Source organism: Helicobacter sp. (assembly GCF_014799995.1).
In the GTDB taxonomy this organism is placed as follows: domain Bacteria; phylum Campylobacterota; class Campylobacteria; order Campylobacterales; family Helicobacteraceae; genus Helicobacter_D.
Genome location: NZ_JAAVGY010000003.1, coordinates 57,672 through 102,637, shown reverse-complemented (window position 1 = coordinate 102,637; position 44,966 = coordinate 57,672). Strand labels below are relative to the sequence as shown.

Here is a 44,966-nt window from a genome sequence, read left to right as displayed (position 1 = left end):
GATTAATAAACTTAAGAGTCTCCTCATACACAGATTGGATTCCGTATTCCACCCAAATCTCCTGCCCTCTTTTCTGCGCTAAACCACCCAAAAAATCAAGTAGCTTCAAATCCACACTATCCGTGCGCGTGCCAATAGACATTCCAACAACATTAGGCAAATCCAATGCGGCAATATAAAGCTTCTCTAAAGTTTCAAAAGGAGCATAAGTATTGGTAAAAGATTGGAAATAAATCATATACTTTTCAACGCCAAACTTATTGCGATGAAAATCACTTTGCCAATCGTATTGGCTCTGTAATTGCTTAAGCTGCGTCTCTAACAAAGGATTCTTTGTCATCTTGGGATTCATTTTGAGAGCGACTTTTGGCTCTTTGTCTAATGTGGGTGAAAAACTTTCGTTTTTACAAAAAATACAACCTCCACGCGCCACGCTACCATCAATATTTGGGCAAGTAAATCCCGCAAGCGCAATGGGCACTTTGCGCACCCGTTTTCCAAATCTCCGCTTGCAATAGCGTCCAAAGGTTAGCATTTGCTTCACGATTTATCCAATATACTTGCTATCAAAACAAGCTTGACAATATTGATAATTTTCTATGCCAATGCTTCGCTTTAACCCCTCAAGAGACAAGAAAGACAAAGAATCCGCACCGATAAACTTACAGACTTCTTCGTGGCTCATTTTCGCACTAATCAAATGCTCTACACTTGGCGTATCCACACCATAATAACAAGGGGAAATGGTTGGGGGAGAGGAAATTTTCATATGAATTTCTTTTGCTCCACAATCGCGCAAAATCTTTACAATCTGGCGACTCGTTGTCCCACGCACCACAGAATCATCAATCACAACGATACGCCGATTTTCAATTAATTCCCGAATCGGATTCAACTTCAACTTGACTTTTAATTCGCGTATTTGTTGCGTTGGCTCAATAAATGTTCGCCCGACATAATGATTACGAATAATGCCAAGCTCAAAAGGAATCTTACTTGCTTGAGAATATCCAAGTGCTGCGGCAACGCCACTATCAGGCACAGGAATCACAAGGTCTGCTTCCACAGGATTTTCTTTAGCCAATTCCTCTCCCATTTTTTTGCGAATATTATAAACAAGGTGTCCAAATACACGACTATCTGGACGCGCGAAATAAACATACTCAAAAACGCAAGGGTGAGGATTGGGCGGCATAATGTGGTGCGATTCCATACTTTCTTTAGAAAAAACTAGCATTTCCCCCGGTTCCACATCTCGCAAATATTTTGCGCCTACCAAATCAAAGGCACAGGTTTCACTCGCAACAATATAGCCTTTACTCCCATCAGGGTTGATGATTTCTCCAAGACTTAGGGGGCGAAATCCATATCTATCACGAATCACAAACATTTTTTTGCGGCTTAGTATAATGAAGCAAAATGCCCCTTTGAGACGCAAAACTGCTTCTTTGATTCTATCAATTAAATTTTCTTGTTTGGCTCTTGCAATCAAATGAATCAAATTTTCTGTATCCATATAGCTTTGAAAAATTGCTCCCTCTTTGATGAGCTCATTACGAATTTGACGCGCATTTGTGAGATTTCCATTATGGACAATTGCAATTTCGCCTAAATCATAACGCGCAAACAAAGGCTGCGCGTCCGAAATAGAATCATTCCCAGCAGTAGAATAACGATTATGCCCTACGGCACTAGAGCCTTTGAGTTTTTTAAGTGTTTCATCGCAAAAAACTTCCGTTACTAAACCATTTCTTTTAATCGTTGTAATCTTTTCTCCATTGCTCGTGGCAATTCCTGTGGCTTCTTGTCCGCGATGTTGCATAGAAAACAGAGAATAATACGCGATACTCGCGGCATTTTGGGCATTATAAACCCCTACGACCGCACATTCTTCATTCCAATCACTTTTTATAGAGGATTGGTCTGCTAAGGTCTGATTTTTGATTGGCATTTCCACTGCTTATAATCCCAAAGAATCTTCAATGCCATACAATCCATTTGGTTGTTTTTGCAACCAAAGGGCAGCTTTAATTGCTCCTTGCGCAAAAGTCGCACGAGAAGTTGCAGTATGCACTAACTCTAAATATTCTCCCTCACCATAGAATCCGACATTATGAATCCCGGTTACATCGCCTCCACGCAACGCCATTACAGCAATTTCCTCTTGATTGCGTTCGCCGATATTACCATTTCTGCCACTCGTGCGTACTTTGTCTAATTCCAAATCTCTAGCTTTTGCACAAGTTTGCGCCAAATACAGAGCTGTCCCACTAGGAGAATCTTTTTTATGACGATGATGTGTTTCTACAATCTCAATATCAAAATCACGCAAAGCTTTTGCTACTAATTTCACTGCTTTATTTAACACTGCGACGCCTAAAGACATATTGCTAGCATATAAAATAGGCATTTTTTTGGACGCTTCTTTGATAAGATTTTCGTGATGAGATTCTAATCCTGTTGTGCCAATCACAATAGGCGTGGGATTGTTAAGAGCGACTTCCAATAACGCGCAAGTGCCCTCTGCCGTTGTGAAATCAACGACTACATCGGAACTTTCTAATAAAACTTTCAAATCATTTGTAATCAAAACACCAGGGTCAATAGAAAAGTCTAAATCTTTGCGCACATAGACGCATTCTAGTTTAACTTGATGATTTTTCTTTGCTAAATCTACAACCAATTTTCCTACACGTCCGCCAGCACCAAAAACTCCAATACCTAGCACAACAAACTCCTTTACTTATGATGTTCAATATATTCAATCGCCCCAAGTGCTGCGGTTGCACCGTCTGCTGCTGCACATACTACTTGCTTTGGTGCGTCCATTCTCAAATCACCAGCAACAAATAATCCCGGAATGTTTGTTTCCATTTTGAGATTCACAATTGCTTGCCCATATTCATTGACTGCACAAAGAGTGCTTCCGTCTTCTTGCATAAGCACTGCATTATTGACATTAAAACCAATCAACACAAAGATTCCATCTACCTTAATTTCTTTTGAGGATTCGTTATCTAAGTTTTTTAATTTCAATCCTGTTACGCCGGATGCATCACCACAAATTTCTTCAATGCCATAAGGGGTTAAAAATTCAATTTTTGCTTCCTTTTTAGCACGTTCTAGTGTAACAGGAGAGGCGCGGAACGCATTTCTACGATGAATAAGCGTAACTTTAGAACAAATTTTAGCAAGATAGATGGATTCTTCTACTGCGGTATCTCCTCCACCTAGCACTGCGACTTCTTTGTTTTTATAAAAGAATCCATCACAAGTTGCACACGAGCTAACGCCCTTTCCCCAATAAACATCCTCGCCTTTGACGCCAGAACGTTTTGGGCTACCACCTGTTGCAATGATAACAGCTTTTGCTTCTACTTCTTTTTGATTGCTTAGCACCACTACGAAATGATTTTCTCTTTTTTCAATGCGTTTGACTTCCGCCATTTCGTGTTTTAAACCAAATCTAAAGCATTGTTCCTGCCAAGGCATCATAAAATCAAATCCGCTTTTAATCTCTGCAACGCCGGGATAATTCTCCATTTCACTACTAGAAGTAATTTGACCTCCGGGCATACCCTTTTCAAACATTACAACTTCTTTTAATCCCCCTCTTGTAGCGTATAATCCCGCGCTAAGTCCAGCAGGTCCGCCACCAATAATCGCTAATTCTATCATCTTTCTCTCCTTATGGTTTATTCCCTTTGAAATTCACTAATTTATAAACTCCATTTTCTTTTATATGTGTATAAAGTTTAGAATCTTTATTATCTTGCTTTAAAATAAAGCATTGCGGTAATCCTCTCACATCAAATTCATGAATTAATTTTAACATCAAAGTGCTTGAAATTTTCAGTTCTATAAGATTTGGAATATCTTTTTGTGCATTTTGCCCTTGTTGATACAAATCAATCGCCAAAAGAATAAGGTTTTCTTGCATATTTTGCATTAAAAACTCTGTGGGCTTTGACGCAAATGAGCTATAAAAACATATTTTATATTGTGGAGATTGAGGCACAAAAAGGCTCATTGCACCCTCTTGACTTTGATAAAAAGAATCCTCATTGAAATTAATTTTTGAAATAGAGGTGAAAGAATATTGATAATATAAAAATGCGCCCACCGCAAAAATAACGACAAACGCAATAGGGAGTCCCGGACAACATTTTTTCATGTCAAAACTCCCTCTTGAATAAAGACTTTAAAAACACTTATAACAAGCCATTAAGTTTGTCTTTAAATTCCTGCTCTGTTGCTGCTCCAATCATTTCATCTACTTTTTCTCCGTTTTTATAGAAAAAGATTGTCGGGATAGAACGGATTCCAAATTTTGTTGCAAGTTCTTGTTGTTCGTCTGTATTGACTTTACAAACTTTTGCCTTACCCTCATATTGCGTTGCAAGACTATCAATCACAGGGGCAATCATTCTACAAGGTCCGCACCAAGGAGCCCAAAAATCTACCATTACAACACCTTCTTTGATGATTTCATCAAAGTTTTGTTCTGTTAATTCAATATAACCAGCCATAATTTTCTCCTTAAAATATTAAATTTTATCGGCGCATTATACAACGATTAACTTAAAAAACAAAAACTTTTGCGATTCTTTTAGTTAAATATTTTTTTACTTACAATTTAACTTTTTATTGCTTTTTGCGCACTTTATTGCTATCACCGCATTAGCTCTACCAATCGTTGGACGCTCTCTTCATAGGTAATGGCTTCATTATAGCCCTGTTTCAAATATTCTTCCATTTCTGTTTTCTTGGCGATTGCTTCATCTAAGTCTTTATCACTTCCCGCTTGGTAAGCTCCGATTCTAATAAGCACTTCATTTTCTTTAAGCAAAGAATACAAACGGCGAAATTTTCTTGCTGCTTGTATATGCTCCTCGTTTGCCACATCTCCCATTAGTCTTGAAGCGGAATTGAGAATATTAATAGGAGGATAGATTCCAAAATCTGTCAAAGAGCGGTCTAGCACAATGTGTCCGTCTAAAATACTTCGGCTTTGGTCTGCAATAGGGTCGCTCATATCATCGCCCTCCACCAATACGGTGAAATACGCAGTGATAGAACCATGTCCCTCTTCTTTTCCTGCTCTTTCCATTAATTGTGGCAAAAGCGTCAAAACAGAGGGTGGATAACCCTTGCTCGTAGGCGGCTCACCAAGTGCGAGTCCAATCTCCCTTTGCGCCATTGCAAAGCGAGTTACAGAATCCATCATAAATAAGACATCTTCACCCTTAGCTTTGAAATATTCCGCAACACTCATTGCAGCAAATGCACCATATTTTCTCATTAAAGGGGAATCATCACTCGTAGCAACTACAAGAACGGTATTTGTTAAATCTCCTCCTAAATTTTTTTCTACAAATTCTGGAACTTCCCTACCCCTCTCTCCAATCAAAGCAATGACTTTAATTTTTGCAGTTGCACCACGTACAATCATTCCCATTAGGGTAGATTTCCCTACCCCACTTCCAGCAAAGATTCCTAACTTTTGTCCCTTGCCACAGGTAAGCAATCCATCAATGCTTTTGACGCCTACACTAAAAACTTCATCAATCATACCGCGCCGCATTGCTGCAATAGGCGGACGAATGATAGGGATTGAACCTTCAGCCTTTAAAGCACCCTTACTATCTATGGGTTCTCCTAGTGGATTAATCACTCTCCCTAGTAATTCAGGTCCAATAGGAATTTGCAATCCACGCGTATTCAAATAGACTTTATCCCCGACTTTCATTCCCTCAATGAACGAAAAGGGGGTGATTTTAAAATTATCCTTCTCTAGTGCTGTTACCATACCCATTGCGCTATTGTCTTCGCCTACGATGCGGACAATATCACCAATGCGTGGAATCAAGCCATCTGCGGATAAAAATCCTTGCTCTACCTTGATAATTAAACCAAATGCAGGGGATAGATTAAGACCATTTAGACGCTCTCTTAGACTTTGTAAGGACATTAAATCTCTTTTGTTTGATTTTAACGAAGTAGAATTTTAATATATTTTTACTAAAATTATAACTTCAAAGATTCAAATTTGATTGCATTTTCATTATTACAAAGGATTAAAATGCCTAAAATAAGTGTATTTGGCGGTGGAGCTTGGGGGAGAGCCTTGCATTTTGCCTTTAGTAAAACAAATGATTGTTATATTGTCTCACGCAAAAATTTAGAGATGAAATCACAAATTACTCCCAAAGAGGCACAAGATAGCGATTTTTTTATTGTTGCAATTGCTAGCTCTGCCCTACATACTTGGCTTGCAACTTCACCCTTGCCAACACACGCCAAGATTCTAGTTGCTTCTAAAGGAATCGCACAAGGACAATTCGTCAGTGAAATCTTTGAGAGTTTTTATCCGCAAAGCAAACTTTGCTTTTTAGCGGGACCAAGCTTTGCCAAAGAAGTGCAAGATTCATTGCCCTGTGCATTAAATGTTCATACCAATGCAACCAATAACGCTAAGGAATGGTTAGGTTTGTTCCCAAATTTCATCAAACCTTACGCGTGTAATGACATCATCGGCGGAGAAATTGGGGGGGCTTACAAAAATGTAATCGCTATTGCAAGTGGAATCTGTGAGGGAATGAAACTCGGCAATAATGCACGTGCTTCTCTAGTTGCACGCGGGCTTGTAGAAATGACGCGTTTTGGACAATATTTTGGAGCACAAGATTCTACATTTTTGGGATTATCCGGTGCTGGAGATTTATTTCTAACTGCCAATTCTATTCTTTCGCGTAATTTTCGTGTAGGAATCGGATTAGCACTTGGCAAAACCCTGCCAACAATTTTAGAAGAAATTGGAGAAATCGCGGAAGGAGTAAAAACCTCTAAAGAAATTTATTCTCTTAGTCAAAAACACCAAATCTACACCCCTATTGCAAAAGAAGTTGCGCTTATTATGGAGGGTAAAAGCCCAAAGCAAAGCCTAACTGATTTAATGAAAAGCTAAATATTTCTACTCTAAATTATTGGATTTTAAAATATTTCTATAAGTCAAGCCCACAAAAGGCTTGAAAAGAAGCAAGGTTAGAAAGTGCGTTTCAAGAGTTCTTCAGGGCGCAAAATAGTAATAATCCTATCATCTCTTTTTCCTACGCCATAGATTAGATTCTCATCTTGACTAATTGTTTCTGGTGTAGGGTCAATGTCTGATTCTTTAATGCGTACAGATTCTGTCAAGCGGTCAATAACGAATCCTGCTTTATCCTCTTGAACTTGGATTACAATATAACGAGTATCTTCTGTTGGTTTTTCATAAGGCAAACCAAACTTTAAGCGCAAATTGATTAATGGCACAACCCAACCACGCATATTAAATACTCCCAAAACATAGTTTGGCACTCCGGGCACTCTCGTATATTCTAGCGGTTTGATAATTTCTTGAATACTCAAGATTGGCACTGCAAATTCTTCTGACCCAATCACAAAAGCAACTAACTGAATGACATTTTCTGTCTCCACAGGCGGCTTTTTTTGTGCTTGTTGTTTTTGTAAAACATCTTGTAATTGATTGCTCATTATTCAGTTACCTCCACGGTTAAATTAATATTTCGTTTCACAACATTCATCAAATATTCTGGTGAATAAGGTTTAGTGATATATTCTGTCATTCCAGATTCTACCCCGCGCATTCTATCAGTTTTGCTAGTTCGGCTCGTAACTGCCATAAGTGGGAGATTCTTGAATTTCGCATACTTACGAATCTCTGCTGCCAATGTATAACCGTCCATCTTAGGCATTTCAATATCAATCAAAACAGCATCAAAATGCTTATCACCATTTTTAATAATCTCTAGTGCTTCTAATCCATTCGTCGCTTCAGTCAAGGTAATTCCAAGAGGTTTCAAGGCTTTTCTCATAATTGCACGGTCTGTCATAGAATCATCTACCATTAAGACTTGATAATCACTTGGCGAATTTTTCTCTTTTTTGGTTTCACTCTCTTGGGCTAATTTACTGATACTAACTTTGACCTGTTTTGCCATTTGCATCATTGCGGCAATATCCACAATCAATGTTACTCTACCATCACCACGAATTGTAGCACCTGCGATTCCTTCTGTTCCTTTCAAATAAGTACCAAGGGACTTGATAACTACTTCCTCTTGTCCAATCAAGAAATCAACAATGATACCAATTTTATTTTCCGCTAAACCAATCACAACAACATAGGCTTGTTCGGAATCATCAAAAACAGAATCCACACCGAAAATATCTGCCAAACGGACGAGCGGTAATACTTCATTTCTTAGACGCAATACACTTTTGTTTTCCACGGTGTAGATTTCATCTTGTGAGATTCTAACGGTTTCAATAACTGAAGCAAGTGGAATCGCATAAAATTCTTCTTGCACACCGACAAGTAAAGACTGAATAATTGCTAATGTAAGAGGAATTTTAAGTTTTAAAACCGTACCCTCACCTTTACTACTATCTACATCAATAATACCATTAAGTTTTTCAATATTAGTTTTAACAACATCCATTCCTACCCCACGCCCACTAACGTTAGTAACAACTTTAGCTGTTGAAAAACCTGCTTTAAAGATTAGCCCATAAGCTTCTTTGTCGCTCATAGAATCTGCTTCACGTTCGCTAATTAAGCCCTTTTCAACTCCCTTAGAGCGTAATAAATCAGGATCCATACCTTTACCATCATCTTTGATTTCTACAACAATATGGTTTCCTTCATTATAGGCTTTAAGTTCAACCGTTCCTTTTTCTGGCTTGCCGGCTGCTACCCTATCTTCTTTGGATTCTACACCATGGTCGCACGCGTTTCTAATCAAATGCACCAATGGGTCGCCAATTTCCTCTACGATAGACTTATCAAGCTCTGTCTCCTCTCCACTAATGAGCAAATCAATTTCTTTGCCGAGGTCTCTTGAAAGGTCGCGCACCATACGAGGGAATTTATTAAATACCCTACCAATTGGTAACATTCTCGTTTTCATAACTGCAAGCTGAATATCCGTAGTTACCATAGATACACTTGCTACTACTTGATTGAGTTCTTCTAGGAATTTTTCACCCTCATAACGTTCTTCTACATCATTATAGATTTTAATCAAGCGGTTTTTACCAAGAACAAGCTCTCCAATCAAGTTCATCAAACTATCCAAACGTTTAACATCTACCCGAATGGTTTGCTCCATAGCAGTTGCTGGTGCTTTGCTTTCCTCTCCACCTCCACGAGGCTTTGGAGCAGGTTTAGCCGCTGCGGCAGGTTTGGGGGCGGCTGGAGCTGCTGGCTTAGGAGCGGCTGCGGCAGGTTTTGGAGCAGCAGGGGCTGCTGGGGCAGCAGCTGCCTCATTCACTTCTCCCGGTGCTTGCACATCGTCTAATTCACCTTTAGCACGTTTTTCTTCACGTTTCTTTTTGTCTTCTTCTTGTCGTTTATTCAGTAATCTCTCAATTTCTTTTTCCACTTCTTCTGCAGACATATTTGCATAATCAGGCTCTGGTTCCTCTGCGGCAGGTGCAGGCTCTGGTGCAGCTGGAGCGGCGGCTTCTGCTGCAGGAGCTGCTGGGGCTTCACTTTGAGCCTGTGGAGCTTCTCCTTTTGAGATTGCATCTAAACGTTCTACAACACTAGCAATATCTCCGTCCAAACCTGTACTTGCATCTGTTCCTGTATCACGAATCGCATTGAGCAACTTTTTCATAAAGTCAATAGACTCCAAAACAACGTCCATAATATCTGGAGTGATTGCTAATTCACCATGTCTTGCTTTATTTAATACATCTTCCATATGATGTGTTAAATGTGTTAGCACTGAGAAATTTAAAAATGAACCAGAACCCTTGATTGTGTGAGCCACCCTAAAGATTCTATTTAATAGGTCTAAATCATCAGGGTTATTTTCTAATTCCACCAAGTCTTGGTCAAGCTGTTCAACCATTTCAAACGCTTCAATTAGAAAATCCTCTAGTATCTCTTGCATTTCGTCCATAATTATACCTTTCCTTTACAAAATAAAATTTACGCTAATTACTGCTGTATTTATTCACAATTCTTGTGATTTCATCATGGAATTTATTTCCATCAAATTTAACAAGATAAGACTCTGCGCCCGCTTCCTTGCCACGGCTTTCGCTAAACTTATCGCTAATAGAAGAGCTAAAGACAATCGGAATCTTAGCAAATCTTGGGTCTTCTTTGACTTTAGCTGCGAAATGGAATCCGTCCATTTGAGGCATTTCAATATCTGAAATAATAATCTTAAGCTGTCGCACAAGATTATCACCATAGTTTTCATAAAGCTTATCAAGCTTTTGAAGCCCTGCTTCTCCATTGTTGGCTTCCGCAACATCAAAGCCCATTTTTTCTAAAAACTCTTTTAAAATTTTTCTCGCGATTGTGCTATCATCAAGTACAAGTGCTAGCCCATTAAATTTGCTATAAGTGCGTTCTGCGCTCATTTCTGGATGATAGAATCCCAAATCTTGCACAATGCTTTCCAAATCCAAAACCAACAAGACTTGGTTACCCTCAATCCTTGTAACTCCTGTAATTTTGCTTTTATCCATATTGGTTTCTGCTGAAGAGCTAAAATGTGCCGGCTCAATATCTTTCCAATTAATACGGCGAATACGTTTTGCCTCATGCACAATAAAACCTATCATAATATTATTAAACTCTGCAACAATAACACGTGGTTTAATCTTTTTATTCTTAGGAACTTCAACATGCATCCATTTGGCAAGATTAATCACAGGGATAACAACCCCTCGCAAATCAAAAATCCCTTCTATATAATCAGGCACACCGGGCAACTCTGTAAGCTTTGGCAAACGGATAATTTCATTAACTTTTGCGACATTAATTCCATAAATCCCTTCATATAGCTTACCTTTTTCAAGCTTATGGATTCTAAAATCTACCAACTCCATTTCGTTGGTTCCGACTTTTAGAGTATCATCTCGTTCAAAGTTTGACACCTCAAAACTCCTTTTTGGTTAAGGATAAACAATAATTTGTATATTCTACAACAAAATACTTTTTTTTACAAGCAAAAAAAGGTAACCCTATATAATTCATACCATTAAATTTTATACTTTCTCCCCAATGAAAATGCCCTTCTATAATATAAGAATCCATTGGAATCGCTAAATGTTCTTGATAACTTTCAATGCGTAAAATTGCTAATTTATCGTTATTAGAAAGTCTTTGATTGGTTTGTTGGTTTTGATTCTTTAAGCTTTTTTTGTGTTGTAAATAATGCAAAATTTTAGCATATAAAAAAAAAGAAAAAAAATCTAAAAAATTAATAAGAAATTGTTGGCGAATCACTTGCGTATAAAATGAATAATGCCAATTCAAAAATACATCGCCGTGTGCTAAATAGGCTTTTTTATCTCCAAAGCCAAAACAAACGGGTTGCACTTTTAAAGGAAAACAGCAAATATTCTTAAAATAAGGAATCTTGGATAGTAAAAAATCGTGATTCCCCTCAAAATAATAAATTTTATGCTTTAAAGACAATTGTTCTAATAAAGCAAGTGTTTTTTGGTTGTCTTGCAATGCCTTTTTGACACCACCAACCAAAAAATCAAAAATGTCTCCCATTAAGAAAATTTGCCGACTAGGAGATTGCAAAAGCATTTCAAACACAGAATCTAAAGTGTTTTGATAAAGGCTATGATGATGAGAATCCGCAATAAAAATCGCCCCCTCTTGAATACTTAAATCTCGCTCTGTCATAAATAAGCTTCAAAATCAAGGTGCATAAGCAATTTGTGGTAATCCTAAGGATTCTTCTAATCCAAACATTAAATTCGCATTTGCAAGTGCCTGCGAACTCGCACCTCGCAAGAGATTATCAATACTTGAAGTAATAAATAAATCCAAACCATCTGTTTTGGCAAAAATATCGCAAAAATGCGTGCCTGCAACATTTTTAATTTGAGAGCAAACGTTACGAATGCGAATAAAAGGCTCATTGGCATATTTTGCTTGTAGAATCTCTAGCGCATTGATAGGTTCTTTTAAATGCGCATAAACAGAAACGAGCATTCCGCGTGTTAGAGGAATCAAATGGGGCACAAAGAGTGCCTTTAAATTTTCTTTACCTATCTTTTTTAATTGCTCGTTAATCTCGGGTGAATGGCGATGATTAATAGGAGAATACGCAAAGAGGTTTTCATTAATCGTTACAAAATGCGAGGTTTGCACTAATTTTTTTCCCGCACCACTCACGCCACTTTTGGCATCTATGTAGAGTGTTTGATTGGAATCCAAATAAGAAACAAAAGGCAAAATTGCGAGCAAAGAGGCAGTGGGATAGCACCCCGGATTGGCAACCAAATGCGTATTGGAAATTTGTGAGCGATTGTATTCTGGTAGCCCATAAACTGCATTTTTAAGATTCTCTTTATCTAAATGCGGACAGTAATTTTCTTCGTATTTCTCTAAACTCAAACGATAATCTGCCGATAAATCTACGATTTTAATCCCCTTGCCATAAAGCCCTTTTACATATTCCATTGCCTTTTGATGAGGCAAAGCAAGAAAAACCAACTCACTTTCTTGTGCAATTTGTTCGAGATTGGCTTCTAACACAGGTAATTTAACGACATCTTTCAGACAAGGATGCAAAGCAGATAATTCTTGATGATTCTCACTCGCATAGACAGCATTTAATTCAAACACCTGGTGATTGAGGAGCAATTTTACAAGCTCCAATCCTGTATAACCACTCACTCCAATAATAGAAGTCTTAATTTTCATCAATTTTCCTTTCTTAAAACTATATCAAAATACTTGAATCTTATCCCCCTCCCATAAAAGTAAGACACTCCACCACATCATTTTCTTGTAATAAATAAGAATCCCATTTATCTTGTTTAATCACTTCAAGATTAATTGCCACTGCGACACTTTTTGTTTCAATCTTATATTCTCGTAACAATTCTAGCACATTTTGGGATTCTGTATTAATAAAATTTCCATTCAACTTAATTTGCATTATTGCCTCCTTATAATACTCAAGTTCATAAAATGCAATTTTATGATTTTTTATTGAAAAATTTATAAAAAAATCCCTCTTTAATGACTTCTTCTCCACGCGTAACAAATAATTCACCCTTTTTGAGATTCCGCCTTATCGTGCTTCCTGCGCCGATGAGACAATCATTTTCAATCACCACAGGAGCGACTGCTTGCGAATCACTCCCGATAAATACATTTTCACCAATAATGGTTTGGTGCTTGCTCTTGCCATCATAATTACAAGTAATAAAGCCTGCACCGATATTCGTCCCCTTGCCTACCTTGCTATCGCCAATATAACTCAAATGTCCCGCTTTGACACCCTCTAATTGTGATTTTTTCACCTCTACAAAATTGCCAATATGTGTATTTTTAATTATACTTTGCGGACGTATATGTGCTAAAGGTCCTATATCACTCAATTCTATGACGCTAGATTCTATGACGCTTTGCGCTTTAATTTGCGATTCTATGATTTTGGAATCTCCACAAATGCGCACACCATTTTCTAGCACACATTCTCCGACAAACTCCACCCCCTCTTCAATATAAATCGTATCTGGTAAGCACATTAAAACGCCCTTTTTTAACCAAAACTCTTTAATGCGATTGCCCAAAATTTCCTCTGCTCTTGCAAGGTCTAATTTATCATTCACGCCTTTAAAATTTTTCACCTCTACAAACAAAGGCATAATAGACACAGAATCCTTTTGTGCAAGCGAAATAATATCCGTCAGATAATATTCTTTTTGCGCATTATGATTATCCAAAAGCGGCACATAAGATTCTAAAATCTTTTTAGAAAAGCAATAAATTCCGGCATTAAGTGTGCTAAGTGCTAAAATTTCAGCACTCGCGTCTTTCTCCTCTATAATCTCTTGCACCTGATTATTTTTAATCACAACGCGCCCATAACCACTTGTATTTGGCAAATCAAGCACGCTCATCACGAGTTCAGATTCCAAGCCGATAAACTTCGCCAATTCCTCTGCTTGCACCAAAGGCATATCGCCATTTAAGACTAAGACTTTTTCGTATTTTGGTGTATAGTTCTTTAGTGCGCCTCCAGTGCCAGGAAAATTCTCCAAATCCTGACGCAAAAAGCGAATCCTCTCTCCAAAATATTCCTGCATTTTAGCTTTAATCAATTCCTCTTTAAAGCCTAAAACTACGCAAATATCATCACTTAATTTAAGAGATTCTTTAATGCTATAATAGAGCATTTCGCGTCCGCAGATTTTATGCAAAACTTTCGGGGTATTGGATTTCATACGCGTGCCTTTTCCGGCAGCTAAAATCACGATTGATAAGGAGTTCTGATTCATAGATAAGATTCCACTCTTAAGATAATTTAAACAAATTTTAACACAATAAAGTTTAAAATAAATGTGTCTAATTAATTTTCGCTATTATATATTTGTGAAACTTCAGAAAAGTTTAATATTTAAATTATTTCTGAAATATCTTTCACTGCTACATTATCAATGGTTTTGCACTCTGCTTCACACTTTAAAAGTATGCAATAAAAATCTTTAGGATTCTTTTTGCTAACCGAAAAAACCACAAAATATTCGCCATCCTCTTTTAGTTTATTTTGGTCTCCAATCCTTTCATTACACATAATATCGGGAATATTTTTTTCTTTGCATTTTTCTTTTATCGGTGCATATTTAAACTCACTATCAGAATGATAGAAATCATATTCGGAAGTTTTTATTGTTTTATAGAATCCTTTTAGTTCATTTTCTTGTAGCTTTTGCACATACAAATCATACTTCTTTTGGTCTATTGTAGGATTCTTGTTTTCTAGCTTCACCAATCCACTATCCCCACAACCTACAACAAATAATCCTGCCAATACAACAGCAATGCCTAATTTTTTCATTTTGTCTCCTTAAAAATTAAAGTTAATTACGCTAAAATGCAAAATTTTTATTTTCTAAAACAAAGTAGGAGTATTTTTGGAAGAATTTGATTATTACGAGATTTTAGAAGTTAGTCGCAATGCAAGCGGGGAGGAAATCAAAAAAGCCTATCGCAAAATGGCATTGAAATATCACCCCGATAGAAATCCTGACGACAAAAATGCCGAAGAAATGTTTAAAAAAGTCAATGAAGCCTACCAAATCCTAAGCGATAAAGAAAAGCGTCAAATTTACGACACTTATGGCAAAAAAGGCTTGGAATCTAGTGGCTTTGGGTTTGGCAATATGGAGGGAAGCATTTTTGATATTTTCAATTCCGTTTTTGGCGGTGGATTTGGCGGATTTAGTAGCGGGTTTGGCAACACACGCAAGAAAAACGAAAAATATTCACGCGATTTAGCCATTGAATTAGAGCTTAGCTTCCAAGAAGCCGTGTTTGGCTGCAAGAAAGAGATTGAAATCTACTACAAAAACGCTTGTGAGGCGTGTAAAGGGAGCGGGGCAAAAGATGGCAAAGTAACCACTTGTAGCGCGTGTAAAGGGAGCGGGCGTGAGACTTTCACGCAGGGCTTTATGACCTTTGCTCAAACTTGTTCCAAATGTCACGGAAGCGGCGAAATGAGTGCAGAAAAATGCGAGAAATGCTCCGGCAAAGGCTATCAAGAGAAGAAAGAAAAATTTGAGATTAAAATCCCAGAGGGCGTGGATAATCAAAACCAAATCCGCGTGCAAGGACGCGGTAATCAAATGCCAAATGGCTCACGCGGGGATTTATATGTAGAAATCAGCGTGCAAGAAGACACACATTTTATACGACATCGTAACGATATTTATTTGGAAGTGCCTGTGTTTTTCACGCTCGTAATGCTTGGAGGAAGCATTAAGATTCCAGCCCTTACCAAAGAATTAGAACTCAAAATCCCTATTGGCGTCAAAGACAAGCAACAATTTGTCTTTTATGGCGAGGGCGTTAAAAGCGTCAATAGCAGCAAAAAGGGTAATTTCATCGCGGTAGTCAATATTTTGTATCCTGAAAAGTTAGAGCAAAAGCAACGCGATTTGCTCTTGCAATTACACCAATCCTTTGGATATGAGGAATCTAAGCCAATTAACTGCCTTGAGGGCTTGGTAGATAAAATCAAAAATTGGTTTAAATAACTTCAAGGAAATTTAATGCAAAAGGCTTTATGGATTCTTGTAGCAGATGTTTTATTGTTTGGTGCGCTTTTTTCTTGGCTACCTTTTACCCACGAAGCAAATCTCGGCATTTGTATCTTGGCATTTGTTGGGATTCTATGGGTTAGCGAGGCAGTGCATACAACCATTACCGCCTTAATCGTGCCCTTGCTTGCTGTAATGTTTGACTTACAAGATGTTACAACTGCTCTGAAGCCTTTTGCAAATCCGGTGATTTTTCTATTCTTTGGGGGATTTGCGTTAGCAAGTGCCCTGCATATTCAAGGCTTAGACAAACTGCTAGCCAATCGCTTAATTTTGCTTGCTAGGGGGAAAATGTCTCTAGCAATTTTTATGATTTTTGGAGTGAGTGCTCTGCTCTCAATGTGGATTAGCAATACCGCAACTGCTGCCATTATGCTACCTTTGGCACTTGGGATTCTATCCAACTTGGACTTTTCAAAGAATCGCGGGACTTTTGTGTTCGTCCTTTTGGGTGTCGCTTATAGCTCTGAAATTGGGGGATTTGGCACAATGGTAGGCAGCCCTCCAAATATCATTGCCGCTTCTTATCTTGGAATGAATTTTTTAGAATGGATGAAGCTTGGGATTCCCTTTATGTGCATTATGCTGCCTTGTATGATTGGAATCTTGTATGTGCTTTTAAAGCCAGACTTAAACCAAACCTTTCATCTAAAATTAGAAAAAACGCAGTGGGATTCTAAAAAAATCCTTACGCTCATTATCTTTGGGCTCACCGCTATTGCTTGGATTTTTAGCGCGAAATTAAGCGAATTATTTGGCGGAATCAAGGATTTGGATTCTATCATTGCATTAAGTTGTGCCATCGCCATAGGCGTAAGCCGCGTGGCAACTTGGAAAGAAATTCAAAGCAGCACAGATTGGGGCGTTTTATGGCTCTTTGGTGGTGGGCTTGCCTTAAGCGTGATTCTTAAAGACTCTGGCGCAAGCGCAGTGCTTGCAAATGGGGTTACAGCACTCTTTGGAAATAGTAATTGGCTAATGATTATTATTGCAACTGCACTTTTTATTATTTTCTTAACAGAATTTACAAGCAATACCGCAAGCTCGGCATTATTAGTGCCGATTTTTGGTGTCGTGGGAGACGCACTCGGTATGCCTCACGCAATGCTTCCTCTCGTGATTGGTTTTGGCGCGAGTTGCGCTTATATGCTACCTGTCGCCACACCTCCTAATGCAATCGTCTATGGAACAGGCTATATTCGGCAAATAGAAATGATGAAATATGGTGCGTGTGTGAATTTGTTTTCTATCGTCTTAATTTTGGCTTTTGCGTGGTTTATATGGCGTTTTATCTAAAGAGGATTTCGTGAAATCTTTTGGAAGCATTTTAGAAAGCCCTCTAGGAGAGATTCGCATTAGAGATAATGGCAACGCAATCCTAGAAATTTGCTTCGTAGAATCTCCACTGCAAGCCTCCTCGCTCAAGGCAAGCCCGCTAACCCTTGAAGCAAAAAAGCAATTACAAGAATATTTCACCCTACAACGCAAAACCTTCGATTTGCCTTTAGCACCTTGTGGAACAGAGTTTCAAAGGCTAGTTTGGCGGGAGCTTTGTGCAATCCCCTATGGAGAAACGCGCACTTATGGCACAATCGCACAGAAGATTCAAAATCCAAAAGCCGCACGTGCCGTTGGAGCTGCGAATCATCGGAATCCTATTGCGATTCTTATCCCTTGTCATCGCGTCATTGGTGCGAATGGAAAGCTTGTCGGCTATGCAGGTGGAATCGCAAGAAAGGCTGCACTTTTAGAATTAGAAAACGCAATGACATATTATCATTGCTGAAAATCAATCAATATGAGATTCTGCAAGGAATCGTAAGGCACATTGTGTGGCAATTTGTATAAATAAACAATGGAATCTTAAAGCCCAATAGCAAAGTTTTGGATTGAGAGTTTGCTATTTTGTAACAATAAGATAAATTCACCCTCGCCTAATATGACTTAAGAAAAATTGCAAACGTTCGTTTTTGGGAGAATCAAAAAAGCTTTGCGGAGGAAAATCCTCAAGGATTTTGCCACCCTCCATAAACAAAACTCTTGTGGCAACTTCCCTTGCAAACCCCATTTCGTGCGTAACACAAACCATACTCATTCCCTCTCCCGCTAAGCTTTTCATCAGCTCCAAAACTCCGCCCACCATTTCAGGGTCTAGCGCACTTGTCGGCTCATCAAAGAGCATTACTTCAGGCTTCATTGCGAGCGAACGCGCAATCGCGACTCTTTGCTTTTGCCCTCCGCTTAGACGCGAGGGATACTCATACGCCTTATCATACAATCCTACCCGCGCCAATAAGGCTAAAGCTGCTTCTTTTGCCTCGCTCACGCCCATTTTTTTTAACTTGACAGGGGCTAAGGTAATGTTTTCTAGCACATTGAGATTATTAAACAAATTAAAATGCTGAAAAACCATTCCCATTTTTGCACGCGCTTCGTTGATATTTTGACGATATTTTTTATCATATTCCTTAATCGCAAGTTGCAAAGACTTGCCTTTAAGATTCGCCAATTCGGGATATAAATCTACACTCAATTCAGAAATACGCCGATTATCTAACCAAATCTCGCCACTATCTGGAATCTCAAGCAGATTCAAACAACGTAAAAAAGTGCTTTTACCGCTCCCACTAGGTCCGACAATGACAATTTTTTCTCCTCGCTTAAACTCTGCATTCAAACCATTGAGCACGATTTTTTCATTCTTGCCCTCTTTAACGCCATTTTCATAATATTTTTTGACTAATTTTCTAACGCTTATCACTTTTTCTTAGTTTCCCTTCGTATTTTTTGACGATAAAACTTGCCACTAATACCAACACCAAATAGCAAAATGCTAAGAAAAAATATGGAATCATATATTCATAACTCGCGCTTCCAATCGTTTTAAAGGCATAAGTTAAGTCATGCACTGTAACATAATTCGCCACTGAAGTTTCTTTTAAAAGTGTAATAAATTCATTGCCCAAATTTGGCAAGGCATTTTTGAGAGCTTGAGGAAAGACAATGAAGCACATACTTTGTTTGGAGTTTAGCCCAAGTGCCCTTGCTGCCTCATTTTGCCCACTATCTACGCTCAAGATTCCCCCGCGAATAATCTCACTCACATACGCGCCACTATTCAAACCAAAAATCACAATAGCCACCAATAGCGCACTGCTCCCTGCAAGCCCAAAAAGCGGCAGAATCACAAAATAAATAAACAATAACTGCACAACAATTGGCGTCCCGCGAAAGAATCCCACATACATTTTAGCAAGAGCGACAAGCACAAGCTCTAGTGTATTTTTATCTTCTTTGGTGATTAAAATCGCAAGCATCGTGCCAATAAAGATTCCAATCATTAACCCACACACAGCAAGTAGAATCGTAACAAATAAACCCTCTACAACAAGCGCGTAACCCCCCTTGATGATGAATTGATTATAAAAAATTTCTATCTTATCCATTGCTTTAATAATATTTCTTGATAATTTCGTCTAACACGCCCTCTGTTTGCATTGCTTCTAACGCACTATTGATAGAATCCAACAAGGCTTGATTGCCTCTTTTGACTGCGATTCCATATTTTTCTTCTGTCAAATACGCATTTAAGACTTCTGTACCCGCATAATTTTTGGAAATGAGGCGCGCGGGAGCTTCATCAATGATGACAATATCAACTTGTCCATTCACTAATGCACTCACAGCTAACGAACCATTCACAAAACCCTTGACTTCTGCATTTGCGAATCCCTCAAATCCCCAATCTTTATCACCTTGTGCATAAAATGCACCTGTTGTGCCTGTTTGCACGCCGATTTTAATGCCTGCTTGCTTTTTGATTGCTTCCACGAGTGCCACTGCATCAGAGCCGACGGCTTTTAACTCTAAATCCGATTCCTTAATAATCACAACTTGATTCGCATTATAGTAAGAAGTTGAAAAATCCACGACTTTTGAGCGGGCTTCATTAATCGTCAAGCCACTCGCACCAAAATCCGCATTTGCGCTACTCACCGCGCTCACAACAGAATCAAATTCCATATCTTTAATTTCTAAAGCTTTTCCCAAACGTTTTGCAATTTCTTGTGCAATTTCTACATCAATGCCCTTAAACTCGTTGCCCTCTTTGTATTCAAAGGGAGGAAATTCCGCAGCAGTAGCCATTACAAGCCTTTCATCACCCTTGCAACCATAACAAAAACAAACCGCCAAAATTGCCAACACACTCGTCCAAACAAACTTTTGCATACTACTTCCTTCATAAAACATATAGGGGCGGATTATAACAAATTCAACATATTTTTAAGCTTTTGCAATCCTATAAAACTTCACTCCATCATTCTCTATCACTTCTACTATACCACTTTCTAATAAATCCTGCAAAATCTTATGCGTAGAAGAATGCCAAAGTATCCTTATGTCTTGCGCACTTTGAGGACGCAAGGCGAGTGTTTTTAGTATCGCATCACGACTTAAAATCAAGTTTTTTTGCTCATTAGATTCTGTTCTTTTGGGGATAAAAGTCGGAATCCCAAAGGCTATAAAAACCTCCCCTAAAGATTCTAATTTCTGTTGCGAAATGGGCTTTACTTTATATGCTGCGGGGCGGTCAATCGTGCCAATATCAAGCCGCTTTAGGCGCATAGGTGCGAGGAACTTTGCCATACTTTTAACTTCTTCTAAAGAATCATTGATATGCTCTACAAACAAAATTTCCGCATACAATTCTCCCATAAAATCTGCACTAAACTGATAAATTCCTTGCAAAATTTGCTTCAAATGAATATTTTTACTTGGGCGGTCAATCTTTTTGAATACTTCCTCGCTGATAGCATCTAATGAAAATTTGACTTTATCAAACAATAAGCACGCCCGCGCAACACTTGGGTCAGAGAGTAGAGAGCCATTGCTTAGAAGTAAAGTTTGTGTCGCTCCTTTGACATCTTCTAAACGCAACATTAACTCATATAAATAAGGATAAAGCGTTGGCTCTCCATTGGCGGTAATTGTTAAAGATTCTACATTGGGAAAATGCTCCAAGCCTTGTTTGATTTCTCTTAAAATTTCCTCTACATCTAATGTCATCTCCATAGAATCTTGTGCTTTTTTCCCCTCTAATTCACAATATAAACAATCATAATTACATTGTTTTGTATGAGGAGATAAATCCACACCAAGCGATTCTCCAAAACGTCTTGAACGCACAGGACCAAAAACAATACTCATAAGCTAAACCTCAAACTCATTTAATTTGGCTTATTTTACACTATTTTTTGCACAAAACATAAGAATGTATTTTCTATGACAACGACGTGGTTAGATATGCCTTGCTATTGCGTCCTTACGAGATTCTATGAAATAGAATCGTGGCAATCTATAAGCTAGAATCTTGCTTTCAAGATTTGATATGCTAAAAACTAAAAGTGTGCAAGATTGTAGATTACCGCGAATATCTTCCAAGATTTCCCGCAATGACACAATAGAATATTAATCGGTGCAAGAGACAAGAATCCTTAAGTGAATCGCCCTTAAATATAATTCACAAGAGAAAGTTGGGAAATCTTGCCAATACTTGAAAGCATTGCTTGATAATTCAAAGACAAGGTAGCGAAGTTCAAATAATTTTCTGCAAAATCTGTATCAATCGTATCAGAACGCAAAGTTTTTACTTGCACGATAAGAGTTTCTGTGCGCTCAATAGAATATTCAAACGCGTTTCCTTGTGCCCCATTTTTGGTATGCACTTTATTCACGTGGTCTGCTAAATGGTCAAAGATTTCAATGGCATTTTGAATCCCGGGATTCCGCATAGAATCATCATAGTTATCAGAACCCGGTCGATAGACGCCATCTTCTACGGCTTTGATAATCGCATCAATTTGCTGAAAGAAATTCACATGCGGGTCTTCACCTATAATTGCATTATTAGCTTGAAAAGTCAAAGCTGGACGTTCCGTAGTATCCACGCGTCCGGTTAGAGGGTCTAATTCAAAATTACTGCTTTCATCATCATAAAGTGTAAATTCCATACGCGTAGGTATGCGATTAAGGTCTTTTAATTGTAGTTGCCCATTGACATCAAGCCCAATCCACACATTATTCTTGGCTTGCCCTAACATTGTTTCATAGGAAGCCTTTTCGGCTGGATTGTTGAAGTTTGCCGCTGCATTAAACACATTCGCCAAATCACCGGGATTGGAGTTGCTAAGATTCATCACTATTCCCATTACATCTGCCAATTGCTGATAAGTTACATCATCGGCGGGAGTTGCGTCTCCAGATACTTGTGGCGGATTTCCATTAGCCTGTAAAATAGGAATCTCAATTCCTGCAATGTTTGTCCCATTCATTTGCGCTGGGCTCTCTATCACTAGCACACTGCCTGCGTCTCTAAACTCTATCCTACCACTAATGGGAACTCCATTAACATCTTTTACTTCAAAATTATAAGTGTGCCCATCAAGCCCTACTCCTGCAACTTCAGAAAGCTTTGTATCCATTGTGGCATACTCATTTGTAGCGCGCACGATTTGAGAAACATTAGAATTGAGCGTGCCACCATTGCGTGAAAATCCTACGCGGTCATATTCCACACTATAATCATTGCGGAATCCATTGACAGGATTCCCCCCTGCGTCATTGGCGGTTAAAGTAACGCTAAGAGAGCTTTCCCCAATATAAGGCAACTCTTTTTCGTCTCTATCTGGAGGATTCTTTTTAGAGACATTATTATCCACTATTATGATTTTTCCTTCAGAAAATTGCACATCTACATCACCATTTGCGCCATACACTCGCTTCATCTCGTCCATTAAATCTTGCACGGTGGTTGTAGGCGTAATGGCAAAATTCGTAGGAGCTACTGCCGCCCCTGCTTGGTCTAATGCGGTGTTTCCCTCTGTCCCACTTAGAGTAAGAGAAGTAACATCATCTGGGAAAATATCACTTAGTAGAGTACTTGTTTTGGCAATTTCGTTGGTATGTGTTCTAAAAGTCGTTGGAATCGTATGGATACGATGATCATTGTAATCTTCTACTGAAGTAATACTCTCACTAGAAAAAGTGCCAAGAAAAGGGCTTTGTACATAAGTATTGACTTTTACACCACTATTTAATAAGGTATCAATATCATTTGTTCCCACACCATCGGGATTATTTGGGTCTTGATAGCTACTAGAAATCATATAAAATTCAATATTAGAGCGACCACCGGTTAAATCTTTGATTTCAATTTCTCCCCATTTATTCACTGTAACTTCTACTGCTTGGCTCACCTCTGTATTGCCAAACTCGCGCCCGATTTTATCTAATAAGTCTTGCACTGTGGCAGCTTGATTTTTATCAGTATAGGCAATATCCATAGAGAATTTGGATTTAAACGCCGTGCCATCTGCCTTGCGTCCTGTAATATAAAACACTTCCGGAGGATTATTACTAGTATCCGCGTCATTGTCTCCTACTAAATCTCGTAGAGTATCCTCTGCAGTGATATAGACTTCTTCGCTTACGCCTGTTGGGTGAGTAGGATACATAATCGTCGGATTCAGATAGCTTTGATTGAATTTTGGCACATTGGTAGAAATCATACGATTCTTATCGTTGTCTGAACCAAAGAATAATTCTGCCCCTGTAATGTTGTAAGTAACAGAATTATTAGAGCCAAGCAAAGCATTAAGGGTTGCACTATTGCCATTATAACTCCCGTCTGCATTAAAGGGCTTTTGCGTTGTTGCTGTGCCTCCGAAAATATACTCACCCCCCACAGAACTATTGGCGAGCGTCAAAAAGTGGTCGCGAATAGACTTCAAATCCTTTGCGATTGCAATACGCGAAGTTTCACTATGACCTGCATTTGCACCTTGAATCAATTTGGATTTAAATGTGTCCATATTTTTGGTTAAATCACTCAATGCGGTATCGGTATGTTTAGTATAGGTTAAAGCATTGGTTGCGAGTGCGTGGCTTTGATTTAAAGTCGCAAGATTATAATCTAGTGCCAAAGTTTTATTAAAAATAGAAGTTCCTTGATAGCCAAATTGGATTTTTTGCCCACTCATTTGCGCCAAAGTAGTTTCTAAGCCTGTTTGCGCCCTATTTTGCTGATATTGCATATTGATATATCTTGAGCTAGTTCCGATTCGCATTCCCTTATCCTTTATCCAAATTTAGTTTTTGTTTGAAACTACCAAGCAAATTTTATTCCATTTATAACAAAAATCTAAATTAACTTTTCTCAAAAGTCAATGAAAGAGAATTGACACAATGGCGCGTATTTTTCTGTGTGAATCCCTCACCCAAAAATATATGTCCCAAATGCCCACCGCAATTTGCACAAATGATTTCTACTCTCTTACCATCTGCATCTAATTGTTCTTTCACTGCGCCTTGCAAACAATCATCAAAACTAGCCCAACCGCAACCGCTATGGAATTTGCTTTTAGAATCGTATAATGCTTGATTGCATTGCTTGCAATGATAGATTCCTGTTTCAAAGAAATTTTCAAACTCTCCGCTAAAGGGTGCTTCAGTGCCTTTATGCAAAATCACATATTGTTCTTCTTGGCTCAACTTTTTATACATTTTTATCTTTTCTTTCTTTGTCTTGGAGTAGTTTTTGCAAAAACTCTTCTAAATTGAATTTTTTGCGTTGATTCTCTGTAAAAAGATGAATAATAATATCACCCAAATCTATCACAATCCAATCTGGATTCTCTTCATCAATATGAAAAAATTGCTCCCCTTTAAGCTTGAGTTGTTTTTTTAACTCCTCCAAAAGTGCCATTGCGTGCCTATCCACGAGTGCTGTGGCAATCACGACAAAATCTACAAAATAATCTGTTTCCTTGAGATTAAAAACCTCAATATTCTCGCCCTTTTTTTCTTCTATGATTTGATGAATTGCGTTGAGGATTTCTTGTCTGCTTTCTTGCAATGTGTTTCCTTTAATATTCTCTCTAAAATAGGCTGTGGGACCAAAGAAGACAGGCTTGCATAATCTTCGCAAGCCAACTGATGACGAATCCGCGTAGAGCTTATGTCTAGCTCACAGAATGGTAGAATCTGAAACCCTTGTGGAATCCCAAAGCCTTTACGTGGAATTATAACAAATTCTACATTTTTTTTAAGCCAATCAAAATTTTGCCATTGATGCAGAGATTCTACATTGTCTGCACCAAGCAGCAAATAGATTTTATCCTTTGGATTCAAAGAATAAGATTGCTGCATAAATTGCAAGGTTTGATAAGTCGGCGTGGGTGCATTTTGACGCACTTCATAATCTAGCACCTCCACCACATTAGAGAAGTCTTGACATAGAATCCTAAGCCATTCTAGGCGGAGATTTGGAGAGAAACAAAAATCACTTTTAAAAGGATTTAAAAAATTTGGCACAACAAAAAGCTTATCAACTGCGAGTTGCGTCAATACGGATTCTATAATGCGCAAATGCCCCCAATGTGGAGGGTCAAATGAACCACCAAAAACAGCAAAATTGCGTTGCATTTTCGTCCTTAATTTTATTCAAAATGATGATAAATTTCTCAAATTAACCAAAACTTGATTAAAAATTTAGATAAAATTGTAGCAAAAAGGGGAATCTTATGGAATGGTTGGAGTGGCTTTTTGTCTTTTGTTTTGGGCTCTCTTTTGGTTCTTTTGCCAATGTTCTAATCTATCGTATCCCCCGCTCCCTTAGCATCATTTCCCCTGATTCCTTTTGTCCGCATTGCCAAACCAAACTCAAATGGAGCGAAAAAATTCCTCTGCTCTCTTTTTTGTTTTATCGTGCCAAATGCCCCTATTGTCGCACCAAAATTCCATTCTATTATCTATTGAGCGAGACTTTAGGAGGAATCTTGGCTATCTTTTGCTATTGTTGGCTTGGAGTTTGGGGAAGCATTCTATTTTGGCTTCTTTTATGCTTTTATGTGCTAAGTGTTATTGATTGGAATTTTTTAGAGATTCCAGATATTTTAAACTTTCTAAACTTAGCATTAGGAATCTGTTATGGTGCGCTGATATTGCCTGCTAACCTACTCGGTGTTGCTTGGGCGGAATCGCTCTTATTCTCTACCTGCTTTATGGGATTGGCAAGTTTTTTGCGACTCTTTTTAGGAAGCCTCACACACAAAGAAGTGCTAGGTGAAGGCGATATTATTATTTTTGGCACACTCGGTGCGGCACTTGGGGGATTTTGTGGAATCTTGGCAATATTCTGCGCCTCTAGCTTGGCACTCTTTGCGCTCTTAATCTTTAAATATTATCCTAAATCCAATCATCAAAGGATAGAGATTCCCTTTGTCCCCTTTTTATTCTTAGGATTTCTTTGCGTCATTTTATGCCAATTCTTTGGATTTTTATGATAATCTTGCTTAAATTTTCAACGCGACTTTACAAAAGTCAATTTACAATAAATAAAAGGCTAAAAGGACATTATAATGCAAATTAGAATCTATTATGAAGACACAGATTGTGGCGGAATCGTATATCACACGAATTATTTAAAATATTGCGAACGCGCGCGTAGTGAGGCATTCTTTCAATCAGGAATAATGCCTCTGCAAAATGATATTGGATTTGTTGTCAAGGAAATGCAAATCCAATTCCACTATCCAGCTAAACTTGGTGATTTATTAGAGGTGCAAACACAAGTTTTGGAGCAAAAATCTGCTTCTTTAAGCCTTTTGCAGACGATTTATCTTGCAAATTCTAACACTCCTAAAAAAGTTTTTTCTGCTACAATTACGCTTGTCTGTATCAATTCCAAATCCCAAAAAATCACCAAAATACCAATGTGGGCGCAAAAAGTCTTTGACACCCTAAAAGGCGCACAATGAAAGAACAAAAGATTGCATATCCTTGCACTTGGCATTATCGCATCATTGGCAATAGCAAAGAAGAATTGCATTTAGCCGCACTTGAGATTCTTAATAAAGAGTTTATCTCTACTCCTGCCAAAGAAAGTAAGGGAGGGAAATATCACAGCATTAATATAGAAGTAGTTGTGGAGAATCAAGAAGAACGTGATGCGATATTTGCGAAGTTTTATCACGATTCAAGGGTAAAGTTTGTACTCTAAAGTCCTGATGATTGGCGTGATTTTAGCCACACAAATCCTGCTTGGAGCAGACCAAACTCGCCCTAAAGATTCAGAATTAAATTTTCAAATTGCCACACAATGCTTATTGAAATCTTACTCCGCACTAGAATGTGAATCTCAAGATATTTTAAGATTCCGCTCCAATCCATCTTTGGTTTGGAATCTTGCGCTAGGCTCTACAAACCCACTTGCCTATAAAGAATCTTTGCAAAATTCAAAATTAGTAGATTCATTCATATTTCCCTATCCACTAGGAAATTTTGCCAAGAAGCCTTACGAGGATAGCTCTAGGATTCGTGATATTTCATTTTTTACTCATCTGTATGGCGCAAACGAAACAGAAGTGAAGCAACACCTAAAGCCCCTTATTTGGCTAGATGGAACAGAAATATTATTCAATACTCAAAATGGTGCTTACGAGGCATTAGAGCGCGTTCGCAATCGTTTAGCAAAACTCATAGAATCCAATCCTGATTTTAAAGTTTATTTGCAAAATATCGGTGGAACATTTAAATGGCGCAAAATTGCCAACTCTAAAAATCTAAGTGCGCATAGCTTTGGAATCGCAATAGACATTAATGTAGCCCATTCGCGTTATTGGTTATGGGATTTGCAAAATCAAGCCTTGAGCACTCCCCAATCTGTCGCTACAATCCCCCTAGAAATCATTGAAGCCTTTGAGAGCGAAAATTTTATTTGGGGCGGACGTTGGTGGCACTATGACACAATGCACTTTGAATATCGTCCAGAGATTCTATGCTATGCTAAAGCTTTATTAAATTCTAATCCCACTCCCTCATCATACTAAAGAATGGAAATTATTTTTCAGCCTTTTTTAAACATTTTTCACATACGACATAAAGCAACATATCGTGTCCCACAGGCTTGGCATTATAAGAATTTGTAACCTCTACTTGTAATTTTTCAATCTCATGATTGCAGAACTCTTCAATCTTCCCACATTCCACGCAAATAATGTGGTCGTGATGCAAACCGCTTGCGATTTCATAACGTTTTCCGCTTTTATCTACCTCAATCGAACTGATAAACCCCTCTTTCTCAAGAAATGAAAGAATGCGATAAATAGAGGATATGCTCGCATTGGCACAGGTTTTGCGAATGATTGCAAAAATATCTTCAGGACTTAAATGCCCTCCATCTTCATAGAGTGCTCTAAGTATAAATTCGCGTTGCTTAGAGTTTTTGAGATTGTTTTTTTTAATCGCTAAATGCAATCTGTCTAAAATAGCCTTAAGAGGTTCTGTATATTTTTTCATTTAAAAATCCTTATTTGTGCGTATCGCGTGTAATTTAATAGATTAATTATAGCAAAGTATTATAAAATAAATCAAATATAAAATAAGAATCATTTTTATTTTATATTAAGTTGATATTGATTATTATTTTGCAAATAAAATCTTAAATATTTTCAAAGGATTTCAATGTCTGTTTTAGTGATTGGAGGCGACGAAATTACGCCTATTAAAGCTGTCTTAAAGAATCTAGGTTGTCAATCTATTACACATTGGGACGCGAGGAGGGAAAGCGTCAATCATAAAGATTTACCACAAAACATTGGCTGCTTGGTAATGCTTACAAACTTTTTGAATCACAATACAATGAAAAAATTTCGCACACAAGCGAAGAAAAAGGATATTCCTGTTATCTGCACGAAACGAAGCGTAAGCTGTCTATATTGTGAATTTATGAAAACATTTGGTGGTGAAAATTGCCCTTGTGGTAGCTTTTAATTTTAATTTTAATTTTAATTTTGTAAAATTATCCCTAAATTATGTTTTAGTTTAATTTAAGGATAAGAATGCTTCCTGCACTGCTTGAACCTCTCGGCAATTTAACAATCCTGATTGTTGAAGATGATCCTGTCGCATTGGATTTGCTTAGGATTCCACTAGAGAGACGATGTCGCAAGATTCTAACTGCCAAAAAAGGTGAAAGCGGCTTGAAACATTTTAAAAGCAATGTGATTGACATTGTGATTACCGATGTAAATTTAGAAGGCAAGATAGACGGAATCGCAATGGTGAAAACAATGCGCAAGACGAATCCCAATATTCCTGTAATCTTTATGACTGCTTATAGCGATGAAGAAAAAATCAATGAGATGATTAAACTCAACGCTTGCTCACTCATTAAAAAAGCGGTGGATTTAGAAGAACTCTTCGTGCTCTTACTTGGAATCAATAAGCAGCTCCACAAAGAACAAACCGTAGACCTTGGACAAGGAATCTTTTATCGTAGGCGAGACAAGTCTATTTTAAAAGGTTTCGCGGTTTTTGAGCTCACCGATAGAGAATGTCAGATTTTGGATTTGCTGATTAATGCAGATAGCTATCCTGTAACCTATGAAGAATTTCATAAAAAAATCTGGAAAAATCAGCCTATGACAATGGATTCTTTGCGTATGCACGTCAATAGTATTCGCCGCAAAACTTATCACGACCTTATCCGCAATCATTCCCGCTTAGGCTATAAGCTCAATTGCGTCCCCCTAGAATAACACCGCTACACTCAAGATTCCACACCTTATGGATTCCAATCAATATTTGCTCTTTGCGCATAAATCCTTTGGAGATTTTTTGCAATCCTGTAAAGTTTAGAATCCTTTAAAAACAAAGTGCCTGTTTGGTGGAAATGAAATTTAATTCCCGCAAGTTTCGCTTGAGATTGCAAAGAAAGCACCCAAGCAAAATCACATACCCTCGTATGAAGTCCGGATTCTCCCCCCACGCTAATTTCTGCAATCTTGCTAGAATCCAAAAAGGGCATTAAATTGATATTTTCTAAAAGCGGGGCACAAATAATCCAACGCGTTTGAATCGGCAAAGACAAAAAAATTTCCAAGCGCGCATTTGCTTGCGCTTGATTCTCTACGCTACAACCCACAATCACATTAGAATATCCCTCCCCCCAATCCTTAGGAACACAATCCAAGAATCGTGCAATGCGCTTGGTAAAAAATACAAAAGTGCAATCGCTTCTTTTAGCAATCATTTCCCACACTTCCCCTCTCCATTTATCTGCACTCTCTAACAAAAAATCACTACTGAAGCAGAGCCACACCTTAGAATGACTTGGAATCTTATAGCCTCCCTTGCGGTTTTTGATAATTGGCAAGTAGAAATTGCGTGTTTTATAGACTTCGCGTGCGTCTTTTTGGATAAGAGAATCTATCGTATAAACATAACAATTTTTGCAACCCTCACTTACACGCAAACACCCGTGCCAAGGATTATAATTAATCTCTAACGGCGCATTAAAAAGAGGGAGTTTGGGGGAATTCAAAGCAATTTCCTACTAGAAATTATTGCTTAATCCCCAGAAGTGTGGTAATCATCTCATCAATCGCGGAGATTAACTTGGCATTGGCACTATAACCCGTTTGAAACTTAATCAAATTTACCAATTCATCATCTACGGAAACTTCCGAAATTGCTTTATATTCTGCTTTAATTGAATTATATACAGCTTCTTTTGTCTCTTGCGTAACTTGCGTTCCTTCGGTTTGAGAGGCAACCTTGCTTGCAATATAGCGAAAGTATCCACTAATTGTTTCTTCTCTCCCCTCTCTATCATAAACATCTGTAAAGGTAATCTTATCATATTGTAATTGCTGCATCATATTTGCAACTTCAAAGTTACCATCTACTGCCTCACGATAAGCACGAATCAAAGTTGGGTCATCACGATAAGCTCTTGCTAGCTCTATATTGCTTGCGTCATTGCCGTCAAAAAAACGATTGACGCCAAATGCCCCAGCAAAATTTGTCCCATTATCTTGGATTGAAATGTAGATTTCTTCTGACGGATTCTTAGAAGTAATCGCGAAAGTCTGCGTGTCATTATTGTAAGTCGCTTGGAATCTATCATCAAAATCATTCAAGGCATTACCGTCTAAATTATCATCATTATTGGCATTGAGTTGGTCAATAATGCTTTGCATATTCGTAAGATTATCTATATTCACCTCACGCGCACCCAATTCATTGCCTTGTTTATCATACATTACCACCTTGAAGCTTCCTTGACGAATATTATAACCGCTCGTTGTGAGTGCATCTTGGGTGTTAATATAAAGTTGGTCGCTACGCGCGCCTAATTGTGCGCATTGTGCATAAATATTATTTGTCGCCTCAATGATTCCATTAGCAAAAGTATCCAAATCATTGATATAGACTTGTAATTTCCCCAAAGTCCCATTACAAGTTAGCACATCTTCTGTACGAATTAAGTCTAACAATGCGCCGACTTTCCCCTCATTTAATACATTTGTTAAATTATGCTCTTTATGGTCTCTACGCAAATATTTAATCGTATAGATTCCACTTTCGTTTTTGGAATTATCCAAAGTTAAAGGGTGAAAAGATTCGCCATCAACGATAGACCTCCCACCAATTGTTAGCGTATAATCTTCATCAAAATCCGCAATGTTCTTATTGACACACGCACTTCCTTTGACTTCTTGCTTGAAAACATCACAACCAATCAAATTATTAATTTCAAACTCATATTGGTCGCGCAAATCACGCAAATCATTTGCCTTTCTATGCAAGTCTTGATTTTCATATTCATTAATCTGCTTATTGAGGATTGCGATTTGCTCCCCTAAGCGATTCACTTCTTCTACTGCGACTTTCAATTCATCATTCAATCGCTGCTGCAAATAAACTAATGAATTGCGTGTTTCTTGGATATTTCTACAAAGCGTATTGGCTTCTTCTGCCAATGCAATTTTCTGCGCTGGGTCGCCTGCTTTTATAGATAAATCTTTCCAAGCATTGAAATAATTTTGCAAATCATTATAAATCCCCACTCCATCTATTTCAGGATAATAAGAGGAGGCTTCCCTAAGCCCTGCAAAACTTGTATCATAGTAGGTTTTTTCTGCAGTTGCTTTTTTATAACGCATAAAGGTATATTCATCGTGTATGCGTTCTATTGTCATCGTAGCAAGCCCTTGCCCCAAAGCATAATTTTGCTTCCAAAGTGGGGTTTCTGCTGCACTTCTTACGACTTGCCTTGAATAAAATTCGTTATTCGCATTGGCAATGTTGTTACTTACCGTATCCACCATTACTTGGTGTCCGGTTAAACCTGTATAGGGAGTATTTAATGAAGAAAGTATTCCACCCATAATGCCCCCCTACACTTCAGTATGCAAAAAGGACGCATTGCCCAAAGATTGTTTTTTATAGCCGCGGTCTTCCACAGGAACAATTTTACTTAACAAAGAGCTATAAAACTCCGAAACGGCTAAGGACATTTTGCCAAAACGATAATTGAGATTCTTTAGGATTTCTAATTGGTCATGCAGTTCTGCAGTACATTCACTCGCACCCTCCCCTAGTAAATGCTGTTTGTCTTCATAAGTTAAATCTTCTAAAGTTGCATTGGGGTATTCTGTGCGCAAACGTTCTTCAATGCTCTTAGCGTAAGCTTCTTTTTTGCGGATAAAAGATGCGGTTAATTCCTCTTTTTGTGGAATCCTTGCAAAAATAGCCTCATTATTTGCGATTTTAATATCCGCAATATCTTGTTCTGTAATTGCAATGAGTGCTTTAATATCCTCTAAAGCCTCTTTTAAAAACTGCAAAGACATGAGATAACTCCTATAAAATAGACTTATCTCCTATCTAAGCAATTCTTGTGCCAACTTTTGCGCACTCCCCCTTAAGTCTAATTTATAAGTGCCATCTTTTATCGCAGCTTTGATTTCATCTACTCTACTATTATTAGAGGTTTTAGCACTCTTGTCTGTTTGAGATTTTTCATTAACTGATTCTTCTTTTGTGCTATTAATCTGTGAAGTATTTTTGTTGTTTGCTTGATTAATAACGCTTGAAAAAGCCGAATTATTCATCAAATGACTAATCATTTTCTCTCCTTTCAAAAAATCTTTCCACTAATATCGGCTATTTTTCAAAAAACTAAAATGATTTTCTAATACTTTTTGAAACATCTTGTAAAAACTTCTCTGTATCGGACTTCGGAGGAGCAATATACTGACCATCACCATACAATGGAACATCTGGACCCCCAATTTTAATTGTATATAAAATTACAAATAACATAAAATAAATAAAGAGTCCAAATCCCATTGATGGCACAAACCAATCTTTCATCGCCACTCCTTTAAGCCAAAATGCTTTAAAGCCTTAAATGCATTTTGTATTATTGTTAAAAGTATAGCAGAATTTTATTTTTTAATGAAATTTCAAAAATTTTTATAATTTTTTTATATTTTTGCCTCAAACTGCGGTTTTTGTGCTATAATCTCCTTTCTCTAAAATATCATACCACATTAATCATTTCATTTAGGGGCTAGTATGCAACTCTTCAAACTTCTTAAATTAGCATTCTTTAAAAATCCTTTGAAAGTTTTTTGCATTTTGAGCACTTTTGGTTTTCTTAACGTCAATGCCGCAAATGTCCAAGAATCTCAATGGGAACAAGGACAAACTCTCTTAACTTTTTTTGCAAAAAACAATATTCCATTAAAGGTTTATTATGATTTAGCCCCAGAAGACAAAGAATTAGCTGATGAAATTATCAGTGGTAGCACTTTTTACACACTTTATGAAGATTCTACTTTACTCCAAGCCTTAATTCCTATTAATGAAAATTCTCAATTACATATTTTCAGACAAGGGGATTCTTATGGTATGCGTGCGATTCCCGTAATTTATTTCACAGAGGAACGCACGATTGCTCTTAGTGTTGAAAATTCTCTCTATAATGATATTATCAAACTCACGGGAGATAAATTTCTAGCAAGTGATTTTGTCCAAGCCTATAAAGGAAGTGTAGATTTTCGCCGCGAAGTGCGTAAAAATGACAAACTCGCAATTATTTATGAGCGCAAATATCGTTTGGGTAAAAACTTCGGTTCGCCTAATATTAAGGCTTCTATTTTGAATGTTGGCAATCGTCATCAATATGTTGTGCGCCACGAAGACGGACAATTCTATGATTTAAAGGGCAACAATATGAGTAAATACTTGCTCACGATTCCTTTAAACTATAAACGCATTTCCTCTCATTTCTCTATGGGGCGCAAACACCCTATTCTTGGTTACAAGCGTCCGCATTTGGGGACAGATTATGCGGCACCGCGTCATACTTCTATTCGTGCAGCAGGAAAAGGCAAAGTAATCTTTGCTGGAACAAAAGGAGGTTATGGCAAAACCGTGATTATCCAACACGAAAATGGCTATAAAACACTTTACGCCCATATGCAAAAAATCAACCGCAAAATCCACACAGGCACATATGTCAAACAAGGCGAACAAATTGGCACGGTAGGCAGTACAGGACTTAGCACAGGACCACATTTACATTTTGGACTTTATAAAAATGGTAATGCAGTCAATCCCATTAAGCATTTGAAAATCGCTCATTCAAAACTTACAGGCAAAGAAAAGGAGGGATTCCTAGCCGTAGCAAAAGTTTATCAGCAAGCTTTAAACGCCGCTCTTGCTCAAGGAATTGAGAATCAAACACCATTTAAAAAAATAAAGAATGATTATATTGTCTATCTTAATGCAGAGGATAAAAATTTAAACTAATGCGTCCCAAAGATATTTCTAATATTCGCTTTTGCAGTTGCCATAATTCACAATACATTAAGCCTAAACGAATGCTTTTTTGCGAAAATGGCAAAGAACGTAGCTGGGACATTATTGAAGCACACGATAGCGTAAGTATTTTACTTTACCACAAACCAAAAGACTCCTTTGTAATGGTGAAACAATTTCGTCCCGCAGTTTATCTCAAAGAAAGTATCCGCCAAACCCCGAATCTAAAAGTTGAATTAGGTTACACCTTTGAGCTTTGCGCAGGCATTACAGACAAAGAAGGAAAGTCCCTTAAGGAAATCGCCCAAGAAGAAATTTTAGAGGAATGCGGCTATGCGATTCCATTAGAAAACATTAACAAAATTACAGAATTTTATAGTTCTGTCGGCTTTGCAGGGAGCAAGCAAACACTTTTCTTTGCAGTAATTGACGAATCTTGTCGCCAAAATCAAGGAGGTGGCGTAGAAGATGAAAACATTGAAGTCGTGTTTATCCCAAGGTGCGAGGCTTATGATTTTATTTTAGATGAATCTTATCCCAAAACTTCGGGCGTTATGTTCGCCTTTCTTTGGTTTCTCAAAAATTTTGAAGGTCATTAATGCAAAATCACTCTCCACTTCAAGAGCTCACCAAGAAACTAGACGAAATCAAAGAATCGTGGCAAATCTATACTATCTTTGAAACAGAAAAAAAACGTTTTAATGAAGAATTTGACGCTCTTAAAAAAGACAAAGAATCCCTATTGGAATCCTTTAATGACATCTCGGCTAAAAATGCGTTATTACTCGCAGATAACAAAGAATTAGAACAAAGAAATCAAGCATTAAAAAATGAAATTGCCACAAAAGAACAACATCTTGACTCCTTGAATCATTCCCAAACCTTAGAGATTCCAAGCTCTAATGCCTTAGAATCTCAACCCTTAGACACCAAAGCCCTAGAAACCCAATACCACGCTCTAAAAAAACTTCTAAAATCCACAAAAGAGATTCTCCAAAACATTCCCCTTGAGCGTCCTAAAGCCATAGAGAAGCTGGAAGTCTCTTATCAAAAACACCAACGATTGCTCGCCAATCCCGCTAAAGATTATGTACTTTTAGAATCCGCAGAATTGCTTTTTGACTTATTAATCAAAATAGATTCTAGGCTTAAAGCACTAGATTTAGAAAGTTCCAAACTAGAAGCAGAGATTCACAGCTTACAAAACAACGCAACACAATCCACGCAAAAAATGTTAGATGATATACAAGATTTGGAAATCCACTCCGACCAAAATCCAAAGATAGAATCAGAAAAAATCCCACCAAAAAACCCTCAAGACTCCGATGAGATTCCACAAAGCCCTTGAGAGCCTGCGTGAAAATATTAAAAATCTTTGTTTCTGCCATAGAATATTCTGCTAATATTCATTTAGCTAATCTTGTCAAATCCTTACAACAAGCGCGAGTTCCCTTTGTGCTCTATGGAATCTTTGATAGCGCATTACTTCATCAACGCTTACTAGAATCACAAACTTCTAGCCCAAACACAACGGATTCTACAAATCTTTTCCAAAGTGCCTACAATCCAGAATCTTTTCGCGTTATGGGATTTGTTGGGATTCTCCGATTGATTCCAAAATTTTTCAAACTCAAGCAAGAGCTTGCTCAAATCGCCCTCAAATGCGATATTGCACTCTTTATGGATTCTTCTTCATTTAATATTCCTTTAATTCAAACAATTCGCAAATCGCTTAGAAACAAATCCCAAAAGCCCCCGCACATCATTTATTATATCTTGCCACAAGTTTGGGCTTGGAAGCCTAAACGCGCAAAAATTTTAAGTGAGATTTGTGATGAATTATGGGGAATTTTGCCTTTTGAAAAGGACTTTTATCCAAAAACTGCGCAAATTACTTATGTGGGACACCCTCTTCTTGATGCGATTCCTTATTCTTTGGATACTCCTCAAGAATCGCAAAAAATCGCCTTTATGCCGGGTTCTCGCAAGAGTGAAATCCGCGCACTCTTCCCAATCTTTAGCCAACTCGCCAAAACCTTAAAATCTCAAGGCAAAAGTGCGATTTTGATAGCTCCCAAAGTATTTGAAAAATGTGATTTAAATGCAATCTATGGCGACATTAGCGCGTTTGAAATTTCTTTTGATACCTATCTTGGATTAAGGCAATGTGCGTTTGCATTCGTATGTAGTGGCACAGCGACTTTGGAATCTACTCTGCTTGGGATTCCAACAATTTTAGCTTACAAAGCAAAGCCTTTAGATTACCTCATCGCCAAATCTTTAGTCAAATTAAACTACATAGGCTTAGCCAATATTTTTTTAGAATTTCACGTTTTCAATGCACCCAAAAACAACCCCAATCCCGCTATTTTTCCAATCCACCCAGAGTTTTTACAAAAAAATGTAAGTGTAGAAAATTTGCAAAATGCGTATGCTTGCTTTGATTATCGGCATTTTTTTGAACAAAAAAAGATTCTATTCCAATATCTTGCACACGGAAGCGCAGAATCTTGTGCAAAAAAATTACAAAATTTTGCGAAAAATTTATAAAATAAAGGGCTTTTTAACACTCTTTTCCTTACTATATCAAATTATTTTATCTAAAGGCATTATATGGAACCTATGACTCAATATGGCTATAATAAATTAATTTCCGAACTTAAGAATCTCAAAGAAGTAGAACGACCAAAAAACATTATTGAAATTGATACCGCAAGAGAGCACGGCGATTTAAAAGAAAATGCAGAATACCACGCCGCAAGAGAGCGACAATTATTTTTAGACGCTCGCATTAATGAATTAACGCAACTTGTTGCGAATGCACGCGTGATTGACCCCCAAAGCCTAGAACATACCAAAATCAGCTTTGGCTCAACGATTAAGCTAGAAGATTTAGAAACAGAAGAAACTTTTACTTACACAATTGTGGGACAGACTGAAAGCAATCCGGAAAAAGGTTTGATTTCTTATCATTCCCCTTTAGCAAAACAGCTTTTAGGCAAAGTCGTGGGTGATGAAGTGAGTGTGAGCTTACCAAAGGGACGCGTGGATTATGAAGTCTTGGAGATTCTCTATAAACCAATCCAATTTTAAGGTTATTTTATGGCGACATTAAAAATCAAGAAATTAATCCCTAATGCAATCATTCCAAAATACCAAAGCAAAGAGGCAGCAGGATTTGACCTTTGCGCTAGTCAAGATTTGACTTTGCAAAAAGGTAAATGGGCACTTATTCCCACAGGGCTTAGCTTTAGCTTCCCCAAAAATTACGAAGTGCAAGTGCGCCCAAGAAGTGGTTTAGCATTAAAGTATGGCATTACGATTCTAAACTCTCCGGGCACGATTGATTCGGATTATCGCGGAGAAATCAAAATCATCGCAATCAACTTAGGAGAAGAAGATTTTAAGATTAATGCAGGCGATAGAATCGCACAAGCAGTGCTTTGCAAGGTTAAGCAAGCCAAAATCAAAGTTGTCCAAACATTAGACAAAACCAAACGAGGCGAAAAAGGCTTCGGAAGCACAGGCAAATAAATAATCAAATCAAAGGAGAAATTTTGAGTTTAAAACAAAATGTAGATTTTATCAAAGAAGAAATGAGTAATGATGAAAAAATGCTAGAGGGGCTTATCCGCTTTGAGGGTTGGTTCAAACGTTACAAGATTCCACTTATTGCATTGGCAATTGGCATTATTGTATTTGCCTTTGGCTATATGGGCAACAATTATTACCAAGAAAATAAGCAACAAGAGCTTTCTAGTCTCTATGAAAAAGCTTTGAAAGGCGATGAAAGCGCAATCACATCACTCCAAAAATCCCAAAGCAGGCTTTATGATTTATATCTTTTTCAAAAAGCACTAAAGTCCAACGATGCAGAAACCTTAAAAACATTAGAATCTTGCAAAGACCCAATCATTGCACAATTTGCTAAATTACAAAACGCCTCTTTAAACCAAAATCTAAGCATACTTGATTCTAAAGAATCGGGTGATTTTAGTTACTTGCAAGCTGCATTTTTAGAAATTCAAGCAGGAAAGGTTGAAGAAGCTAAAGTGATTTTGTCCAAAATTCAAAACGATTCCCCTGTCAGAGATTTTGCCAATGCGCTAGAGCATTTAAGTATTCAAGGAACTCATAATGCCCAATAGATTCTTAAAGAGTTTCATCATTTCTATCTTTCATCTTTTTGTATTGTCTTTTACTTTGAGTGGCTGCGGATCTAAATATTATTTCCAACCAGAAGAAAATGAAATCAAAGGTAAAGTCTCTTTTAGTGATTCTCTCCCATCTCCTATCGCCTCTATTGTACGTGATGGTGCAACCTTACAAAATGGACAATTTATCACCAAATATTCCGAGATTCCAAACACCTATTTGCCTGAAGGTGCGCAATATCTTAACCAGACAGAAGATTATTATCTCGCAGGAGCATACCATTCTTTATTGTTGATTAATAAAGAAACCAATGCCCAAACTTCCATCGCGTTTGAGAATACACCCATTAGTGCCTCTATGAATGGACAACTCATTGCGATTATTTTTGATGACAATACCTTTGTTTTATATGATTTCAGTAGAAGCCAAATCGCCTACAAACAAGATAGCACATTAGCTCCAACCAATAATACCCTCATTGCTTCACCTTATTTTCTAAGTGATATTGTCATCGTGCCAACCTTAGACGGAAAACTCGTCATTGTGGATAAAAACAATATGCAAATGATTCGTAATATCGTCGTCAATGGTGATAAATATTTTAATAATGTTATTTTCCTAGAAGCTATTGGAAATCGTATGGTTGCAGCCACTCCTAAACGCGTTATTTCTGTAAGCCCAAGCATCATTAGCACTTTCAATGCGAATATCAAAGATATTTTATTTTTTGAAGATAGAATCTTTATTTTCACCAACGAGGGAGAGGTGATTCTCACAGACCAAGATTTGAATGAAAAACGAAGAATGAAATTTCCCTTTGCGCATTTCACTGCGGCAAATCACGGGAGAAATATTGTTATTTTAGAAACAGAGGGTTATTTGATTAGTTTAGATGATGAATTACAAAGTAGCACAATCTTTGCACTTCCTGATGCAATCAATGTCCCTACATTCTCCGGTACGCGTAAAATCTTTGTCGGCAATAAAATTTTAAAAGTAGAATAGAGGCGCAATGATTCTCTGTGATATTGGCAATACCTTTTTGCATTTTTATTATCGCGGTAGAATCTGGAAAGAGGAGAAAAACAAACTAACTCCAAAAGACTCTAAAGAGCTCATTATGTATATTAGCGTCAATGAAGATTCTACCAATGCCTTACTCTACGCACACCCTCGCTGTTTTGATTTGACGCCTTATGTCAATATTGATACGACTTACAAAGGCTTAGGGATTGACAGAATCGCGGCTTGCAAGGCTATCAATGATGGCGTTATTGTAGATGCAGGAAGTGCTCTCACCATAGATGTAATGCAGCAAGGCATTCACTTAGGAGGCTTTATTATGCCCGGAATCACACAATATCGCAAAATGTTTAGCAGTATTTCTGTATTAGATTGTGAGATGAATTTGGGTGTAGATTTGAATACCTTTCCCCAAAACACAAGAGACGCTGTGAGCTATGGAATGCTAAACTCTATCATTTTAATGCTCAAAAACACCTCTAAAAACAAAAAAATCCATTTCACAGGTGGTGATGGCAAATTTCTTTCAAGATTCTTTAAAGATTGTTTTTATGATGACTTACTTGTCTTTAAAGGAATGCAAAAAGCCATTAATGAGAACTTCACCTCACAAGGAATTTATGTATGATAAAGGTTGCATTGCCTAAAGGTAGAATTGCGGAACAAACACTTGCGATTTTTGAAAAATTCGTGGGTGCGCCGCTTCATTTTGAAGACCGCAAACTCATCTTAACCAAAGGCAATTTTGAATTTATGCTCGTGCGCAATCAAGATGTGCCCGTCTATGTGGAACGAGGAGCTGCGGATATTGGTGTGGTGGGATTAGATGTTTTAGAAGAGCAGCAAAGCTCGCTTGTGCGTCTGCTAGACTTGGGGTTTGGCAAATGCAAAATCGCGATTGGCTCTCCCAATCATTACACATTAGACTTTTCTAACCCAAACCTAAGAATCGCAACGAAAATGGTTAATATTACCAAAAGTTTTTTTGCCAAAAAGGCTATCACTGTAGAGATTATCAAGCTCTATGGTTCTATTGAGCTAGCTCCTCTTGTGGGTATGGCAGACGCAATCGTGGATTTAGTAGAAACAGGCGATACAATGCGCCAAAACAATCTCAAAATTGACGAAACCATTATGGAAATCAGTGCTTACTTGGTGGCAAATCCCAATAGCTTTTATGCACAAAAGCTTGAGATTTTAAAGATTCAAAATTATTTCAAAACACAAATCCAATCTTAAATAAAGGAGTTAAAATGGGACAAACAATGACAGAAAAAATCTTTTCAGACCATATTGGCAAAGCCGTTTATGCAGGAGAAATCGTTGATTCTCCTATTGATATGATTATTGGTAATGACATTACGACACCCCTTTCCATTCACGCTTATGAAGAAAGCGGAGCGCAAAAGCTTGCAAATCCCGATGGATTCTGCATAGTGATGGACCACTACATTCCCGCAAAAGACATTGCGAGTGCGAATCAAGCGCGAATCAGTCGGGACTTCGCCAAAAAACACCAACTCAAATATTATTTTGACGAAAGAGATATGGGGATTGAACACGCCCTACTTCCAGAAAAAGGCTTAGTTGTCAGTGGAGATGTCATCATCGGAGCGGATTCTCATACCTGCACACACGGGGCTTTAGGCGCATTTAGCACAGGTATGGGAAGCACCGATTTGGCTTATGCTATGATTACAGGCAAAAATTGGTTTAAAGTCCCAAGCGCAATCAAAGTAGAGTTTGTAGGCAAACCCGCACAACATATCTATGGCAAAGACTTAATCCTAGAAATTATCCGCCAAATTGGCGTAGATGGTGCTTTATACCAAACACTTGAATTTTGTGGCGAGGGAATCGCATATCTCTCTATGGACGATAGATTTTCGCTTTGTAATATGGTGATTGAGGCGGGAGCAAAAAATGGAATCATTGCTCCGGATTCTATCACACGTGAGTTTTTAGCAAGTCGTCCGAGCTTGCGCGCGAAACCAAAAGAATTTTTCTCTGACGCGGATGCGCATTATACACGCACGCTCACGATTGATATTAGCAAATTAGAGCCTCTTGTCGCCTATCCCTATCTCCCGAGCAATGGCAAAAGCATTTCCCAAGCCGTCAAAGACGACTTAAAAATTGACCAAGTTTTCATTGGTAGTTGTACCAATGGTCGCTTGAGTGATTTAAGAATCGCAAGTGAGATTCTAAAGGGCAATAAGGTTCATTCCGATGTCCGCCTCATTATTACACCGGGCACACAACAAATCTACAAAGAAGCGCATAAATTAGGTTATATTGACGCTCTACTAGAAGCGGGTGCGCTGATTTCAAACCCAACTTGTGGTGCGTGCCTCGGTGGATATATGGGAATCTTGGGAGACAAGGAACGTTGTGTCTCTACCACGAATCGTAACTTTGTGGGTAGAATGGGCGCACGAAATTCTGAAGTCTATCTTGCAAATTCCGCCGTGGCTGCCAAAAGTGCTATTGTAGGCAAAATTGCCGACCCTAGACTTTGAGATTCCACAAATAAACCTTTGGTTGCGGTAATCCATTCTCATCGTCATTGCGAAGCCTTTGTAAAAGGCTGTGGCAATTTATAAGCAGATTCTACTCTTTTGTCATTGCAAGCCGATTTATCGGCGTAGCAATCTATAATTTTAGATACAGAAACTTTTACAATAGAATCTTAAAATTTAAAGACGAGATTTTAGATTATGGTTTGCTTCGTCATTCCATTCCTCGCAATGACAAATGGAGAATCGCAAAGTATACAAGATTATAGATTGCTACAAATACTACATACTCTCGCAAACAAAGCAGCGAAGATTCCAAAATCCATACTACTTCACAAAACAATGCAGTCTCTATGCTTATCGTATAATCTATAGGTTTTACAATCTTAAACCGATACCATAAATACTAAGCAGCATTGCTGGTTTTTGCGATTCTATCGTCTCTCTAATTCCTTTTATCCTGTTCAAAGCCCTCAATATCAACCTTAATAAAACCCACTTCTAACTTATTTTCTCGCACAAACTCATCTAATGTTGTTATAGAAGAAAGACGCTCCCATAAATCTTATTTTTAGGATTTCGTCTTTACTTCCAAGTCCTTGATTAAGAGGATTTTAAATATAGCAGACAAATCCCCCCCCCCCCGCACACTCGCCATATACCTTTCTAATCCTATTAAAGAGCGAGATTCCAAATAGATAGGTCGTACGCAATCTGCTTTAAAAAGAAAAATATCAAGTTTTGGCAAAATATTACCAATTCAAGATAAATTCGCTTCCCTCTCCCTCTTGGCTCTTGCAAACAATCTGAATATGGTAGATTTGACAAATTTGCTTTACAAGGGCAAGCCCAATGCCAAATCCCCCTTGATGCGAATTATCACGATAATAACGTTCAAAAATCCTATCCAAATTCTCTTTTTTGATTCCACAGCCATTATCTTGAATCCTCAAACTCTTTTCTTTTAAACTCACTTTGACAAATCCCCCGCTAGAAGTATATTTCAACGCATTGCCTAGCAAATTATCCACCACTCTCGCGATACGGCTATAATTTGCCTCTAACAAGCTTTTTGCCTCGTTATCTACAAGAATTTCAATATTTTTCTTTTTGAAAAAGGGTTGAAAATAAGCAATACGCTCCTCAATCAATTGCGACATTTCAATCTTCTCAAGATTCAATTCTTTCGCTGCATCAAAGTTATAAAACAACAAATCTTGATAGATTCTCCCTAATATTTGCGCCGCAAACTTAATGCGTTCAAACTTTTGACATTGTGAGGGCGTCAATTCATTAGGCTTGATTCGTTCAATGCTCATCAAAATTACGCTCAAAGGCGTATTAATCTCGTGGGTAGAATCTTTGATAAAAGCATCTAGTGATGAAATTTTTTCGCGCAAAGGCTTCAAAGACAAAGATACCAAAAAATACGCTATGATACCCATTGCAATGAGCACGACAAAAAAACTTCCAAAAATCATTCCCAAAGTCTTATAAATCTCTGTTTGGATTCCATTAGAGAAAAGCACTAAATAAATTCTTCCTTTCGCTGGAGAATCAAAATTTAGTTTCAATTCTTGGTCTAAAAGATACCAAAATGACTTACCAATATGGTGTGTAACCAAAATCATCGTATCGCCCAAAACCACGATTCTATCATTTTTAAAAAATCTCACCGATTCCCCCTGTACATACAGAATCGCGTTGATTTCCTCTTGACTTTTTTCCTCATCTAAAGAGCTAAAGATAATCTCTCCCCTATGTGTTAGCATCATAAAGGGAATCTGAAATTCTTGTGAGGTTTGAGAAAAAAGGCTTTGAATCTCTTGTGTCGTCTCCATTTGTAATTTTTCATAAAGATTCATCACCAATGTATGCGCATTCTCACGCAATATTATCGCTTTGGATTCCAAAATACCCGATTTTTCTTTTTGATACCAACCATAAAAAACAATGCCCAAAAAGACACAACTTGTCAGGACATAAAGTGCGAGAATCTTTAAAGCCGTCCCTCTTGCCTCCATTGCTACATTTTCCTTGTATGTGCGGGCTGATAGCAGTATCCCTCACCGCGCCTTGTCAAAATATTATCCTTGCCAACGATTTGACGCAGATTCTTAATATAGACACGCAAACTCATCTCGCTTGGCTCTTCATCATAGCCCCAAAGAGCAGAATAAATTTGCTCTAAAGGGACAAAATGCCCCTTACTTTGCAATAGAATCTTTAACAATTCCCTTTCTTTAGGTGAAATCTTCACCATTACCCCTTGATGATAGAGAATCTCCTCCGTACAATCAAAGCAATATCCATTTTCAAGTTCAAAAACTTCTAGTTTCTTGCTTCGCTTCAGTTGCGCCTCAATCCTAAGGAGCAATTCGGATAATTCAAAGGGTTTGCGCAAGTAATCATCACAACCGCTTTTGAAGCCAACTTCCAAATCTT

General features: G+C 37.8%; 51 protein-coding genes and 1 pseudogene (1 of these 52 only partly in view). 21 read left to right on the top strand and 31 right to left on the bottom strand.

All coding sequences use genetic code 11. From position 1 onward, the window contains the following. From HDT10_RS00570 to fliI, 7 genes and pseudogenes are all read right to left on the bottom strand, one after another. A pseudogene (locus HDT10_RS00570) lies at positions 1-535 on the bottom strand (TIGR01212 family radical SAM protein); the annotation flags it as partial. Between the two features lie 12 nt (positions 536-547). Next, positions 548-1,951: an amidophosphoribosyltransferase gene (gene purF, locus HDT10_RS00565; protein WP_290878832.1), complete on the bottom strand. Its 1,404-nt coding sequence runs from the start codon at positions 1,949-1,951 to the stop codon at positions 548-550. Positions 1,952-1,960: 9 nt separating this feature from the next. Beyond that, positions 1,961-2,728 (bottom strand): 4-hydroxy-tetrahydrodipicolinate reductase, encoded by a 768-nt coding sequence (dapB, locus tag HDT10_RS00560; protein ID WP_290878831.1) that lies wholly within the window; start codon positions 2,726-2,728, stop codon positions 1,961-1,963. 11 nt (positions 2,729-2,739) lie between these two features. Next, positions 2,740-3,678 carry a thioredoxin-disulfide reductase gene (trxB, locus tag HDT10_RS00555; protein WP_290878829.1) on the bottom strand — a complete coding sequence of 313 codons (939 nt, stop codon included), beginning with the start codon at positions 3,676-3,678 and terminating at the stop codon, positions 2,740-2,742. 10 nt (positions 3,679-3,688) lie between these two features. Further along, complete coding sequence (locus HDT10_RS00550) at positions 3,689-4,174, bottom strand: hypothetical protein (RefSeq protein ID WP_290878827.1); 486 nt, start codon at positions 4,172-4,174, stop codon at positions 3,689-3,691. A gap of 37 nt (positions 4,175-4,211) precedes the next feature. After that, positions 4,212-4,529 carry a thioredoxin gene (trxA, locus tag HDT10_RS00545; protein WP_290878825.1) on the bottom strand — a complete coding sequence of 106 codons (318 nt, stop codon included), beginning with the start codon at positions 4,527-4,529 and terminating at the stop codon, positions 4,212-4,214. Between the two features lie 143 nt (positions 4,530-4,672). Next, on the bottom strand, positions 4,673-5,971 hold the full coding sequence (fliI, locus tag HDT10_RS00540) for a flagellar protein export ATPase FliI (protein WP_290878823.1): 1,299 nt from the start codon (positions 5,969-5,971) through the stop codon (positions 4,673-4,675). A gap of 111 nt (positions 5,972-6,082) precedes the next feature. Here fliI and HDT10_RS00535 point away from each other — a divergent pair, with 111 nt between their 5' ends. Further along, positions 6,083-6,967, top strand: coding sequence for an NAD(P)H-dependent glycerol-3-phosphate dehydrogenase (locus tag HDT10_RS00535; RefSeq protein ID WP_290878821.1), 885 nt, complete (start codon positions 6,083-6,085; stop codon positions 6,965-6,967). A 77-nt stretch (positions 6,968-7,044) separates the two neighbouring features. Here HDT10_RS00535 and HDT10_RS00530 read toward each other — a convergent pair whose 3' ends face one another. The 8 genes from HDT10_RS00530 to HDT10_RS00495 all read right to left on the bottom strand — a co-directional run bounded on the left by HDT10_RS00530 (position 7,045) and on the right by HDT10_RS00495 (position 14,894). After that, a complete protein-coding gene (locus HDT10_RS00530) occupies positions 7,045-7,536 on the bottom strand; it encodes a chemotaxis protein CheW (protein WP_290878819.1) in 492 nt (163 codons plus the stop codon). Then, complete coding sequence (locus tag HDT10_RS00525) at positions 7,536-9,971, bottom strand: chemotaxis protein CheW (RefSeq protein WP_290878816.1); 2,436 nt, start codon at positions 9,969-9,971, stop codon at positions 7,536-7,538. Before HDT10_RS00525 ends, HDT10_RS00530 begins: the two co-directional genes overlap by 1 nt. A gap of 34 nt (positions 9,972-10,005) precedes the next feature. Continuing rightward, positions 10,006-10,959: a chemotaxis protein CheV gene (locus HDT10_RS00520; protein ID WP_290878814.1), complete on the bottom strand. Its 954-nt coding sequence runs from the start codon at positions 10,957-10,959 to the stop codon at positions 10,006-10,008. Position 10,960: 1 nt separating this feature from the next. After that, complete coding sequence (locus HDT10_RS00515; RefSeq protein ID WP_290878811.1) at positions 10,961-11,722, bottom strand: metallophosphoesterase; 762 nt, start codon at positions 11,720-11,722, stop codon at positions 10,961-10,963. 15 nt (positions 11,723-11,737) lie between these two features. Next, positions 11,738-12,748 carry an N-acetyl-gamma-glutamyl-phosphate reductase gene (argC, locus tag HDT10_RS00510; RefSeq protein WP_290878809.1) on the bottom strand — a complete coding sequence of 337 codons (1,011 nt, stop codon included), beginning with the start codon at positions 12,746-12,748 and terminating at the stop codon, positions 11,738-11,740. Between the two features lie 40 nt (positions 12,749-12,788). Beyond that, entirely contained in the window at positions 12,789-12,986 is a 198-nt protein-coding gene (gene thiS / locus HDT10_RS00505) for a sulfur carrier protein ThiS (RefSeq protein WP_290878807.1), read from the bottom strand. Between the two features lie 40 nt (positions 12,987-13,026). Then, positions 13,027-14,334: a bifunctional UDP-N-acetylglucosamine diphosphorylase/glucosamine-1-phosphate N-acetyltransferase GlmU gene (glmU, locus tag HDT10_RS00500; protein ID WP_290878806.1), complete on the bottom strand. Its 1,308-nt coding sequence runs from the start codon at positions 14,332-14,334 to the stop codon at positions 13,027-13,029. Between the two features lie 119 nt (positions 14,335-14,453). Next, positions 14,454-14,894, bottom strand: a complete 441-nt coding sequence (locus tag HDT10_RS00495; RefSeq protein ID WP_290878805.1) for a hypothetical protein — start codon at positions 14,892-14,894, stop codon at positions 14,454-14,456. Between the two features lie 76 nt (positions 14,895-14,970). On the opposite strand from HDT10_RS00495, the gene dnaJ reads away from it, so the two are divergent. From dnaJ to HDT10_RS00480, 3 genes are read left to right on the top strand one after another with little or no spacing between them, the layout of a single operon-like run. Further along, complete coding sequence (gene dnaJ / locus HDT10_RS00490) at positions 14,971-16,092, top strand: molecular chaperone DnaJ (protein WP_290878804.1); 1,122 nt, start codon at positions 14,971-14,973, stop codon at positions 16,090-16,092. A 15-nt stretch (positions 16,093-16,107) separates the two neighbouring features. Continuing rightward, on the top strand, positions 16,108-17,451 hold the full coding sequence (locus tag HDT10_RS00485; protein WP_290878803.1) for a DASS family sodium-coupled anion symporter: 1,344 nt from the start codon (positions 16,108-16,110) through the stop codon (positions 17,449-17,451). A 10-nt stretch (positions 17,452-17,461) separates the two neighbouring features. Then, entirely contained in the window at positions 17,462-17,941 is a 480-nt protein-coding gene (locus HDT10_RS00480; protein WP_290878801.1) for a methylated-DNA--[protein]-cysteine S-methyltransferase, read from the top strand. Between the two features lie 138 nt (positions 17,942-18,079). Here the strand turns inward: HDT10_RS00480 and HDT10_RS00475 are convergent, their stop codons facing one another. The 8 genes from HDT10_RS00475 to nadD form a co-directional block, all read right to left on the bottom strand. Further along, positions 18,080-18,847, bottom strand: a complete 768-nt coding sequence (locus HDT10_RS00475) for an amino acid ABC transporter ATP-binding protein (protein ID WP_290878844.1) — start codon at positions 18,845-18,847, stop codon at positions 18,080-18,082. 55 nt (positions 18,848-18,902) lie between these two features. After that, complete coding sequence (locus tag HDT10_RS00470; protein ID WP_290878799.1) at positions 18,903-19,601, bottom strand: amino acid ABC transporter permease; 699 nt, start codon at positions 19,599-19,601, stop codon at positions 18,903-18,905. Between the two features lie 4 nt (positions 19,602-19,605). Next, positions 19,606-20,385 (bottom strand): ABC transporter substrate-binding protein, encoded by a 780-nt coding sequence (locus HDT10_RS00465; RefSeq protein ID WP_290878796.1) that lies wholly within the window; start codon positions 20,383-20,385, stop codon positions 19,606-19,608. Between the two features lie 54 nt (positions 20,386-20,439). Next, positions 20,440-21,363 (bottom strand): radical SAM protein, encoded by a 924-nt coding sequence (locus HDT10_RS00460; RefSeq protein WP_290878794.1) that lies wholly within the window; start codon positions 21,361-21,363, stop codon positions 20,440-20,442. A gap of 302 nt (positions 21,364-21,665) precedes the next feature. Then, positions 21,666-24,281: a flagellar hook-associated protein FlgL gene (flgL, locus tag HDT10_RS00455; protein WP_290878792.1), complete on the bottom strand. Its 2,616-nt coding sequence runs from the start codon at positions 24,279-24,281 to the stop codon at positions 21,666-21,668. A 79-nt stretch (positions 24,282-24,360) separates the two neighbouring features. Continuing rightward, positions 24,361-24,717, bottom strand: coding sequence for a methionine-R-sulfoxide reductase (locus HDT10_RS00450; protein ID WP_290878790.1), 357 nt, complete (start codon positions 24,715-24,717; stop codon positions 24,361-24,363). Next, on the bottom strand, positions 24,710-25,069 hold the full coding sequence (rsfS, locus tag HDT10_RS00445; protein WP_290878788.1) for a ribosome silencing factor: 360 nt from the start codon (positions 25,067-25,069) through the stop codon (positions 24,710-24,712). The genes HDT10_RS00450 and rsfS overlap by 8 nt, the downstream gene beginning before the upstream one ends. Next, on the bottom strand, positions 25,021-25,638 hold the full coding sequence (gene nadD / locus HDT10_RS00440; protein WP_290878785.1) for a nicotinate (nicotinamide) nucleotide adenylyltransferase: 618 nt from the start codon (positions 25,636-25,638) through the stop codon (positions 25,021-25,023). The genes rsfS and nadD overlap by 49 nt, the downstream gene beginning before the upstream one ends. 98 nt (positions 25,639-25,736) lie before the next feature. Between nadD and HDT10_RS00435 the strand changes: the two genes are divergently transcribed. From HDT10_RS00435 to HDT10_RS00420, 4 genes are all read left to right on the top strand, one after another. Next, on the top strand, positions 25,737-26,498 hold the full coding sequence (locus HDT10_RS00435) for an A24 family peptidase (protein ID WP_290878783.1): 762 nt from the start codon (positions 25,737-25,739) through the stop codon (positions 26,496-26,498). 75 nt (positions 26,499-26,573) lie between these two features. Beyond that, positions 26,574-26,972, top strand: coding sequence for a YbgC/FadM family acyl-CoA thioesterase (locus HDT10_RS00430; RefSeq protein ID WP_290878782.1), 399 nt, complete (start codon positions 26,574-26,576; stop codon positions 26,970-26,972). Then, the gene (locus tag HDT10_RS00425) at positions 26,969-27,214 is read left to right on the top strand and encodes a DUF493 domain-containing protein (protein ID WP_290878780.1); all 246 of its coding nucleotides are present in this window, start codon (positions 26,969-26,971) and stop codon (positions 27,212-27,214) included. The genes HDT10_RS00430 and HDT10_RS00425 overlap by 4 nt, the downstream gene beginning before the upstream one ends. Further along, positions 27,204-28,043, top strand: a complete 840-nt coding sequence (locus HDT10_RS00420; RefSeq protein WP_290878778.1) for a M15 family metallopeptidase — start codon at positions 27,204-27,206, stop codon at positions 28,041-28,043. Before HDT10_RS00425 ends, HDT10_RS00420 begins: the two co-directional genes overlap by 11 nt. 10 nt (positions 28,044-28,053) lie before the next feature. On the opposite strand, the gene HDT10_RS00415 is transcribed toward HDT10_RS00420, so the two are convergent. After that, on the bottom strand, positions 28,054-28,512 hold the full coding sequence (locus HDT10_RS00415) for a Fur family transcriptional regulator (protein ID WP_290878777.1): 459 nt from the start codon (positions 28,510-28,512) through the stop codon (positions 28,054-28,056). Between the two features lie 165 nt (positions 28,513-28,677). Here HDT10_RS00415 and HDT10_RS00410 point away from each other — a divergent pair, with 165 nt between their 5' ends. Together HDT10_RS00410 and HDT10_RS00405 are read left to right on the top strand one after the other, a co-directional pair. Continuing rightward, complete coding sequence (locus HDT10_RS00410; RefSeq protein WP_290878776.1) at positions 28,678-28,986, top strand: DUF2325 domain-containing protein; 309 nt, start codon at positions 28,678-28,680, stop codon at positions 28,984-28,986. Positions 28,987-29,054: 68 nt separating this feature from the next. Further along, complete coding sequence (locus HDT10_RS00405) at positions 29,055-29,753, top strand: response regulator (RefSeq protein WP_290878774.1); 699 nt, start codon at positions 29,055-29,057, stop codon at positions 29,751-29,753. Positions 29,754-29,779: 26 nt separating this feature from the next. On the opposite strand, the gene HDT10_RS00400 is transcribed toward HDT10_RS00405, so the two are convergent. Genes HDT10_RS00400 through HDT10_RS00380 form a run of 5 tightly spaced genes read right to left on the bottom strand, consistent with a single transcriptional unit; the run spans position 29,780 to position 33,375 of the window. Beyond that, positions 29,780-30,538, bottom strand: a complete 759-nt coding sequence (locus tag HDT10_RS00400; RefSeq protein WP_290878771.1) for a DUF5131 family protein — start codon at positions 30,536-30,538, stop codon at positions 29,780-29,782. A gap of 19 nt (positions 30,539-30,557) precedes the next feature. Then, positions 30,558-32,387 carry a flagellar hook-associated protein FlgK gene (flgK, locus tag HDT10_RS00395; RefSeq protein ID WP_290878769.1) on the bottom strand — a complete coding sequence of 610 codons (1,830 nt, stop codon included), beginning with the start codon at positions 32,385-32,387 and terminating at the stop codon, positions 30,558-30,560. A 9-nt stretch (positions 32,388-32,396) separates the two neighbouring features. Beyond that, positions 32,397-32,852, bottom strand: coding sequence for a hypothetical protein (locus HDT10_RS00390; RefSeq protein ID WP_290878767.1), 456 nt, complete (start codon positions 32,850-32,852; stop codon positions 32,397-32,399). Between the two features lie 30 nt (positions 32,853-32,882). Beyond that, positions 32,883-33,128 (bottom strand): flagellar biosynthesis anti-sigma factor FlgM, encoded by a 246-nt coding sequence (locus HDT10_RS00385; RefSeq protein WP_290878765.1) that lies wholly within the window; start codon positions 33,126-33,128, stop codon positions 32,883-32,885. A gap of 52 nt (positions 33,129-33,180) precedes the next feature. After that, a complete protein-coding gene (locus tag HDT10_RS00380; protein ID WP_290878762.1) occupies positions 33,181-33,375 on the bottom strand; it encodes a hypothetical protein in 195 nt (64 codons plus the stop codon). 204 nt (positions 33,376-33,579) lie between these two features. Between HDT10_RS00380 and HDT10_RS00375 the strand changes: the two genes are divergently transcribed. From HDT10_RS00375 to HDT10_RS00325, 11 genes are all read left to right on the top strand, one after another. After that, positions 33,580-34,818 (top strand): peptidoglycan DD-metalloendopeptidase family protein, encoded by a 1,239-nt coding sequence (locus HDT10_RS00375; RefSeq protein ID WP_290878761.1) that lies wholly within the window; start codon positions 33,580-33,582, stop codon positions 34,816-34,818. Next, the gene (locus tag HDT10_RS00370; protein WP_290878760.1) at positions 34,818-35,426 is read left to right on the top strand and encodes an NUDIX hydrolase; all 609 of its coding nucleotides are present in this window, start codon (positions 34,818-34,820) and stop codon (positions 35,424-35,426) included. The genes HDT10_RS00375 and HDT10_RS00370 overlap by 1 nt, the downstream gene beginning before the upstream one ends. Next, complete coding sequence (locus HDT10_RS00365; RefSeq protein ID WP_290878758.1) at positions 35,426-36,175, top strand: hypothetical protein; 750 nt, start codon at positions 35,426-35,428, stop codon at positions 36,173-36,175. Before HDT10_RS00370 ends, HDT10_RS00365 begins: the two co-directional genes overlap by 1 nt. 8 nt (positions 36,176-36,183) lie before the next feature. Continuing rightward, positions 36,184-37,377, top strand: coding sequence for a lipid-A-disaccharide synthase (gene lpxB / locus HDT10_RS00360; protein WP_290878755.1), 1,194 nt, complete (start codon positions 36,184-36,186; stop codon positions 37,375-37,377). 63 nt (positions 37,378-37,440) lie between these two features. Next, complete coding sequence (gene greA / locus HDT10_RS00355; RefSeq protein WP_290878753.1) at positions 37,441-37,920, top strand: transcription elongation factor GreA; 480 nt, start codon at positions 37,441-37,443, stop codon at positions 37,918-37,920. Positions 37,921-37,929: 9 nt separating this feature from the next. Then, complete coding sequence (dut, locus tag HDT10_RS00350) at positions 37,930-38,361, top strand: dUTP diphosphatase (RefSeq protein ID WP_290878749.1); 432 nt, start codon at positions 37,930-37,932, stop codon at positions 38,359-38,361. A gap of 23 nt (positions 38,362-38,384) precedes the next feature. Further along, a complete protein-coding gene (locus tag HDT10_RS00345) occupies positions 38,385-38,975 on the top strand; it encodes a tetratricopeptide repeat protein (RefSeq protein WP_290878744.1) in 591 nt (196 codons plus the stop codon). After that, the gene (locus HDT10_RS00340; RefSeq protein ID WP_290878741.1) at positions 38,965-39,987 is read left to right on the top strand and encodes a hypothetical protein; all 1,023 of its coding nucleotides are present in this window, start codon (positions 38,965-38,967) and stop codon (positions 39,985-39,987) included. The genes HDT10_RS00345 and HDT10_RS00340 overlap by 11 nt, the downstream gene beginning before the upstream one ends. Before the next feature lie 7 nt (positions 39,988-39,994). Continuing rightward, positions 39,995-40,633 (top strand): type III pantothenate kinase, encoded by a 639-nt coding sequence (locus HDT10_RS00335; protein ID WP_290878739.1) that lies wholly within the window; start codon positions 39,995-39,997, stop codon positions 40,631-40,633. Continuing rightward, positions 40,630-41,244: an ATP phosphoribosyltransferase gene (gene hisG, locus HDT10_RS00330; protein WP_290878737.1), complete on the top strand. Its 615-nt coding sequence runs from the start codon at positions 40,630-40,632 to the stop codon at positions 41,242-41,244. Before HDT10_RS00335 ends, hisG begins: the two co-directional genes overlap by 4 nt. Before the next feature lie 14 nt (positions 41,245-41,258). After that, on the top strand, positions 41,259-42,524 hold the full coding sequence (locus tag HDT10_RS00325) for a 3-isopropylmalate dehydratase large subunit (RefSeq protein WP_290878735.1): 1,266 nt from the start codon (positions 41,259-41,261) through the stop codon (positions 42,522-42,524). Between the two features lie 749 nt (positions 42,525-43,273). On the opposite strand, the gene HDT10_RS00320 is transcribed toward HDT10_RS00325, so the two are convergent. After that, positions 43,274-44,545: a HAMP domain-containing sensor histidine kinase gene (locus HDT10_RS00320; RefSeq protein WP_290878733.1), complete on the bottom strand. Its 1,272-nt coding sequence runs from the start codon at positions 44,543-44,545 to the stop codon at positions 43,274-43,276. Positions 44,546-44,547: 2 nt separating this feature from the next. After that, positions 44,548-44,966: the 3' portion of a response regulator transcription factor gene (locus HDT10_RS00315; protein ID WP_290878732.1), read on the bottom strand. It continues 259 nt past the right edge of the window; the window shows 419 of its 678 coding nt (coding positions 260-678); its start codon lies off the right edge, out of view — the gene reads right to left on this strand; the stop codon is at positions 44,548-44,550.

Excerpts from the sequence above, each read along its gene's own strand:
- flgK (WP_290878769.1), bottom strand. The coding sequence starts at position 32,387 with ATGGGTGGAATACTTTCTTCATTAAATACTCCCTATACAGGTTTAACC.
- HDT10_RS00340 (WP_290878741.1), top strand. The coding sequence starts at position 38,965 with ATGCCCAATAGATTCTTAAAGAGTTTCATCATTTCTATCTTTCATCTT.
- glmU (WP_290878806.1), bottom strand. The coding sequence starts at position 14,334 with ATGAATCAGAACTCCTTATCAATCGTGATTTTAGCTGCCGGAAAAGGC.
- HDT10_RS00380 (WP_290878762.1), bottom strand. The coding sequence starts at position 33,375 with ATGAAAGATTGGTTTGTGCCATCAATGGGATTTGGACTCTTTATTTAT.
- thiS (WP_290878807.1), bottom strand. The coding sequence starts at position 12,986 with ATGCAAATTAAGTTGAATGGAAATTTTATTAATACAGAATCCCAAAAT.
- trxA (WP_290878825.1), bottom strand. The coding sequence starts at position 4,529 with ATGGCTGGTTATATTGAATTAACAGAACAAAACTTTGATGAAATCATC.
- HDT10_RS00485 (WP_290878803.1), top strand. The coding sequence starts at position 16,108 with ATGCAAAAGGCTTTATGGATTCTTGTAGCAGATGTTTTATTGTTTGGT.
- nadD (WP_290878785.1), bottom strand. The coding sequence starts at position 25,638 with ATGCAACGCAATTTTGCTGTTTTTGGTGGTTCATTTGACCCTCCACAT.
- HDT10_RS00465 (WP_290878796.1), bottom strand. The coding sequence starts at position 20,385 with ATGCAAAAGTTTGTTTGGACGAGTGTGTTGGCAATTTTGGCGGTTTGT.
- HDT10_RS00495 (WP_290878805.1), bottom strand. The coding sequence starts at position 14,894 with ATGAAAAAATTAGGCATTGCTGTTGTATTGGCAGGATTATTTGTTGTA.
- fliI (WP_290878823.1), bottom strand. The coding sequence starts at position 5,971 with ATGTCCTTACAAAGTCTAAGAGAGCGTCTAAATGGTCTTAATCTATCC.
- HDT10_RS00535 (WP_290878821.1), top strand. The coding sequence starts at position 6,083 with ATGCCTAAAATAAGTGTATTTGGCGGTGGAGCTTGGGGGAGAGCCTTG.
- trxB (WP_290878829.1), bottom strand. The coding sequence starts at position 3,678 with ATGATAGAATTAGCGATTATTGGTGGCGGACCTGCTGGACTTAGCGCG.
- HDT10_RS00385 (WP_290878765.1), bottom strand. The coding sequence starts at position 33,128 with ATGATTAGTCATTTGATGAATAATTCGGCTTTTTCAAGCGTTATTAAT.
- HDT10_RS00435 (WP_290878783.1), top strand. The coding sequence starts at position 25,737 with ATGGAATGGTTGGAGTGGCTTTTTGTCTTTTGTTTTGGGCTCTCTTTT.
- HDT10_RS00370 (WP_290878760.1), top strand. The coding sequence starts at position 34,818 with ATGCGTCCCAAAGATATTTCTAATATTCGCTTTTGCAGTTGCCATAAT.
- HDT10_RS00470 (WP_290878799.1), bottom strand. The coding sequence starts at position 19,601 with ATGGATAAGATAGAAATTTTTTATAATCAATTCATCATCAAGGGGGGT.
- argC (WP_290878809.1), bottom strand. The coding sequence starts at position 12,748 with ATGAAAATTAAGACTTCTATTATTGGAGTGAGTGGTTATACAGGATTG.
- HDT10_RS00530 (WP_290878819.1), bottom strand. The coding sequence starts at position 7,536 with ATGAGCAATCAATTACAAGATGTTTTACAAAAACAACAAGCACAAAAA.
- dut (WP_290878749.1), top strand. The coding sequence starts at position 37,930 with ATGGCGACATTAAAAATCAAGAAATTAATCCCTAATGCAATCATTCCA.
- HDT10_RS00430 (WP_290878782.1), top strand. The coding sequence starts at position 26,574 with ATGCAAATTAGAATCTATTATGAAGACACAGATTGTGGCGGAATCGTA.
- HDT10_RS00365 (WP_290878758.1), top strand. The coding sequence starts at position 35,426 with ATGCAAAATCACTCTCCACTTCAAGAGCTCACCAAGAAACTAGACGAA.
- HDT10_RS00335 (WP_290878739.1), top strand. The coding sequence starts at position 39,995 with ATGATTCTCTGTGATATTGGCAATACCTTTTTGCATTTTTATTATCGC.
- HDT10_RS00410 (WP_290878776.1), top strand. The coding sequence starts at position 28,678 with ATGTCTGTTTTAGTGATTGGAGGCGACGAAATTACGCCTATTAAAGCT.
- HDT10_RS00425 (WP_290878780.1), top strand. The coding sequence starts at position 26,969 with ATGAAAGAACAAAAGATTGCATATCCTTGCACTTGGCATTATCGCATC.
- HDT10_RS00375 (WP_290878761.1), top strand. The coding sequence starts at position 33,580 with ATGCAACTCTTCAAACTTCTTAAATTAGCATTCTTTAAAAATCCTTTG.
- purF (WP_290878832.1), bottom strand. The coding sequence starts at position 1,951 with ATGCCAATCAAAAATCAGACCTTAGCAGACCAATCCTCTATAAAAAGT.
- HDT10_RS00415 (WP_290878777.1), bottom strand. The coding sequence starts at position 28,512 with ATGAAAAAATATACAGAACCTCTTAAGGCTATTTTAGACAGATTGCAT.
- HDT10_RS00460 (WP_290878794.1), bottom strand. The coding sequence starts at position 21,363 with ATGAGTATTGTTTTTGGTCCTGTGCGTTCAAGACGTTTTGGAGAATCG.
- HDT10_RS00320 (WP_290878733.1), bottom strand. The coding sequence starts at position 44,545 with ATGGAGGCAAGAGGGACGGCTTTAAAGATTCTCGCACTTTATGTCCTG.
- HDT10_RS00525 (WP_290878816.1), bottom strand. The coding sequence starts at position 9,971 with ATGGACGAAATGCAAGAGATACTAGAGGATTTTCTAATTGAAGCGTTT.
- hisG (WP_290878737.1), top strand. The coding sequence starts at position 40,630 with ATGATAAAGGTTGCATTGCCTAAAGGTAGAATTGCGGAACAAACACTT.
- greA (WP_290878753.1), top strand. The coding sequence starts at position 37,441 with ATGGAACCTATGACTCAATATGGCTATAATAAATTAATTTCCGAACTT.
- HDT10_RS00515 (WP_290878811.1), bottom strand. The coding sequence starts at position 11,722 with ATGACAGAGCGAGATTTAAGTATTCAAGAGGGGGCGATTTTTATTGCG.
- HDT10_RS00550 (WP_290878827.1), bottom strand. The coding sequence starts at position 4,174 with ATGAAAAAATGTTGTCCGGGACTCCCTATTGCGTTTGTCGTTATTTTT.
- HDT10_RS00405 (WP_290878774.1), top strand. The coding sequence starts at position 29,055 with ATGCTTCCTGCACTGCTTGAACCTCTCGGCAATTTAACAATCCTGATT.
- HDT10_RS00450 (WP_290878790.1), bottom strand. The coding sequence starts at position 24,717 with ATGTATAAAAAGTTGAGCCAAGAAGAACAATATGTGATTTTGCATAAA.
- HDT10_RS00325 (WP_290878735.1), top strand. The coding sequence starts at position 41,259 with ATGGGACAAACAATGACAGAAAAAATCTTTTCAGACCATATTGGCAAA.
- HDT10_RS00390 (WP_290878767.1), bottom strand. The coding sequence starts at position 32,852 with ATGTCTTTGCAGTTTTTAAAAGAGGCTTTAGAGGATATTAAAGCACTC.
- flgL (WP_290878792.1), bottom strand. The coding sequence starts at position 24,281 with ATGCGAATCGGAACTAGCTCAAGATATATCAATATGCAATATCAGCAA.